Below are 57,671 nucleotides of genomic sequence, written 5' to 3'. Positions count from 1 at the left end.
ACCTGAGAGTCGCGGCCGGCGACAACCTGGTCAACAGCGGTTTGCTGGAAGCGGGAAGTCGCCTCGAGGCGCTGGCCGGCAAGGACCTCACCAACAGGGCCGGCGGCATCATTACCGGGCGGGACGTCAGTGTCGTTGCCCTCACGGGCGACGTGATCAACGAACGTACCGTCACCACTCACGAAAGCAGCAGCGGCTACCGCACCGAACGCACCGACTTCATCGACAGCGCGGCCCGCATCGAAGCGGAAAACAACCTGACCATCAGTGCCGGGCGTGACATCAACAACGTCGGCGCAGTGCTGAAAAGCGGGACCGACACCACGCTCAATGCCTCGCGCGATGTCAATCTCGTCGCCGCCGAACGCATCACCAGCGGCACTCGCGGCCGGCATCGTGATCAGGACATCAAGCAATACGGCTCCAGCCTCGACAGCGGCCGCGACCTGACCGCCAACGCCGGCCGCAACCTCCTCGTCGTCGCCAGCCAGATCGACGCCAAGCGCGACGTCACCCTCGCCGCCAAAGAAAACCTGACCATCGCCTCGGCTGCGGATGAACAGCACTCTTACGGCAAGAGCAAGAAGGTCACCAGCCAAGAGGATCATGTCAACCAAGTAGCTTCGACGGTCAAGGCGGGGCGCAACGTTGCCGTGAGTGCGGGGCAGGACCTGGCGCTGATTTCCAGCAAGGTCAACGCTGCTAACGAGGCCTATTTCGTGGCGGGTGGCAGGCTTGAGCTGCTGGCTGCGCAAAACAGCCACTATTCGCTGTACGACATGAAGAAAAAAGGCGGGTGGGGGAGTAAGAAAACTCAGCGGGATGAGGTGACCAAGGTTACGCATGTGGGCAGCCAGATCACCACGGGCGGTGACCTGGTATTGCTCAGCGGGAGTGACCAGCGTTATCAGGCGGCCAAGCTGAACAGTGGCAATGACCTGACGTTACAGAGCGGCGGTTCGATTACCTTCGAGGGCGTCAAGGACCTGAGCCAGGAAAGCCATACAAAGAGCGATTCAAGTCTGGCTTGGAACTCGATGAAGGGGAAAGGCCACACCGACGAAACCTTGATTCAAAGCCAATTGCAGGCTCAGGGGAATGTGGCCATCAAAGCGGCCGATGGCTTGAAAATCGATATCAAGCACATCAACGAGAAAACCGTCAGCCAGACCATCGATGTCATGGTCAAGGCTGATCCCAAGTTGGCGTGGCTCAAGGAGGCCGAGCAGCGAGGGGATGTGGATTGGCGGCTGATAAAGGAAACCCACGAGTCGTTTAAATACAGCCATTCGAGCCTGGGCCAGGGCGCGATGCTGGCGATCATTATCATCGTTACCGTGCTGACGGCGGGTACTGCAACCGCCGCTACAGTCGGCGCCAGTGCTGGCAGCGCTGCTGCTGGGGCGGCAACTGCCGCAGGTGCGTCAGCTGCCACGGCTGCGACTGTAGGCGCTGCTGCATCGGCCGCCGCAACGGCGAGCTTTTCGGCAGCAGTCGCGCAAACGGCGGTCAGTACGATCAACAACAAGGGTGATCTGGGGGCGACCTTCAAGGACGTCTTTTCGTCAGACAACCTGAAAAACTACGTAATCGCCGGGATCACGGCCGGTTTTACCAAGGGCGTCATCGACCCCGCGCTCGGCGGCAATACGGTGCCGTTCAATAACCTCACGAAGGGTTTTGATTTAAATACGCTTCAAGGCGTGGGTGGCTTTGCGCTGCATGCCGGGGCTCAGGGTGTTGCGGGAGGCATCATCAAGACCGCCATCAATGGCGGTAGCCTCGGTCGGAACCTCAGTGATGGGTTGGTCTATCAGGCAAGTACCATCGCAGCGGCCACAACGTTCAATTTTGTCGGTGGTTATGCCCAGGACCATTGGCAAACCGCGAAGAATGCGGGCGATACCACAGGCATGACCATGTGGGCCGAAGGCGGCGTCGCTCGTACTGCCATGCACGCATTGGCGGGAGGAGCGATCTCCAGCGCTACCGGTGGCGACTTCAAGACCGGCGCCATCGCGGCGGGTGCCAGCCAGGCCATGGCTGGAGAACTTAATTCGATTTTCGATACACAGCCTGATCTGCGACAAGCGGTTTCTCAGGTTGTCGGTTTGACGGCCGCTGGTCTTGCTGGCGGTGATGTCGAGAAAGCCTCTTGGGTCGCGTTGATGGCTGACGAATACAATCGTCAGCTTCACCAGAAAGAGACCGTTGCACTTGAGAAACTGCAAAAGGAAACACCTGAAAAATCTTATGAATTGAAAGCGGCTGCGTGTGCTCTGGTTCATTGTTCCGCCTCGGTTCCGGTGGACGATCCAAACTACCAGGCGGTCAAAGCGCTTGAGGCGGACGGCAAGGGATTCTCAGGTGCGCAAAGCGCGCTGATTGCAACCGGTGCCTATGACGAATATTCGAAGTGGGACCAGGCCAATGACGACCTGCTGGTAAACGATAAGGAGCTCAGACAGTCGTCCCAGGCAAGCCGCGCGGTACTCGGCGCGATAGGGGCCGCGGCAGGATTCGGCGGCGCGATACTTTCCACGCCCGCTTGTATCACCGGAGCCGGTTGCGCTATACCTGCGTTCTCCGGTCTGGGCGGCGCAGCGTCGTTTGTCGATGGGTGGCAGGCCACCGGGCAGCTGTTCGCTCCTTACGATTACACGCAAGGAAGCAAGGTACTCGCGTCCTTCGACAGCGCAACCTATCCAGGCGACGTAAACCCCCTCCGCGACTATGGAACCGAGGCCGCCAAGGCCGCGATGGAAATAGCGTTGCTCAAGGGCGCAGGGAAATACCTTGATGGGAGTGGGGCTTCGGTACTGGTTTCGGGGGTTAAAGGGGGTGGAGCAAAAGTAACGGCGGGGTCAGTAGAAAAGCAAGCGACGCCTAGTTTTCCCAATCAGTTTCCAGACCACCCAACAGGTGTTCCAACACTTATCTCAGATACGAAGTTGACTCAAGGCGCAGGAAAGTACAATTATATTGTTCTTGAAGATGGTCAGTTAGTAATAGGACGAAAATTTAATGATGTAGGTGGTGGTCATATTGATCTCGCGAATGGTAAGCCGGTTATTGCTGCGGGAGAGGTAAAAATTGTGAACGGCAATGTTAAATATATTGATAACACATCAGGGCACTATGAACCCTCTGGTCCCGCTGCTCAAGCCGCAGCAGAAAATGCATTTTCTAAAAAAGGGCTTGATGTGGGAGGTAAGTACATAGAAAAAGTATGGGTGTCTGATCCTGCTGACACCAGAAAGGGTGCCTGGGTGCCTAAATGAATGAAGTCATTAAACAGTTTGATATTCTTTGTGATGTGGCTGCGGCCGCCTTTGGTGAAGAACTAGAGATTTCCTACGAGACGTCTTTACTAAATATTTTGGAATTTGTTAAAAAAAATCCGGAGTATAAAGAAGATTTCATAGAGAGATTTAAGTTGATTTTAATGTCTGGGGGCTCGCCATTTGAAGTTGTGGCATTTTGCATGCGTGAGCTTCAATGGTACGAAATTAAAGAATTTGTAATTTCAAAGATGAATCCTTCGGACGATCCTCGTAGTGAGGCCCTGCGAAGCACATTAACCGCCTATGATGAATTTTGGCCTGATGCGGATCTTTATCGCTACTATGGCGCAGACTAGTTGGTGCAGGCGAAAAGCGGGATGGTTGTGGAAATCAGCGCTGAGGTTGATGGCTTTAAAACGTTGTCGGCGGATTTTCCAATTTCATGTTGTATAAGCTTAAGTATGGTAAAGGTCTAATCGACTGGCGCGCAGATAACTAATCGTCGAAAGACCCTAATAAGCTTGAGTGAGGGACAGACCACATTCCTACCCAATTTCTGCGATAAAAACGTGGTCTGCCGCTTTTTCAGGCCTTGGTCGACTGAGTGAAAGCCCAAGCAAACACGATAACGGCAATGACGGGTCTGATCAGATCCGTCGCTGGCGCCTGACCGGTAAACACCCCGAGGCCGAAAAATACGAAGGCCGCCAGAGCTGCGAGAACACCCAATGCTGAAATCCAGCGGAAATATCGTGGGAACATCACATCAATCCTTTACAAAAAATTAGTACAGACCAGGTTTTATGAGTAAGAGGCAACGGCTTCTTCGATAAAACAGGATGTGTCTTCGTTATCCTATGTATCTTTTTTTTCGGGTCAGATTTCAATTCGTACCCACAGGCACGCTCACCTCTTTGCGCTCACCCGTCGCGGAAATTTCATACACCTTCATGATGTAGTTATCCGCGATCACCGTTTCAACGAGATAGTTCTTTTGCGGTCGTGGTGTGAATACCAGCGGAGCAGGCTGTGGTGTTATGCCGTAGCCGAACAACGTATGCATGGGTATGCCATTGAGGGTAGCGATCTGCCTTTTCACCGACGCACTCACTTTCAGGGGCTTTTCGGCCTCTACCAGCGTATCGATGCTGTCCGTGCCACCTGCCATTTTCTTCAGGTAACCCGGTATGCGCTTGAAGTAGCCTGCATCGTAGACAGGCTCGCCAGCGGAAGACATGGCGTACTCGACCGCGTTGGCAGGACCCAGCGAATAGCTGACGGGGTGATCACCCGCGCCGCCGAGGGTGCGGAAGGTAAGGCTTGCATGATGCTCATCCGCCGCCAGTGGAACTACTGGCATGGAAGAGGGTTGAACGCTCGCTTGGCGGCTGCCACAACCGGTTATTGCAAAAGCGAGAGTCACTGCTAATGGAACAGCAAGATATGTTTTCATTCGATCCATGAACTGAATGGGAGATTTCAGGGCTTGTGAAGCGGGCCCAGTATACCCGCAGAAGCCTCGGCTGAGGCATGTGAGCCTAGGGTAGGGCGCTGGCGGCGATGCCTCTGACGCGCTGATAGGAATAGGCAATGCCCCAAGGCAAACCGGCATAGGAGGGGCATTTTTCGCTCGCTACCATGGCTACCTGTTCATCCATTGGAGTTCACCATGCCCAGTCGCAAAACCCTATTCATCACCGGCGTGAGCAGCGGCTTGGGTAGCGCACTCGCGCAAGAGGCAATTGCAGCAGGCCACAGTGTCATCGGCACGGTGCGCAATGAGGCGGCGTTGCAGGCCTTCGAGTCGCTGTCCACGGAGCGTGCCCATGGCGTTATCCTGGACGTCACCGAGTTCGATCGAATCGACGCCGTTGTGGCGGCGACGGAGGCTGCCCACGGCCCGGTCGATGTGCTGGTCAACAATGCCGGCTATGGCCACGAAGGCATCTTCGAAGAGTCGCCACTGGAGGAAATGCGTCGTCAATTCGACGTCAACGTGTTTGGCGCGGTGGCGGTGATCAAGGCCTTCGTGCCGTATTTTCGCCAGCGCCGTGCCGGTCATATCCTCAATATCACTTCCATGGGCGGCACGATTACCATGCCGGGCATCTCTTATTACTGCGCGAGCAAGTTTGCCCTCGAAGGTCTCTCCGATACGCTGAGCAAGGAACTGCTACCGTTCAACATCTTCGTGACGGCCGTCGCGCCCGGCTCGTTTCGCACCGACTGGGCCGGCCGTTCGATGCAGCGCACGGCGCGGAGCATTGCCGACTACGACGCCAGTTTCGATCCGATACGTAAAGCGCGCGTGGAGAAAAGCGGCAAACAACTGGGCGATCCGCGGAAAGCGGCGCAGGCCATGCTGCAGATCATTGCCAGCCCGACACCTCCCGCGCATTTGCTGTTGGGCAGTGATGCGTTGAAGCTGGTGCGGGAAAAGCTGAGTAGTGCCGCCAGCGAGATTGATCAATGGGAAGCGCTGACCCGTTCGACCGACAGTTGAACGGCCGGCAAAAGGGGACGTCGATGACTCAGGCCGCTGCGCGCATGGTGGAGTTGATGGAACAGCTCGCACCGGTGGAAGGCTACAACCTCAGCGCGCTGGACGACGTCCGCTTCCTGCGTTCGAACCGCCCCCTGACGCGCACGCCGGTGCTGTATGAACCCGGCATCGTGATCCTCTGCCAGGGGCGCAAGCGCGGTTATCTGGGCGATGACGTCTATGTCTATGACGCCCAGCATTACCTGGTGGTGTCTGTTCCCGTTCCATTCATCATGGAGACCGATGCCAGCGCCGCGGAGCCCATGTTGGCGGTCTACATGCGCCTCGACTTGCAACTGGCCAGCGAACTCATGTTGCAAGTGGACGAAACCCACTGCCCCAGCGACGCCCAGCCCAAAGGCATGTACGCCTCGCCCATGGATGAGCCGCTGCGCGCCTCGACGCTGCGCTTCCTGGAGGCGATGAGCCGTCCGGGCGAGGCGCAAATATTGGGCCCGTCTCTGATGAGGGAAATCTACTATCGAATCCTGACCGGCGAACAGGGCGGCTCGATGCGCGCCGCCCTCAGTCGCCGGGGACATTTCGGCAAGATCACCCGGGCGATACGCAAGATCCACAGCTGCTACCACGAACATCTGGACGTCGAAACCCTGGCCCAGGAAGCCGGCATGAGCGTCCCCAACTTTCACCTGCATTTTCGCAACGTGACGGGCGCATCACCCATGCAGTACCTGAAGTCGACCCGCCTGCACCAGGCGCGGTTATTGATGCTGCGCAACACCATGAACGCCTCGACGGCGGCGTTCAGTGTCGGCTATGAAAGCGCCTCGCAATTCAGTCGCGAGTTCAAGCGGATGTTTGGCCGGACGCCGCAGGCCGAGGTGGAATGGATGAGGGCGACTTATGCGTTGCCGGAGGGGGTGGCGGCGTCGGGGTATGTTTCTTCGCATTAGGGGTAGGGTGGTGGTTGTGATAGGGGGGACAATCTTTAAGGTACAAAAAAGGCACTGGCGGTAATCGCCCAATGCCTTTTTGAAAGCTACGCGCAGTGAGGAATTTTCTCCACTTCCCTGTAGATTTGCTCCCCTTTGGCAATCTCAGCCGTGCGTAAATCATATGCAGTCTGCAGATTCAGCCAAAACTGTGCCGATGTATCCAATGCTACTGCCAAGCGCAAAGCGACATCTGCACTCACGCTACGGCGCATTAATACGATGTCATTTACCGTCGGCGCTGATACATGCAAAGCCCTTGCAAGCGCGGCGGCCGTAAGGCCAAGCGGTTCCAGATACTCCTCCTTGAGAACTTCTCCAGGGTGTATGGGCCTCATGCCATTCTTAAACATGACTCACCTCAGTGATAATCCACGATTTGTACATGTTCGGGACCGTTGGCCCCCCAGACGAAACAGATTCGGTACTGACCGTTAATCCGGATGCTGTGTTGGCCTTCCCTGTCGCCATGCAACTGCTCCAGCCTGTTTCCAGGCGGGGAGCGCAGATCGGTGAGATCGACCGCTGCGTCAAGCATGCCGAGCTTTCGCTCCACTACTGAAAGGATCGCTGCCCAGTGTCGGGTTTTGCCCGTTTCAAAGAGAATCTGGGTGTCGGCGCATCTGAAGCTTCTGATCAATGCTTAACGTTATTCGTTAAGGCGAGTCTACGGCGTTTGCTGGAATTCTCAACCTGCTGAGGAGGGGCGTGTGGGTAGGGAAGGGTAATACAGCGCGGGTTTTTCCGACCCATGCCTTCGAGTCGAACGACTCAGACATAAAAAAGGCACTTGCGATAGACGCTAAGTGCCTGATCTCTATAGCTTGCGTGGGCCGGGGTAATTTGAACTGAGTTGTTAGGTATTTGATTTAATTGATTAATATGAATTTGTATTTTTCTTTGGAATACCAGCTGGAATACCGCGAGAAGTAGGAGTAAGCCGCATGCTTCGTATCCGTATCTTGCAGAGCACGGCTAAAAAGGCTTCTGTTTACTCGAAACCGGGCAAGCTGAGCATGCCGCCTGTGGTGCGTTTGCCAAAGCCGGTGGGTATTAGAATTTTGTGCTTCTTCATCTTTGCGAGTACCGCTAACCATTCGGTTTTTCCAAAGCGCAGCTTGGTGTCGTTCCAGCTATGCATGACTTCGTCCACGATGGCGTCATCGGTAACCGGGCGGCCTTCGAGAATAAAGTCGTTCCAGGCGGCATAGAGCGTCACGGTCATTTCGCAACGATCTGTATCCCAGTCCCGCATTAGTTCGATGACCTGCTCAATGGTGGCCTGCTCAGCGACCGACCAGGCGCTGCTATATGCCTGCCGATGCTGCCCTGCTTGAGAAAGGGGGCGATAAGCATGGCCAATAGTCTCGCGCTCGAAGCGCTCATACCATTGATGGTTTTGAAGCTCGGCTTCGACCTTAGTCATCAACTGGCGATCGTGGGGACCGGCTGCGTCGCGCAGATAGTCACCTTGGATAGCATTGAGCCTGGCTACGTGTTCGGCCAAGTAGATCACTTTCTGCAACTTGCGTTGGCCGAATGTACGTTGGCCATGTAGCCGATGAGTGATTTCTGCTGCGAGGAGGGTACGAGCTATTTGCCGATCCGTGGCAATTTTAGCCTGCTGACCATTTTCGGTAAGGGCCCGCTCGACGAGAGTCCTGGCCAACTGTTCGTTGAGCTCGCGGGCTTGGGTTAAGCGGGCTTTGAGTTGGTCGCAGAGGGTCATCAGTTGATCGACTTTGGCGACGATACGATGTTGTTCGGCTAGTGGCGGGATAGGCAGCACGAAGCTCGTCAGGCTTTCCTGATTGAGTTTGGGCATTTTGATTCGATTTTCAGCGACCCGGACCTGCTCGAGAAAAACCTCAGACAGAATTTCTTTAAGTAGAAATTCCGAGCTGATGAAAGCATCTATTGGGTACATATCCGCACTACAAAGCCCGTCGAAATCAACCAATACGGCCTTAGAAAGTGACGGGCGGATCTTCGAGTAGACGATCTGTCCGGCAAAGAAGCGACTGTTAGGGCCTTTGACGCCAGAGTCTTTCACTGTTCTGTTGTCAGTGAGGCGGCCGGTGCCTTTCTCAATGCAGTCAGGGGCGATCTGGCGTAATGATGGGAAGTCCTCCGGGCGAACTAGCTCGCCTTTAATTGCGCAGATATTCCCAAATCTCGTCCATGCCCAGCTGCTTGGCAGGTCGAAAAGGACCTCGTCATCCTCAATGTCCGCCAGCGGCTTCTGCTTCTTGAGCTTCCCTTCCGCCACCAGCCGCACCTTTTCCTCTGCAACGCGCTTAAGCAACTCACCGGCCGGTTCGTCGTTGGGGTCTTGCTGCACTAGCTTGCCCATCACGGCCAGTTGAAGGAGGGTCTGTTTGAGGGCGTCGATGCTGGGTTCGGTGGCGAACAACATGTGAAAATGTTCAGCCAAGCGCTGCCAGTTGGTGGCGAAGTCGGTGGCGTCGCTGGCTTGGGTCAGGCTGTCGAGCAGCGATTGCACCAGTTGGGCATGGGCGCTTTCGGAGCCGGTCTGCTGGGCTTCCAGACGGTCGCAGAGGGCCATCAGCTCATCGACTTTGGCAACGATGCGGTGTTGTTCAGCCTTAGGAGGAAGAGGTATTAGAAATTGAGCCAACTTACCGATGCTAAGCCCTTCACGCGAAACCCCTACCTGCACATCCATTACGGTCTGCTGAACCAGTTGTGAGATCAGCACCACATGAAGGAACGGCTGGATTTCACCAGAGACCGGTCGAATAATAGTCACGTGCTGACTTACGTTGCCCGTATCAAAGTCAGTTGGAACCGCGGCACACCGGCCAATAGACGCACCAGTGATGTTGAAAAGTAAATCACCTGCTTCAACATGTGTTCCCGACATTTTTTGGTGGGTTTCTTCAGTTATGAAAGCAACTTCATTGAGTCGAAGCCCTTCATTCCAAATGTTCTGAGACCGAAGGAATTTGACCCCATTTGCGACGTAAGCCTGTCTTCCACCCAATGGAGTGCTTCCGGCCCCAATTTTTTTAAGCAGAGCGTCAAGTCGTACCCACTTCCAATTGGCTGGCAATGCATATGGTTGTTCCTCTTTAGCAATCTCCGCCAGCGCCTTCTGCTTCTTGAACTTGCCCTCCGCTGCCAGTTGCGCCTTTTCCACGGCTATCCGCTTAAGTAACTCACTTGCTGGCTCATCACTGGGATCTTGCGGCACCAACTTGCCACGCACCGCCAGCTCCAGAATCAGCTCGCGCAGTTTTTTGATGCCATTGGGTGCACCGGCCAGCAGCGGCAGATTGTCGGTGAGCAACGCTGTCATACCTGGCGCTCCAGGGCTTCGGCTAGCACGGCTTTAAGTTGGTCGCGCAGGTCGCTGATTTCGCTTTGCAGGCTGGCGTAGTCGCGCAGCAGCTCGTCCGGGTCGTGGCTGACTTGTTCGCCGATATGCGGGTTTTTGCAGTCCAGGTTCCAGTTGCGCTCCTGCAGTTTTTCGATGCTTACCGGCCAGGCGAATTCGTTCTCCACCCGTGCGGCAAAGCCATCGGCTTCGTGGCCCCACCAGGCTTCCTCTACGGCGAATTCTTCAATGCGCATGGGGCGCGTCTTGGAGTAGTTCTTAACGCCGGCCGGGTATTGGTGTTCGTAGAACCACACCTGTTTGGTGGGTGTGCCTTTGGTGAAAAACAGCAAGTTGGTCTTGATGCCGGTATAGGGGTTGAACACGCCGTTGGGCAGGCGAACGATGGTGTGCAGGTTGCATTCGGTGAGCAGCTTTTCCTTAATCCGGCTCTTGATGCCGTCGCCAAACAGAAAACCATCCGGAAGCACCACGGCGGCGCGACCACCGTCTTTCAGCAGTTGCATGATCAGCACCAAAAACAGGTCGGCGGTTTCACGAGTGCGGAAGGCAGCAGGGAAGTTGGTTTCGATGCCATCTTCTTCCATGCCGCCAAACGGCGGGTTGGCAACGATGCAGTGCACGCGCTCACTCGGCCCCCAGCTGATCAGCGGCTTGCTCAGGGTGTTGTCGTGGCGAATCTGGTTGGGCACCTCGATGCCATGTAGGATCATGTTAGTGGTGGCCAGCAGGTGTGGCAGCGGCTTTTTCTCCACGCCAAAGATACTGGCTTGTAGGGTGCGTTCGTCTTCGGCGGTTTTTACATAGCGGCTGCGCTTGTGATCAATGGCACAGGTGAGGAAGCCGCCGGTGCCGCAGGCCGGGTCCATGACCTTTTCGTCCAACTTCGGATCGACCATGCGCACCATAAATTCGGTAACTGGTCGCGGGGTGTAGAACTCGCCAGCGTTGCCCGCGTTCTGCAGGTCGCGCAGCAGTTGCTCATAGAGATTACCGAACTCATGGCGCTCTTGAGCCTTGTTGAAGTCCACCCCTTCTTGAATCTTGTTAATCACCTGACGCAGCAACTGCCCGGACTTCATGTAGTTGTAAGCGTCTTCAAACACGCTGCGCACCACAAAGGCCGAGGGCGTGTTGCTGTACTCGTGCAGGTTCTGCAGTTGGGGGAACAGGTTGTTGTCGATAAAGTCCTTCAGCGCATCACCGGTCATACCTTCCGGATCGGCGGCCCAGGTACGCCAGCGGCAACTGTCGGGAATGGGCGACCGGTAGTTGTCGTCCATCAGCTCCCATTCCAGCTCGCGGTCATCGAAGATTTTCAGGAACAGCAGCCAAACCAACTGTCCGATGCGCTGGGCGTCGCCGTCTACGCCAACGTCTTTGCGCATGATGTCTTGAATGGACTTGATGGTGGAGCTAATGGACATGAAGTTATCTCAACGCGTACCGCAAGGGGGGCGAAATTCTACAGGAAAGTGTGGACGGCTGCTTTGGCAGGTCGTCGGCAGTTGGCCGTTAGCTTGCGTAAAGTTCGTCTTCCAGTTCGTGGATAGCTTTGTTGTAGCCAGCCTTGCCGCCAAAGGCTTTGACCAGCTCGATAGGCGCACCGAACTGGCTGAAGGGGTCAAGCTGAAGGATTTTGATGTCCTCGATATGCTCGATGCCGGTATCGGCGTATTTATCCAGCAATGCCTCCAGCACCTGGCGAGCGGCGCCAGAATACTTGGCGAAATAGTTGCGCTTTTTCACCTGTTCCGCCCGCTCGCGGCGTGATAGGGCAGGCTGGTCGAAGGCGACGTGGCAGATCAGATCGAACGGATCGAGCGGCTTGCCCTGTTTCTTTTCTACTTCTTCGGCCAAGGCTTCCCACATCACGCCCTGGACGGCCATCTCCTCGATGATGACTTTCTTCTGCTCGGAATCACTCCAGCGTCGGAGGAAGTCATCCAGCGAGGCGAACTGCTTTTGTACGCAGGTACGGGTGTAGTCGTGCAGCGATTCGGTGATTAGTCGGCCATCCGGGCCGTAGTACTGCACACGCTCGGCGATGACATAAATCGGGACGTTGTCGATGACGTACTTGATGCGTTTTTTGCCCTCATCTTCGCCGGTAAAATCCAGGTCATCGCCTTCGTTATCGTTGCCTGCGCTGATGCCATCTTCGTCGGCAAGCGGGTCATCCGGTGGTACGGGGGAGTCATCGCCTTCTGGGGCGTAGATCACCACTGGGTCGCCGTCGAAGGCCGGGTCGGCAAACAGCTCGGTGGCCTTTTTGAAGTCCATGATGGTGAACCAGTACTTGCCGTAGTCCTCGTTGATGCGAGTGCCGCGACCGATGATTTGCTTGAACTCGGTCATCGATTTGATGTGCTGGTCGAGCACGATCAACTTGCAGGTCTGAGCATCGACGCCGGTGGTCATCAGCTTGCTGGTGGTGGCAATCACCGGGTAGCGCTCTTCCGGGTTGATGAAGTTATCCAGCTCGGCCTTACCTTCCTGGTCATCGCCGGTGATACGCATGACGTATTTGCGATTCTCGGCCACACGCTCGCGGTTGAGGTTGACCAGTGCCTGGCGCATGCGCTCGGCGTGGTTGATGTCGTCGCAGAAGACAATGGTTTTCTGAAACGGATCGGTGGCCTTGAGGAGTTCGGTAACTTTTTGCGCCACCAGTTGGGTGCGCGCCTCGATAATCAGGGTGCGGTCCATATCTTTGAGGTTGTAGATGCGGTCTTCGATCAGCTCGCCATTCTTATCGAGCATCCCTTTGGGTGGCCGCCAGCCTTGAAGGTCTTTATCGAAGTCGATCCGTACCACTTTGTAGGGGGCGAGAAAACCGTCTTCGATGCCTTGCTTCAGGGTGTAGCTGTAAATCGGCTCACCGAAGTAAGTGATGCTGGAAACCTCTTTAGTTTCCTTCGGTGTGGCAGTGAGGCCAACGTGGGTAGCGCTGGAGAAGTAGTCGAGGATTTCACGCCAGGCTGAATCCTCGGCGGCGCTGCCACGGTGGCATTCGTCGATCACTATCAGGTCGAAGAAGTCCCGGGAGAACTGCTTGTAGATGTTCATCTCTTCATCGGTGCCGGTGACGGCCTGATAGAGCGACAGGTAGATCTCGTAGGAGGTATCGATCTGGCGTTTGGCGATTTTGGTCATCGCCTGGCCGAAGGGCTTGAAGTCGTTGTTCTTGGTCTGGTCGACCAGGATGTTGCGGTCGGCCAGAAACAGGATGCGTTTCTTCTGTTTCGATTTCCACAGCCGCCAGATGATTTGGAAGGCTGTGTATGTCTTACCGGTGCCCGTAGCCATCACCAGCAGGATACGGTCTTGGCCGCGCGCCACAGCCTCGACGGTGCGGTTGATGGCATTCATCTGGTAATAGCGAGGCATGCGCCCGGAGCCGTCGTCGTAGTAGGGCGCTTCGATATTGTGTTGGGCTGTTGTATCCAGCCCCTTCCACTGGCAGTAGCGCTGCCAAAGTTCGGCAGGGCTGGGGAATTGATCAAGGGTGAGTTCGGTTTCTACCTGGCTGCCTGTGCCACTGCGGTCGTGAAACAGGAAACCATCGCCGTTGCTGGAGAACACGAACGGTACGTCCAGCGCCTCTGCATAGCCCAGGGCTTGCTGCATGCCGGAGCCAACGGAGTGCTTGTTGTCCTTCGCCTCGATCACTGCGATAGGCAGGTTGGCTTGGTGGTAGAGGATGAAGTCTGCGCGGCGTGCTTCACCACGGCTGTGCAGTTTGCCCCGGACGATAATGCGGCCTTTGGTAAAGCTGACTTCCTCGCGCACCTGCTTGTGCATGTCCCATCCAGCTTGCTGAACGGCTGGGGCGATGTACTTGCTGCAGATGTCCCGCTCGGAAAGCGACTTTTTGTCCATAACCCCATTTCCCTTTCAAACCGGCCTGGTCGCTCCATTCCGGCACTGCTGATCGTGCTCGATGGGCGTAAATGTACCTTGTTTGATAGTGGCACGGGGGAAGATCAGATTTTGGTGGTTGAAGCTGTAGGCAAGATGAGTCGAGGCCATGACAGCGCGGGTGTTTTGCGTCGTCCCGATTCCTTTATCTTGGATCGTTCTCTGCAGCGGGTTGAAGATGGCTAGGGTGGATAGGGCCACAAGCGAATCGTTGGTACTGAATTAACTTCCGTCGGCGTACATCACCAATTTGGCGGAGCATGTTCGGTCGTTCCCGATCCATGTAGGCCGCTGGAAACAGCGCCGGATCGTAGGGGATGGCGTCCAGCACGTCGATTCCATATTCGACATAAACACGCTTGCCGAGCGGTGTCAGGGCCAAGACCTTAATTCGATGGATATGCTCTGATATGGCTCGATACCCATCATGAACCAGCAGGTCGCGCAGGTAGTGATTCGACGCGCGTAGTGCGATCTTCACTCGCACTGACTCCCGGTGCTTTCGATCCTGCCAGTAAGCGAATAGATTGAACAAACGGGACTTTAGACACGTGATCGGGTCGATGACGGCGACCTGCACACCTTCGATATCCAGGACGGATAAATACTTGAAAATCTCTTTTTTGGGCGCGCCCCCTACGCTGTCCATTTCCAGGATATCGACGATGACCTCTTTACCGTCAAGCCAGTCAATGTACGCGGCGGCAATATTGATCGTATTGTCTTCCATCTTCGCTTTGCGAAAAGGGACGCCCATCATCTGGGCACAATAATCAATAGAGTTGGGCTTGCCGATAAAGTCCAAGTCATCGCTAGTGACGAATCCGACATCCTCGCCTGTCATTTCGTCGATGAGGTATTGCCGGGCCCAAAGCGTAAGCGATTGCCCGCCTACGATCACGAGGCCGTAATCGGTGACAGCTGATTGAATTGAGGGGCGGTAGACGCGCTGAATTAGATCGAGCAGGAAAGCGAAGAGCTCTGAACGTTCAAGTAGGGCGAACGGAGCGTCTTCGTTTACCGCTTCGGGCATTAGTTGCTAAGCGCAGAGAATCGTTGTGGGCGAGCGATTGAAGCAGAGTTGCCACGAAGGGCAGCTTTGGCACGGGCAGCAGCCATTTCAAGCATCTGAGGGTCAGCTGCATAGACAGCATCAACCTGACGGTCACGTGAGCTGCTTTTAAGGCTCATCATTTCCGCAAAGCTAAGGTCTTTTGAATGCTGGTGGCCGCTGATCATGGCGAAAGTACCCATAAGGGTCAAAATAGACTTGGATTTGAGGTTAGCACACTCAGTCGGCGCAGTTACAGACAAAGAGCTGTGATTGCAAGGTATTAACCGACGAAATGCATGCTCATGGTGCCGTCCAGGTGCACAGGGCCTGCTTCACCGGCCCTGTGCACCTGGACGGCTCTTAACGGCAAAAATGGCACAATCTTCGTCTAGAAAATCATCTGTCAAGCGAAATGTCAACATGGTAGGCAATCAGGTTGGCTGGCCAGTCGGCAGATATCAACATCTGGAAAGCCTGAGTAGCCTTGAGGGGCGGTATTCACTGGATTTCAGACACAAAAAAAGACGTCCGTGGACGTCTTTAGATGATGAAGTGGTGGAGCCGGGGGGATTTGAACCCCCGTCCGCCAGTACTCCGCTGTCGGTACTACATGCGTAGCCGTGTCTATTGAGTTAACCCTCAGCGACCCGACGGGCAGGGTGCTTTGGGCGAGTTGTGTAAGTTTTAGCCGCTTCGTCCACAACGTACTGCACGGCGATTCCGTTCTATATGACAATCACTTTGGGTTTACGGACATCCCCTGGTGATTGCTGGACCCGAAGGTACCAGAAGGGAAGGGCTAAGGCTGCTTACGCAGCGAGAGCGTATTCCCCGTAGGTTTCGTCATTGGCAACTATAGGAAGTTGCAACAGTGGATTTACGAGTTCTGTTACCAACTCGGCATGCACCTAAAGTTTCGCAACCGGCGTCGAATCCTAAACGGCCCCGAACCTGGCGCTCTGTGAATCTGTAGAGCGACAGGCCTGCGTAGTGTACGCCAAAACGCATCAGGGGCCAACCCGAAGGTTGGCCCACGGCATTCAGGAGTTTTTACCGTCTTTGTTGGTCTTCTGCATCTCTTGGATGGTCTGGGTGGTTTCAGAGATGCATTTCTCGGTGCCTTCCTTGGTTTTCAAGGCTTGATGGGCCTTCGCTTGCTGAAGGCTCGCCTCGATCTGGCTTTGCGAATCCGAGCCTTGGTACTGGGTCTTGGCATTCTCAATGGTTTTGATGTTGGTGGCGCAGAGACTGTCCGAATCGCCGGCAGCAAACGAGGGTGATGCCAGCATCGAAGCAGTGACAAACAGACCTAACAGCACAGAGCGTTTCATATGTCTCTCCTTGACCCAAGGGCAGCATTTGCTGGCCATCAGGGCGGCTACCTGTTGAGGAAGTCCCGCGTTTGCGGGACCTGATCAATGGACTGCCGTTGTTCGTCAGGGTTCTATTTTTTTCACATCGCCCTGGCCCGTGTCACTCGGTCGACCAGATAAACCAGCCCGTGGTAATCAATCGCACCGTGTTGCGTAAGACCGATCTCACAGGTCCGGCTGGTGGAGATTCCTTCGCTGCAGTGCTCTACCGCGCCCTTGAGCGTGCGCAACGAGTGGGCGTTCAGTTCGGGCGTGGTGAAGCCTTTGTCCCCGGCAAATCCGCAGCAATGGATGCCTTCCGGAATGACCACGTTTTTGCTGCACCTGCGCGCCAGATCGATCAACGCCTGGCTCTCGCCAAGGTGCTGCGTGCTGCAGGTGACGTGCACCGCAATGGGCGCCTCCTGGGGAATGAAGTCGAGGCGATCCATCAGGTGCGTGCGAATGAAACGCACCGGGTCGTACAGGTCCAGGCGTACGTCACCCAAGTCTTGAACCAGGCGCAGGGTACATGGGCTGGTATCGCAATAGATCGGGTCGAGCCCGCCGCGGCTGGCGTGCAGCAGCGCGCCGATCAGTTCCTGGCGCTTGTGCTCGGCCTGTTCGGCGTAGCCTTTGGATGCAAAGGGTTGGCCGCAGCAGAGGCTGTCTACGTTGTCCGGGAAAACGACTTGGTAACCGGCTTTTTCCAGCAGCCCGCGGGTCTTGTCGTGCAACGACATCTGTTCTTTGTCCCCTGCCGCCGGGCCCATGACCCGCGACACGCAGGCCGCCAGATAAACCACCCTCGGTCGTTCGTCCGACACGCTGGGGCTGAACCGAATCGCCCTTTCCGGCTGCGGCATGGCGTTGGTCCACTGCGGGACTTGTCCTTTGGACAGCCGCGTCAGCCCGGCGGACAAGCGTGCCAGGCGCGGCGCTCCCAACATCATTCGCGCACCGTTGGCGACGTGCAGGGTAAAGCGCGCCCCTTGCAGCGCAGTGGCGAAATTGCTTGCAAGCCAATCGGCGGTTTTCGTACGCGTCGCGGTACGGCTGCGGAGTTTTTTCACCAGTTCGCCGGTGTTGATTCCGACAGGACAGCGCTGGGCGCAAAGGCCCGTGGCGGCACAGGTATCGATGCCCTGGTATTGATAGGCCGTTTCCAGCTCGGAGGTATCGATACCGGCGCGCTTTTTCGCTTGAATGTCGCGCCAGATCACGATGCGCTGGCGCGGGCTCAAGGTCAGGTCCTTGGAGGGACACACCGGCTCGCAGAAGCCGCACTCGATGCACTTGTCGACAATCTCATCAGCTGCCGGCAATGGCTTGAGGTGCTTGAGGTGGATCTGCGGGTCCTCGCTGAGCACGACGTCCGGGTTGAGGATGCCGTTGGGGTCAAGCAAGCGCTTGAGCTGCCACATCAATTGATAGGCATCAGTGCCCCATTCCAGCTCGACGAACGGTGCCATGTTGCGGCCGGTGCCGTGTTCGGCTTTCAGCGAGCCGCCGAATTCCACCGCTACCAGTTGCGCTACGTCATCCATGAACGCCTGGTAGCGTGCGACTTCTTCAGTGCTGTTGAAGCCTTGGGTGAAGACAAAGTGCAGGTTGCCTTCCAGTGCGTGTCCGAAAAGGATTGCTTCGTCGTAGTGATGTTTGTCGAACAGGGCGATCAGGCGATTCACGCCGGCGGCCAGTTGCTCGACAGGGAAGGTCACGTCTTCGATGATCACCGTGGTTCCGGTCTTGCGTACCGCGCCTACGGCGGGGAAGGTGTCTTTGCGGATGGCCCACAGGCGGGCGTTTTCTCGCGGGTCCTCGGTGAAGTCGACCTGTTTTTCCACCGGGAAAGCCGCCAGGGAAGCCATGATCCGGGCCAGTTGTTCCTGTAGTAACGATGACGAAGCGGCGCGGGATTCGATCAGCAAGGCGCAGGCATTGTTCGACAGGTGCTGTACGAAATCCGGCATGCCCGGCTTGTCCTGCACCGAGCGCAGGCTGCGGCGGTCCAGCAGCTCAACGGCTGAAACCGGCTGGCTTTTCAGTACGGTCACGGCGTTGCAGCAGGTCTCCACATCCGGAAACACGATCAGTGCCGAGGCTTTGTTCGGGTGGTCGATGACGGTGTTGTAGGTCACCGCGCTGATGAATCCCAAGGTGCCTTCAGAGCCCACCAGCAGATGGCTGAGGATATCCACCGGCTCGTCGAAATCCACCAGGGCATTGAGCGACAGGCCGGTGGTATTTTTCAGACGGTACTTGTGGCGAATTCGGGCGGCGAGCTCCGTGTTGGCGCGTGTCTCACGGCCAAGGGTTGCCAGCCGCTCCAGCAGTTCGCCGTGGCTCGCCCTGAATGCCGCCACGCTGGCGGCGTCTTCGGTGTCCAGGCGCGTGCCATCGGCGAGCACCAGGCGAATGCCGGCCAGGGTGTGATAGGTATTCTGCGCCGTGCCGCAGCACATGCCGCTGGCGTTGTTGGCGACGATCCCGCCAATCTTGCAGGCGCTGATCGACGCCGGATCCGGGCCGATCTTGCGCCCGAACGGGGCCAGCCAGGCGTTGGCCTGGGCGCCGATCACTCCGGCTTGCAAGCGGATCTGTGTGCCTTGCTCGCGAATTTCCCGGCCGTTCCAGTTGTCCCCGAGCACAATCAGCACTGAGTCGCTGATGGCCTGGCCGGACAGGCTGGTGCCGGCCGCACGGAAGGTCACCGGAACCCGGTCGCGCTGGGCCAGCTGCAGCAGGGCGATGACTTCGTCTTCGCTTTCGACGCGTACCACCAGTTTCGGAATCAGCCGATAAAAGCTCGCATCGGTGCCGAAGGCCAGGGTCGACAACGGGTCGTCGAAGCGTCGTTTCTCCGGGATCAGTTGGTATACGTCGCGCAGGAAAGGGGCCGGAAGCGTCATTGGTCCTCCAGAATCAGCACCACCAGATCCTTTGGTCCATGGGCGCCGTAGGCCAGGACCTGCTCGATGTCGGCGGTCTTTGACGGGCCCGACACCAACAGGGCGTTGGTCGGCATGCCTTGGGCCCATTCGAATTCCTGCTGCACTTCATAAAAGTTGTCACGGATTTCGCTGGCCTTGAGCAAGGCGAAGTGCACCGGCGGGACGAGGCTCATCAGGCGCGGTTCTTCCCGCGTCGGCCAGAGAATCAGGCTACCGGTTGCGGCGATGGCTCCGAGGGTGCCGGTCAGGCTGGCAGGCGTATCGTTGAACAGCTCGGCTTTCCATTCCTCCACCGGCCGATCGTAGGCCTTGAGCGCAGGAAGGCCAGGATTGTTCGCCCAGAACTGTACGATTTTTTGCCCGTGGGGCGTTGTCGGTGCGATCAGCAGGCTCGGCAGTTGCCGGTCGCGCAGCAATTGCGCCAACAGCGTCGGCCAGGCTTCGCCGGACGTCAGGTGAATTTCGGTGTGCACCGCTTCCATCAGCTTGCGCAATTGTGGAATGCGTTCCTCGGGCGCGTAGCGGTAGGTCTGTGTCACCAGTTCGACATCGTAGTTGTCGGCAACGGGCGTGGTGCCGGTCAGGCTTTTACGCAGCTTGGCGAGGATATTTTCCTTGGCGCTCATCGGCGGTCTCCCTGCTGGGTCAGGTGGTCGCGGGCCAGGTCATGCAACGAGCGGGCGGCGGGTTTCGGGGCGCTGTGGTTCTGGGTCCAGGGGCCGACATTCTGCGGCGCCAGGCCGCGCAGGCGCGTGGCGAGGAAAGCGAACAGCCGGTACAGCCGTGGCGAGCTGTTGAGCCGGGCCCAGGCATTCCAGATGAAGCGCTCCTTGGCCGAATACTTGCTGCCCTGGCCGCGCATGACCGGGTTGGGGCTGTCCGGCGCCTTGACGTTTTCTTCTCGCAGCCGTCGTAGCAGGGCCGGGATCGGGATTTTCACCGGGCATACTTCGCCGCAAGCACCGCACAACGAGGACGCGCTCGGGTGATCCGGCACCTTGGCCAGACCGACCATGTGTGGCGTGATGATTTTTCCGATAGGTCCTGGGTAAACCTCGCCGTAGGCATGACCACCAATTCGCGTGTAGACCGGGCAATGGTTCATACAGGCGCCGCAGCGAATGCAGTTCAGGGTCTGGCGCAGCTCACTGTCGGCAAACGCCTGGCTGCGACCGTTGTCGAGCAGGACCAGGTGAACTTCCTGCGGCCCGTCCAGTTCGTTTGCCTTGCGCGGGCCGGAGATCATGTTGACGTAGGTGGTGATCGGCTGGCCCAGCGCCGAGCGGGTCAGCAGCGAGAGCAGCGGCACGACGTCCCGCAGGTTCTCCACGACTTTTTCAATGCCGGTCACGGCAATGTGCACCGGCGGCACCGTGGTCGACATCCGCCCGTTGCCTTCGTTTTCCACCAGCAGCAGCGTGCCGGTTTCGGCGACGGCGAAGTTGACACCGGAAACGCCGACGTCGGCTTCGAAAAATTTCTGCCGCAAGACCTTGCGACCGATCTGAATGAGTTGGTCGACGTCCTTGGTGTACTCCACGCCAAGTTTGTCGTGGAACAAGGACGCGACCTGACCGGCATTCTTGTGGATTGCCGGCATGATTATGTGTGAAGGCTTCTCGTGGTCGAGCTGGACGATGTATTCCCCCATATCGGATTCGAGACATTCAATGTCCCGAGCCTCGAGGAAATGGTTCATCTCCATCTCTTCGCTGACCATCGATTTGCCCTTGATCACTTGCCGCGCCTCGTGAGCGCGGATGATCGAGAGGACGATGCCATTGGCTTCGTCCACCGTTTCCGCCCAGTGCACGTTCACACCGTTGCGGGTCAGGTTGGCTTCAAGTTGCTCGAGCAGGTCGGGCAGCTTGGATAACGCGCGGGCGCGGACAGCATTGCCCAGCCCCCGCAGGTGTTCTCTTTCGTGGGCATCGCTGAAGGACGTTGCCCGTTTTGTCATCAGTGAATCCATCGCAGTGCGAAAGTTGTTTCGCAGTTGCGTGTCGTCCAGCGCCTTGTGGGCGCGAGCGCGAAAATCTTCCTGCACTTCAACGGTAGGAATCAGCGTCGGCGTGCTCATGCGGCACCTCCGGTTCGCTGCCAGAGGAAGCTCGCCAGATGCTGGCCGCGTAGCGCTTCGCGCTGTTTTTCCAGCGCCCCGTTGATATTCATCAGGCAACCGCAGTCGGCGCTGACCACCTGATGCGCGCCGGATTCCTTCAGCGCGCGGGTCTTGTCGGCCACCATCGCGCCGGAAATATCCGGCATGCGAACGCTGAACGTCCCACCAAAACCGCAGCATTCACTTTCATGGCTGTGGTCGACCCGCTCCACGTGGCGCAGCTGTGCCAACAACTCACGGCCATGCAGGTGCGTATTCATTTCCCGTCGTGCCGAGCAGGACGTATGCAGCGCGACCTTTACCGGCGCGCCACTGTCATTCAACCGCACCTTGCACACGAACAGCAGGAACTCGGCCAGCTCATAGGTCCTGGCCGCCAGGGCCTGGACCTGTTTGAGCATTTGCGGCTCGTCCTTGAACAGGTCGGCGTAATGTTCACGCAGCATGCCGGCACACGAGCCCGACGGCACGACCACCGGATAATCCCCGGCAAACAGGGCCAGTTGCGCCCGCGCCACCGTCCGCGCCTGCTCGGTATATCCCGACGTGTAGGCCGGTTGCCCGCAGCACGTCTGGCCTTGCGGGTAGTCGACCTGGATGCCTTCGCGCTCAAGCAGATGAATCGCGTCCATCCCGGCTTCGGGGTAGAACAAATCCACCACGCAGGTTCCGAACAGATAGACCCGTCGGGGTTTTTCGCTGGGATACTGGCGCGGCTCAGGCAATGGCGGGGCGACTCGGGTCGCGTTCGGCACGGCGTTGTAAAAAAGCTCGCTCATCAGGCGTGTCTCCGGGTGGTCCCGGTTATCCGTCTGCTGAGGCTGCTGAATATAAAGAGGAAATCTTTCAGCAGCCTTGCAGACCCGGTGGTGAATAGCGGACGCCAAATCACGTTTCAGCGTCGGGTTTTTTAATGTTTCGTGTAGTACTCAGTGAACCAGCATGCCGGTGAACCAGTAGGCCTGGGCCAACGTGATCACGCCGACGATCGTTGCAAAGAATAGGCTGTGTTTCAGGGTGAAACGGAACAGATCCGATTCCTTGCCCACCAGGCCGGTTGCCGCGCAGGCTACGGCGATCGATTGCGGCGAAATCATTTTGCCGGTGACGCCGCCACTGGTATTGGCTGCCACGAGCAATGTGTCGTTGACACCGATCTGGTGCGCGGTCGTCGCTTGCAGCGAGCCGAACAGCGCATTGGACGAGGTATCGGAGCCGGTCAGGAATACACCCAGCCAGCCGAGGAATGGCGAGAAGAACGGGAACGCGGCGCCAGTTCCGGCCAATACCAGGGCCATGGTTGATGACATGCCCGAGAAGTTGGTGACGAAGGCGAATGCCAGGACCATGCCGATGGACAGGATAGGCCAGCGCAGTTCGAAGAAGGTCTCCTTCAAAGTGGTAAGACCAGTTCTGAGGTTGATCTTCAAGACGATCATCGAGATGAGTGCCGAGAAGAAAATCGCCGTGCCGGTGGCCGAAATCGGATCGAGCTTGAACACCGCCGGAATCGCCGTGGGGTTGATCACGATAGGGGCGACCTTGATGACCAGTTGATCCAGGTGCGGGATCGCGAAGTTGAATACCCAGCCATACATCGAACCACCGGCGGCGAACATCGCCTTGAAGGGCTTCAGGGTCCAGAGGGTCACCAGCACGGTCAGGATCAGGAACGGTGACCAGGCCTTGATGATTTCCCCCAGGCTGTAGGGCGAAGCCACGGTGCTGCGCGGCTGGCCGAAACCGCCGACGCTGGCGGTGATCGCTGCGCTGGAGGTTGCGCCGGCAATCTGGGCGCCGGCGGTACGCTTGGGCTGCCAGATTTTCAGGAACAGCGTCAGGGATACCAGGCTGGCCAGGGCCGACGTGATGTCCGGCAGTTCCGGGCCGATGAAGTTCGAAGTGAAGTATTGGGTAATGGCGAAACTCAAGCCCGCCACCAGGGCGGCCGGCCAGGTTTCCCGCACACCGCGCAGCCCATCCATCATGAACACCAGCCAGAACGGCACGAACAGCGACAGCAACGGCAGCTGGCGACCGGTCATGGCGCCGATCTTGAAGGCGTCGATCCCGGTGACCTGGCCCGCAACGATAATCGGAATACCCAGTGCGCCGAAGGCTACCGGAGCGGTGTTGGCGATCAGGCATAGGCCGGCGGCGTAGAGCGGGTTGAAACCCAGGCCGACCAGCAGCGCGGCGGTAATCGCGACGGGAGCGCCGAAACCGGCGGCACCTTCCAGGAATGCGCCGAAGCAGAAGCCGATCAGCAACACTTGCAGGCGTTGGTCATCGGTAATCGACAGCACCGAGCTGCGGATGATTTCGAACTGGCCGCTCTTGACCGTCAGTTTGTAGAGGAATACAGCGGCGACAATGATCCAGGCAATCGGCCAAAGACCATAGGCAAAGCCATAGCCGGCGGCGGCAAACGCCATGTCGGCCGGCATCTGGAAAGCGAAGATCGCGACGGCAATCGCCAAGGCCAGGGTGATGCTGCCCGCCACGTGCCCCTTGAGGCGAAACACCGCCAGGGCGAGGAAGAAAAACACGATGGGAATGACGGCCGCGAGTGCGGACAAGCCTAGGCTGCCGAGCGGGCTGTAAAGCTGTTGCCAGGTTTGCATATTGGGTGAGCCCCTAATTGTTGTTGGTCAGGCACTGGTCAGCGGTTTTGGGTAATTGGTAATACCAATTTACAAGCGCTGTCGGCTAGGGTAAAAGCCTTGGTCGTCGTGTGTCAATTTGCCGCTTTGAAACTTTCGTCGAATAAGCGGTGCAGATGACATCTGATCTGCTGGCATTAATATTTTTTGTTGGGTGTGGACGAGGCCCGGATGGGCCAGAATAGAGAGCCCGGCGAGCCGTCGGGACCGTGGAGAATCGAGTTATGGGGTTTGATCAGATTCGTCAGCGCCGTTTGTCTGACGATATTGTCGAGCGGCTTGAAGGCATGATCCTCGAGGGCACGTTGAAGTCCGGCGAGCGACTGCCGGCCGAACGAACCTTGGCCGAGCAGTTCGGTGTGTCACGCCCTTCGTTGCGTGAGGCAATCCAGAAGCTGACGGCCAAGGGTTTGCTGATCAGTCGTCAGGGCGGCGGCAACTATGTGGTGGAGTCGCTGGGCTCGACGTTCAGTGATCCGCTGCTGCAGCTCCTGGAAAGCAATCCCGAAGCACAGCGTGATCTATTGGAGTTCCGGCATACCTTGGAGGCGTCCTGCGCTTATTACGCAGCATTGCGGGCTACCGAGGTCGATCGCGAGCGGCTGACAGCGGCGTTCGATGAGTTGCAGGATTGTTACTCGCGTCACGAAGAAGTGAGTCGGGCGGAGGAGGGCGCGGCGGATGCGCGCTTTCATCTGGCGATCGCCGAGGCCAGTCATAACGCGGTTTTGCTGCACACCATTCGCGGCTTGTTCGACCTGCTCAAGCGCAATGTAGTGACCAATATCGGCGGCATGTACAAACAGCGCAGCGAGACCCGCGACATGCTGATCAGCCAGCATCGGGAATTGTATCAAGCCATCATGGATGGTCACGCGGAGTTGGCGCGGGAGGTTTCCAGCCGACATATCCTGTATGTGCAGGAGGTGCTGGAAGAGGTGCGTCAGGAAGTGCAGCGGGTTGCCCGGGCGGAGCGGCGCAAGGGGATGTAGCCGGCGGTTTTTGGTGCTTCTGTGGGAGCGAGCCTGCTCGCGAAGCGGCCTACCCGACCCATTGATGTCGGATATGTCTCCGTCGTCGCGAGCAGGCTCGCTCCCACAAAGGATCTTCCGAGGCTCTAATCTTCCTTGCCCTTGTTACGCACCGCGCGCTGCAACTCGCGCCCGGCATCGCGTTCGCGCTCGGTGTCGCGCTTGTCGTATTCCTTCTTGCCCTTGCCCAGTGCAATTTCGCACTTGATCAAATGCTTGCTCCAGTACAGCGAGGTACAGACGCAGGCATAACCCTTCTGCTGCACGGAGGCGAAGAGCTTCTCCAGCTCCCGCTTGTTGAGCAGCAGTTTGCGCGAGCGCACAGGATCGGCAATGACGTGGGTGCTGGCGGTGGTCAGCGGCGTGATGTGGCTGCCCAGCAGCCAGGCTTCGCCGTCCTTGAGCAGGACATAACTGTCGACCAGTTGCGCCTTGCCGGCACGCAAGCTTTTTACTTCCCAGCCGGCCAGGACCATGCCAGCCTCGAAACGCTGTTCGATGAAGTAATCGTGTCGCGCCTTTTTGTTTTGCGCGATGGTCCCTGTGGGGTGTTTCTTCTGTTTAGCCATAGGGGCGGCATTATAGGCAGTTGCGTGCGTGTCGGCTACGGTGAAGCAGCAAGCTTGAGCAGGTTGAATGAATCCCGGACAATGCGGCCTCTTTTTTGAACGCTTGGGCGTGATCACGATGTCGACAGACAAGGTTTCTGTCCACGGCAGTTGGGCTAGCCGCTGGGTCTTCATATTCGCTGCGACCGGTTCGGCCGTGGGGCTGGGTAGTATCTGGAAGTTTCCGTACATGGTCGGCGTCTACGGCGGCGGTGCCTTCGTATTGATGTTCCTGGCATGCATCGCCCTGATCGGTGCGCCGGTCATGTTGGCCGAAACACTAATCGGTCGTCGTGCCCGGCAAAGCCCGGCCAATGCCTTGAAGGTGCTGGCGACGGAGGCGGGCCATTCGGCCAGGTGGTCGTGGGGCGCGTTCGCCGGAATGGTCACGGCACTGTTGATTCTTTCTTTCTACAGTGTGGTTGGCGGCTGGTCCCTGGATTACATTATCGATATGGGCCGGGGAGATTTCCAGGGGGCGACGCCCGATCAGGTCGGCGCCTACTTCGGCAACGTGATCGCCGACCCTTGGAGGCTGACACTTTGGCACACGCTGTTCATGGTGCTCTCTGCCGTAGTGATCGCCCGAGGCGTGGTCGCCGGGCTTGAGCGCAGCCTGCGGATCATGATGCCGCTGCTGTTCGTGATGATCCTGGTGCTGCTGGGCTACAGCATGACCACCGGACATTTCATGGAGGGCGTGCATTTCATGTTCGACTTCCAGCCGGAGAAAGTCATGGACGGGCTGCTGCCGGCCATGGGGCATGCGTTTTTCTCCCTCAGCGTTGGGGTCGGCTCGATCATGATCTATGGCGCCTACATGCCCAAGAACGCCTCGCTGACCAGGACTGTCTTCGGCGTTGCGTTGCTGGATACCTTTGTATCGTTGCTCGCAGGGGTAGCGTTGTTCCCGATTGTCTTCGCCGCAGGCCTGAATCCCAGTGAAGGGCCGGGGCTGATGTTCGTCAGCCTGCCTTTCGCCTTCGGCAGCATGCCGTTCGGCCAGGTAATGGGCGTGGTGTTTTTTGTCCTGGTGGCAGTCGCTGCCTGGAGCTCGGCCATTTCCTTGCTCGAGCCGATGGTCGCTTACCTGGTTGAACGAACCCGCCTGAGTCGCGCCTGGGTCACTTTCTGGCTGGCCTTCACCTGCTGGTTCGTAGGATTGGGCACGGTGTTTTCCTTCAATATATGGAAGCAGGCAAAGTTTTTCGTGAACGAAGGCGGTCTGTTCCACCTCTATCAGTGGGGAGCGACCGGAGGGCTGGATTTCTTCGGAGTGATTGATTTCTTCACGTCGCGGATCATGCTGCCTTTGGGCGGATTGTGTTTCGTGGTGTTTGCAGGGTGGATCATGGGGCGTGACGCGGTGCGTGATGAACTGTCCCTGCGCAGCCCGGTGGTGTTCGCCTTGAGTCTGTTCTTGATGCGCTATGTGGCGCCCATCGGCATCCTGGTAGTGTTTGCCGCCCAGCTGTGGAAGTGACGCTTACATGACGACACATATTCAACGCTCGGCCTTGCTGCCCTACCCGGCGCAGGCGCTGTACGACCTGGTCAACGATGTGGCGAGTTATCCGGAGTTCTTGCCCTGGTGCTCGTCCGCCGAGGTACTTGAAAGCTCCGAAACCCACATGCGGGCCAGTCTCAATGTGGCCAAGGGCGGATTGAGCCAGCACTTTGTCACGCGTAACACCTTGGTGCCGGGGCAGTCGATCGAAATGAACCTCGAAGAGGGGCCGTTCAATCAGCTCCATGGTGTCTGGGTGTTCAAGCCGCTCGGGGAAAAGGCCTGCAAGATCAGCCTGGATCTGTCGTTCGACTACGCGGGGCCAATCGTGCGGGCAACCTTGGGGCCGCTGTTCAACCAGGCGGCCAATACGCTGGTCGATGCGTTCTGCCAACGCGCGAAACAGAACGCCGAGCTCAAGCGTTGATCGAAATTGAAGTGGTGTATGCCAGCGTCGACCGCCAGGTCTTGCGCACATGTTCAGTGCCCGAAGGTACCAGTGTTCGCGCTGCGCTGTTGGCGTCGGGTATTGCCGAGGATTTTCCGCAGCTGGACTTGAGCGCGTGTCCGATCGGTATTTTTGGCAAGGTGGTCGCCGATCCGGATCGGCAAGCGGTGCAAGTTTGTGATCGGCTCGAAATTTATCGACCGTTGCTGGCTGATCCAAAAGAAATTCGTCGTCTACGAGCGGCCAAGGCTGCCCAGGCGCGTCAGGCGGATCAGTAAGCAGCGCTTAATTGCAGGCAATAAAAAACCCGGCATGCCGGGTTTTTTGTTGTCGCAATTTATTGCGGCGAGGTGTCCAGAGGCTCGGGCGTCGGGACAGGTACGGTCTCGACGTTGTCCACATCCTTCTGGATCTGATCCAGCAACGAACCTGGCTTGGCCGGTTTTTCCGGTTTCGGCTGTTCGGCATTCTGGGTCGGGTCGGTGACGGTTGTACCGCTGTCCTTGCCCATGATGGCCTCATCGCGGCTCACACCAGGCATGAAATCACCCGACAGGCTGACAAGTTGGTCATTGGCATTGAAGATAACGCTGATGCGTTCCTGTTGCCGTTCACCACCGCCTGGCTGCAGGCTGTACAGGTAATCCCAGCGATCGGCATGGAACGTGTCGGTCAGCAGGGGGTTGCCCATGATAAACCGTACTTGCCGACGGGTCATTCCCGGGCGTAACTGGTCTATCATGTCCTGCGTGACGACATTGCCCTGCTGGATGTCGATTTTGTAAACCCCGGGGAATGAACAACCGGCGAGTGCGAGCAGTCCCACGAAGGTGAAACTGGTTAGCAAGAGCTTGGTGTTTTGCATCGGTGGGCGACTTCCACTATCTTGGCTGGGACAACGTAAACGCCGATCATACCCGCATTAAGAGAAGCTGCGAAGCAGCATCGCGAGAAAGCTGACCATGGTTGAAAATAGCGAACTACGCAAAGCCGGCCTCAAAGTGACCCTGCCAAGGGTCAAGATTCTGCAAATGCTCGATTCCGCCGAGCAACGCCACATGAGTGCCGAAGACGTCTACAAGGCGCTCATGGAAGCTGGCGAGGACGTCGGTCTGGCCACGGTTTACCGTGTATTGACCCAATTCGAGGCGGCGGGACTGGTGGCTCGTCATAATTTTGATGGCGGTCATGCTGTCTTCGAATTGGCGGACGGGGAGCACCATGACCACATGGTGGATGTAGAGACTCGCGAGGTAATCGAGTTCGTCAGTCCTGAAATCGAAAAGCTGCAAAAGGCGATTGCTGACGAGTATGGCTTCGATTTGATCGATCACCATCTCGTCTTGCATGTCCGCAAGCGCAAGTAAGTTCGTCACGTAGGCGAAAGCCCGCAAAACGAAAGAAGGCGACCCTCGGGTCGCCTTCTTGCTTTACAGCGCTTTCAGCTTTTTGCCGCAACCACCATTTTTTTGGCATGGGCCAGGGATTCCTTGGTCAGGTCGATGCCTCCCAGCATCCGTGCCACTTCTTCCACGCGCTCGTTCTTGTCGAGCTTGGAGACAGCGGTGCGAGTAGCGTCTTCGCCACGCACCTTGTGCACGAACAAATGCTGATGGCCTTGGGCTGCGACCTGAGGCAGGTGAGTCACCGTCAATACCTGCCCGCGCTCACCCAGCCTGCGCAGCAATTGACCGACGATCTCCGCTGTCGGGCCGCCAATGCCCACGTCGACTTCGTCGAAGACCAATGTCGGTACACGGGATGTCTGCGCCGTGATGACCTGGATGGCCAGGCTGATGCGCGACAACTCACCGCCGGACGCCACTTTTGCCAGGGCCTTGAGCGGTTGCCCGGGGTTGGCACTGACCAGTAGCTCCACTTGTTCCAAGCCATTGGGCTGAAGCTCGTCACCGGCGTTGGGGCGCAGTTCGATGGTAAATCGGCCGCCTGGCATGCCAAGGCGCTGGATTTCCTGCTCCACGGCACCGGCCAGGCCGGTGGCGGCCTTGCGGCGCAGCTCGCTGAGTTCCCTGGCCTTTTCCTGGTAATGCCGCGCGTAGGAAGCCAGTTCATCTGCGAGTCGCTCGATGGATTCATCGTTGGCGTTCAGGGTTTCCAGTTCCTCCAGCAGGCGCTGCTGCAGTTCAACGACTTCGGTTGGCTGGACTCGGTGCTTGCGTGCAAGCGTATAGATAGTGTCCAGGCGTTCTTCCAGATATTGCAGGCGCGCGGGGTCAGCATCGAAATGATCCAGGAACCGGTTCAGTTCCCCAACGGCTTCCTCGACCTGGATCTGCGCGCTGGTCAGCAAATTGCTGGCCTCGCTCAGGGCGCCTACCGAATTGCTGACGCTGGAGAGCCGGTTCAGGCTCGCCGTCAATGCGCTGAGCACATTGCCCGAGTCGCTTTCGCTACATTGTTCGACTACCTGCCGGCAGACGCCCAAGAGTGCTTCGGCGTTGGTCAGGTTCTTGTGTTCCTGTTCCAGCTCCTCCAGTTCGTTTTCACCCAGGGCCAGGTTCTCCAGCTCTTCGAGCTGGTAGCTCAAGAGTTGGTGGCGGGCGCGTTGCTCGTCGCCGGAATTGGCGAGTCGGTCCAGCTCCTGCCGGGTCTGGCGCCAGCGTTGGGCTGCCAGGTGAACCTGGCGGGCCAGGTCGGTGGCTCCGGCGTACTCGTCGAGCAGGCGGCGATGGGTATCGGTCTTGAGCAGGGACTGGTGTTCATGCTGGCTGTGAATATCGATCAGCAGTTCGCCGAGTGCTTTCAGATCACCCAGCGGGCAAGGGGCGCCATTGATATAGCCGCGGGAGCGACCTTCTGCGGTGATGACCCTGCGCAGGATGCATAGGCCGTCGGTGTCGAGGTCCCGTTCGGCCAGCCACGCGCTGGCTTCGGGAATGTCGACCAGGTCGAAAGTTGCCAGGATGTCGGCCTTGTCTGCGCCGGGGCGCACCACGCCGCTGTCGGCACGATCACCCAGGGTCAGCCCGAGGGCATCGAGCATGATCGATTTGCCAGCGCCGGTTTCACCGGTAATCACGCTCATGCCTCGGTCGAGTTCGAGGTCGAGATGTTCGACGATGGCGTAGTTGTGTACGGACAGGTGCACCAGCATAAGGCCGCTCCCAGGCTTTAGGTCTGGTTATTTATACAGTGTTTTGTCGCGAGCTGACAATGCCCGGGCTTAGCTCGATTTGCTTTGATCGCGTGATTTTTTAGCGCTGCCGGGAATGATATGCAGCTGTTTTTTGTAAGGTTAATTCGTCGCGCGGCCCTTGAAGCTGAAAAACGTGGCCCCATATACCGGGGCAGAAGCGCGAGTCGAGCTCGCGGACGAAGTTGAAAGGAGAAATCTATGGCTGACGAACAGACGCAGGATACGCAAAATCTAGACGCCAATCAGGCTCCCCAGGATTCGGGCGAAGACCTGTCGGCTCGTGTACAAGTGCTCGAAGAGCAACTGGCCGGTGCTCAGGATCAGGCGTTGCGCGTAGCAGCCGACCTGCAGAATGTCCGCCGCCGCGCCGAGCAAGACGTGGAGAAGGCCCACAAATTCGCCCTGGAGCGTTTCGCCGGCGACCTGCTGCCGATCATCGACAGCCTGGAGCGCGGCCTGGAGCTGTCCAACCCGGACGACGAGAACATCCGTCCGATGCGTGAAGGCATCGAGCTGACGCTGAAAATGTTCCAGGACACCCTCAAGCGTTATCAGCTCGAAGCGATCGATCCCCACGGTGAACCCTTCAACGCCGAGCACCACCAGGCCATGGCGATGCAGGAAAGTGCCGACGTCGAGCCGAACAGCGTGCTGAAAGTATTCCAGAAGGGCTACCTGCTCAACGGCCGCTTGCTGCGCCCGGCCATGGTTGTGGTCAGCAAGGCGCCGGCGCCGGTTTCGCCTTCTATTGATGAGCAGGCTTGAAATCGGGCGCAACGGCCCCATTAAGAAGTCAAGCGTTTAAGTACTACCGCAGTTAGCCACCACTGCTGCGGCAAAAAAATTCAAGTTCCGGGAGAGTTAACATGGGCAAGATTATCGGTATCGACCTGGGGACCACCAACTCGTGCGTCTCCGTGCTGGAAAACGGCAAGGCCAAAGTCATCGAGAATGCTGAAGGCGCGCGTACCACGCCGTCGATCATCGCTTACGCCAACGATGGCGAGATCCTGGTGGGTCAGTCCGCCAAGCGTCAGGCTGTGACCAATCCGCATAACACCCTGTACGCGGTGAAGCGTCTGATCGGTCGCAAGTTCGACGAAGAAGTCGTGCAGAAAGACATCAAGATGGTGCCGTACAAAATCGCCAAGGCTGACAACGGCGACGCATGGGTTGAAGTGAACGGCCAGAAAATGGCGCCGCCACAGATCTCGGCTGAAATCCTGAAAAAAATGAAGAAAACCGCCGAAGACTACCTCGGCGAGCCAGTGACTGAAGCGGTCATTACCGTTCCTGCGTACTTCAACGACAGCCAGCGCCAGGCGACCAAAGACGCCGGCCGCATCGCTGGCCTGGACGTGAAACGTATCATCAACGAACCAACCGCAGCCGCTCTGGCCTACGGTATGGACAAGGCCAAGGGCGATCACACCGTGATCGTTTATGACCTGGGTGGCGGTACTTTCGACGTTTCCGTGATCGAAATTGCCGAAGTCGATGGCGAGCACCAGTTCGAAGTATTGGCAACCAACGGCGATACATTCCTGGGTGGTGAAGACTTTGACATCCGCCTGATCGACTACCTCGTCGATGAGTTCAAGAAAGAAAGCGGCATGAACCTCAAGGGTGACCCGCTGGCCATGCAGCGTCTGAAAGAGGCCGCTGAGAAAGCCAAGATCGAACTGTCCTCGAGCCAGTCGACCGACGTGAACCTGCCGTACATCACCGCAGACGCTACCGGTCCGAAGCACCTGAACGTGAAAATCTCCCGCGCCAAGCTCGAAGCGCTGGTGGAAGACCTGGTTCAGCGCACCATCGAACCTTGCCGTATTGCGATGAAGGATGCCGGTATCGACGTCGGCTCGATCAACGACGTGATCCTGGTCGGTGGCCAGACCCGTATGCCGCTGGTTCAGAAGCTGGTTACCGATTTCTTTGGTAAAGAAGCACGTAAGGACGTGAACCCGGACGAAGCCGTTGCCATGGGTGCTGCCATCCAGGGTGCCGTTCTGGCCGGCGACGTGAAAGACGTTCTGCTGCTCGACGTCAGCCCGCTGACCCTGGGTATCGAAACCATGGGCGGCGTGATGACCGCGCTGATCGAGAAAAACACCACGATTCCTACCAAGAAATCCCAGGTGTTCTCGACGGCCGACGACAACCAGAGCGCCGTGACCATCCACGTGCTGCAGGGTGAGCGCAAGCAAGCTACCCAGAACAAGTCCTTGGGCAAGTTCGACCTGGCCGAGATTCCACCGGCGCCACGCGGTGTGCCACAAATCGAAGTGACCTTCGACATCGACGCCAACGGCATCCTGCACGTCGGCGCGAAAGACAAGGCCACCGGCAAGACCCAGTCGATCGTGATCAAGGCCAACTCCGGTCTGTCCGAGGAAGAAATTCAGCAGATGGTTCGCGACGCTGAAGTCAACGCCGAGGAAGACCGCAAGTTCGAAGAGCTGGCCAGCGCTCGTAACCAGGGCGACGCCTTGGTTCACTCGACCCGCAAGATGGTTGCCGATGCCGGCGACAAAGTGACTGCTGAAGAGAAGACCGCGATCGAAGCTGCCGTGGTTGCCCTTGAAGCTGCCGTCAAAGGCGACGACAAGGCTGCCATCGAGGCGAAGATCGAAGAGCTGTCGAAAGTCTCCGCGCCAGTGGCCCAGAAGATGTATGCCGAGCAGGCCCAGCCAGCTGAAGGTGCTGCGCAGCAAGGCGAATCGGCCGAGAAAGCCGATGATGTGGTCGACGCTGAGTTCGAAGAAGTGAAAGACAACAAGTAATCGCTTGTTGGTTGGCCGGTTGACTGCGTTTGTGCGGTGGCTGGTAGGATGTCGCCGCGCGGGAGCTTGCTCCCGCGTTGGCGTGTCTGGAGTCAGTGAATTTTTACAGCATGCGACAGCGTTCGGGTGCTGGCGGTGTGTTCGGGAATGCTCCTGCTTTCCGGGCGATATGCGCCGAGACCAGGATCGTTGAATCGACGTGAGTTGGGTCCGGGCCTGTATTGGGGCTCAACGAGTTTGGCAAGGTTCAGGAGAGGTTTGCCGGACGTCCTATAAGAGTGCAAAGACTAATGGCGAAGCGTGATTTTTACGAAGTATTGGGTGTCGAGCGGGGAGCCAGCGAGGCAGAGCTGAAAAAGGCTTACCGTCGCCTGGCGATGAAGCACCACCCAGACCGTAATCCCGGCGATAAAGCGTCGGAAGAGATGTTCAAGGAAGCCAACGAGGCTTACGAAGTTCTGTCCGATTCCAGCAAGCGCGCGGCCTACGACCAATACGGGCATGCCGGTGTCGACCCGAGCATGGGTGGTGGCGGTGCCGGTTTCGGCGGCCAGAACTTCTCCGATATTTTCGGCGATGTGTTCAGTGATTTTTTTGGCGGCGGTCGCGGCGGCGCCCGTGGTGGTGCCCAGCGTGGCAGCGATTTGCGCTACACGCTGGAGCTGAACCTGGAAGAAGCGGTGCGCGGTACTACCGTGAATATCCGGGTGCCGACGCTGGTCAATTGCAAACCGTGCGACGGTTCGGGCGCCAAGAAGGGCTCTTCGCCGGTCACCTGCCCGACTTGCGGCGGCATCGGCCAGGTTCGCATGCAGCAGGGCTTCTTCTCGGTCCAGCAGACCTGCCCGCGTTGCCATGGCCAGGGCAAGATCATTTCCGATCCGTGCGACTCCTGCCACGGCGAAGGGCGTGTCGAAGAGTACAAGACGCTGTCGGTCAAAGTGCCGGCCGGTGTCGACACCGGTGACCGCATTCGTCTGTCCGGCGAAGGCGAGGCGGGTGCCCAGGGCGGCCCGACCGGCGATCTGTATGTAGTGATCAACGTGCGCGAGCACGCGATCTTCCAGCGTGATGGCAAGCATCTGTTCTGCGAAGTGCCGATCAGTTTTGTTGATGCGGCCTTGGGCGGTGAGCTTGAAATCCCGACCCTTGATGGTCGCGTCAAATTGAAGATTCCCGAAGGGACGCAAACCGGCAAGCAGTTCCGCATTCGCGGCAAGGGCGTGGCTCCGGTGCGTGGCGGCGGTGCGGGCGACTTGATGTGCCGCGTCGCGGTAGAGACACCGGTCAACCTGAGCCGGCGCCAGCGGGAGCTGCTCGAAGAGTTCCGCAGTTCCCTGGCGGATGACAACAGCCACTCGCCGAAAACCACCGGTTGGTTCGAAGGTGTGAAGCGCTTCTTCGGCGATCTGTAAGGAGTGGGCATGCGACGTATAGCTGTGATGGGCGCCGCGGGGCGTATGGGCAAGGCGCTGGTCGAGGCGGTGCAGCAGCGCTCGCCGCTCTCTGGCCTGACGGCTGCCATTGTCCGGCCCGACAGTACACTGGTGGGCGCCGATGCTGGCGAGCTGGCCTCGATCGGACGTATCGGCGTGCCAATGTCCGGTGGGTTGGAAAAGGTACTCGATGAGTTTGACGTCCTGATCGACTTCACCCTGCCAGAAGTCATGCTGAAAAACCTCGCCACCTGCCGCAAGGCTGGCAAGGCCATGGTCATCGGCACGACCGGCCTGGATACCGCGCAGAAGCAATTGTTGGCTGATGCCGGCAAGGACATACCGATCGTGTTCGCGGCGAACTTCAGCGTGGGCGTGAATCTCTCGCTCAAGCTGCTGGACCTGACGGCGCGGGTGTTGGGTGATGATGCGGATATCGAAATCATCGAGGCGCATCACCGTCACAAGATCGATGCGCCTTCGGGAACAGCCTTGCGCATGGGCGAGGTGATTGCCGATGCGCTGGGTCGTGATCTGCAGGAAGTGGCTGTGTATGGGCGCCAGGGGCACACCGGTGCGCGTGAGCGAGACACCATCGGTTTCGCGACCGTGCGTGGTGGCGACGTGGTAGGTGATCACACCGTGCTGTTCGCCACCGAGGGTGAGCGCCTGGAGATTACGCACAAGGCGTCGAGTCGGATGACTTTCGCCAAGGGCGCCGTGCGTGCCGCGCTGTGGCTGGATGGTCGCGAACCCGGCTTGTACGACATGCAGGACGTTCTCGACCTGCGTTGATGCCTTCAAGGCGGGGTTCAGGTTACACTGAGCCCCGTTTTACACCGCTTCGCGACGGCCTGTCGCATTCCCCTGCCTTTAAGGCTCATTAGCGGTGGACCAAAAAAGCCTTTTTCTGTAAGCTACAGCTTTAGTGTGTCCACTAAAAGCGCGCAGAATAATTCAGTGAACAAGCGGGGTGACGTGTCCATACGTCACTCCGCTTTTTTACAACCTGCGATCGCCCTTTCAGGCTTTATTTACGGGAGGTCTTCTTGACTAAGCCAGCCATACTCGCCCTTGCTGATGGCAGCATTTTTCGCGGCGAAGCCATTGGAGCCGACGGTCAGACCGTTGGTGAGGTGGTGTTTAACACCGCAATGACCGGCTATCAGGAAATTCTTACCGATCCTTCCTACGCCCAGCAAATCGTTACCCTGACTTACCCGCATATCGGCAACACCGGCACCACGCCGGAAGATGCCGAGTCCGATCGTGTCTGGTCCGCTGGCCTGGTCATCCGCGACCTGCCGCTGGTAGCGAGCAACTGGCGTAACAAGATGTCCCTGTCCGACTACCTGAAAGCCAACAACGTCGTGGCGATCGCCGGTATCGACACCCGCCGCCTGACTCGCATCCTGCGGGAAAAAGGCGCGCAGAACGGCTGCATCATGGCCGGTGACAATATTTCCGACGAGGCCGCCATTGCCGCTGCCCAGGGTTTCCCAGGCCTCAAAGGCATGGACCTGGCGAAAGTCGTCAGCACTCAGAAGCAGTACGAATGGCGCTCCTCGGTCTGGGACTTGAAAACCGATAGCCACGCGACGATCGAGGCTTCCGAACTGCCGTATCACGTGGTCGCTTACGATTACGGCGTCAAGCTGAACATCCTGCGCATGCTGGTCGCGCGCGGTTGCCGCGTAACCGTAGTGCCGGCCCAGACCCCGGCGGCCGACGTCCTGGCCCTCAAGCCCGACGGCGTGTTCCTGTCCAACGGCCCGGGTGACCCGGAGCCATGCGACTACGCGATCCAGGCGATCAAGGACGTGCTGGAAACCGAGATACCGGTATTCGGTATCTGCCTGGGGCACCAGTTGCTGGCCCTGGCTTCGGGCGCCAAGACCCTGAAAATGGGCCACGGCCACCACGGTGCCAACCACCCGGTCCAGGACCTGGATACCGGTGTCGTCATGATCACCAGCCAGAACCACGGTTTTGCGGTTGACGAGGCGACCCTGCCGGCCAACGTACGGGCCATCCACAAGTCGCTGTTCGACGGCACGCTGCAAGGCATCGAGCGTACCGACAAGAGCGCGTTCAGCTTCCAGGGCCACCCTGAGGCGAGCCCGGGCCCGAACGATGTGGCGCCGCTGTTCGATCGCTTCATCAATGAGATGGCCAAGCGACGCTGACCGCGTGAAACCCGAGGGCGGCCCCGGAAACGGTGGCCCCCGCGGGCGCTTCAAAGATTGTTCGACGGCCTAGCCGACTGACCTGCGGATTTGAGTGACAAACCCATGCCAAAACGTACAGACATAAAAAGCATCCTGATTCTCGGCGCTGGCCCGATCGTGATCGGCCAGGCCTGCGAATTCGACTACTCCGGCGCCCAGGCTTGCAAGGCCCTGCGCGAAGAGGGTTATCGCGTCATCCTGGTGAACTCCAACCCGGCCACCATCATGACCGACCCGGCCATGGCTGACGCCACCTACATCGAGCCGATCAAGTGGCAGACCGTTGCCAAGATCATCGAGAAGGAGCGTCCGGACGCGCTGCTGCCGACCATGGGTGGCCAGACCGCATTGAACTGCGCTCTGGACCTGGAGCGCGAAGGCGTCCTGGAGAAGTTCGGTGTGGAAATGATCGGCGCCAATGCCGACACCATCGACAAGGCCGAAGATCGTTCGCGCTTCGACAAGGCGATGAAATCCATCGGCCTGGACTGCCCACGCTCGGGCATCGCCCACAACATGGAAGAAGCCAACGCCGTGCTGGAACGCCTCGGCTTCCCGTGCATCATCCGTCCGTCCTTCACCATGGGCGGCACGGGTGGTGGCATCGCCTACAACCGTGAAGAATTCGAAGAAATCTGCGCTCGTGGCCTGGACCTGTCGCCAACCAAGGAACTGCTGATCGACGAGTCCCTGATTGGTTGGAAAGAATACGAAATGGAAGTTGTCCGCGACAAAAAGGACAACTGCATCATCGTTTGCTCCATCGAGAACTTCGATCCGATGGGCGTGCACACCGGCGACTCGATCACCGTCGCACCGGCCCAGACCCTGACCGATAAGGAATACCAGATCCTGCGTAACGCCTCCTTGGCGGTACTGCGCGAGATCGGCGTGGAAACCGGTGGCTCCAACGTCCAGTTCGGCATCTGCCCGAACACTGGCCGTATGGTGGTCATCGAGATGAACCCGCGCGTGTCCCGTTCGTCGGCCCTGGCCTCGAAGGCCACCGGTTTCCCGATCGCCAAGGTCGCCGCCAAGCTGGCCGTCGGTTACACCCTGGACGAACTGTCGAACGACATCACCGGCGGCAAGACTCCGGCGTCCTTCGAGCCGTCCATCGACTACGTGGTGACCAAGCTGCCGCGTTTCGCCTTCGAGAAATTCGCCAAGGCTGACGCGCGCCTGACCACCCAGATGAAATCGGTGGGTGAAGTCATGGCCATCGGCCGGACTTTCCAGGAATCCCTGCAAAAAGCCCTTCGTGGCCTGGAAGTGGGTGTCTGCGGCCTCGATCCGAAGCTGGACCTGAGCAAGCCGGAAAGCATGAGCGAGCTCAAGCGCGAGCTGACCGTGCCGGGTGCCGAGCGTATCTGGTACGTGGCGGATGCCTTCCGCGCCGGCATGACTGTCGAGCAGATTTTCGACATGAACATGATCGACCCTTGGTTCCTGGTGCAGATCGAAGATCTGATCAAGGAAGAAGAGAAGGTCAAGACCATGGGCATGTCCAGCATCGATCGCAACACGATGCTGGGTCTCAAGCGCAAGGGCTTCTCCGACATGCGCCTGGCCAAGCTGCTGGGTGTCACCGAAAAGAGCCTGCGCACTCACCGCCACAAGCTGGAAGTCTTCCCGGTCTACAAGCGCGTCGACACCTGCGCGGCCGAGTTCGCCACCGACACTGCCTACCTGTACTCCACGTACGAAGAAGAGTGCGAAGCCGCGCCTTCGACCCGGGACAAGATCATGATCCTGGGCGGCGGTCCGAACCGGATCGGCCAAGGCATCGAGTTCGACTACTGCTGCGTCCACGCGGCACTGGCGCTGCGCGACGATGGTTACGAAACCATCATGGTCAACTGCAACCCAGAGACCGTTTCCACCGACTACGACACCTCTGATCGCCTGTACTTCGAGCCAGTGACCCTGGAAGACGTGCTGGAAATCGTCCGTGTCGAGAAGCCAAAAGGCGTGATCGTCCAGTACGGCGGGCAGACCCCTCTGAAACTGGCCCGCGCCCTCGAAGCCGCCGGCGTGCCGATCATCGGCACCAGCCCGGATGCTATCGACCGCGCCGAAGACCGCGAGCGCTTCCAGCAGATGGTCGAGCGCCTGAACCTGCGCCAGCCACCAAACGCCACCGTGCGCAGCGAAGACGAAGCGATTCGTGCGGCGGCGAAGATCGGTTATCCGCTGGTGGTGCGCCCGTCCTACGTACTGGGCGGCCGTGCGATGGAAATCGTTTACCAGGAAGACGAACTCAAGCGCTACCTGCGCGAAGCGGTCCAGGTGTCCAATGACAGCCCGGTTCTGCTCGACCACTTCCTCAACTGCGCCATCGAAATGGACGTGGACGCGGTCTGCGACGGCAAGGATGTCGTGATCGGCGCAATTATGCAGCACATCGAGCAGGCAGGCGTTCACTCCGGTGACTCCGCCTGTTCGTTGCCGCCATACTCGTTGCCGGCCCACATCCAGGACGAGATGCGTGAGCAGGTCAAGAAAATGGCCCTGGAGCTCGGGGTTGTCGGCCTGATGAACGTGCAGCTGGCGCTTCAGGGCGAAGACATCTACGTCATCGAAGTCAACCCGCGCGCCTCCCGGACCGTACCGTTCGTGTCCAAATGCATCGGTGTTTCCCTGGCGATGATCGCTGCTCGCGTGATGGCCGGTAAAACCTTGGCGGAGCTGAACTTCACCAAGGAAATTATCCCGAACTTCTACAGCGTGAAAGAGGCGGTGTTCCCCTTCGCCAAATTCCCTGGCGTTGACCCGATCCTCGGCCCGGAAATGAAATCCACCGGAGAAGTGATGGGCGTTGGCGACACCTTTGGCGAGGCCTTTGCCAAGGCCCAGATGGGCGCAAGCGAAGTCCTGCCAACGGGCGGCACGGCGTTCATCAGCGTGCGTGATGACGACAAGCCACTGGTTGCGGGCGTGGCCCGTGATCTGATCAACTTGGGTTTCGAAGTGGTCGCCACTGCCGGTACCGCCAAGCTGATCGAGGCGGCGGGCCTGAAAGTGCGCCGCGTGAACAAGGTGACCGAGGGTCGTCCGCACGTGGTCGACATGATCAAGAATGACGAAGTCACGCTGATCATCAACACCACCGAAGGCCGTCAATCGATCGCCGATTCCTATTCCATTCGTCGCAATGCGCTGCAGCATAAGATCTACTGCACCACGACTATTGCTGCCGGCGAGGCGATCTGCGAAGCGCTCAAGTTCGGACCCGAGAAGACCGTACGTCGCTTGCAGGATCTACATGCAGGATTGAAGGCATGAGCATAACCAAGTACCCGATGACTGTTCAGGGCGCGAAGGCCCTGGAGGAAGAGCACGCTTTCCTGACCAAGGTCGAGCGTCCGCGCTTGAGCCAGGCGATCGGTGAAGCCCGTGAACTGGGCGACCTGAAGGAAAACGCCGAATACCACGCTGCCCGAGAGGAGCAGGGCATGGTCGAGGCGCGTGTCCGTGACATCGAAGGCCGCATGCAGAATGCGGTGATCATCGACGTCACGACGATTCCGCACACTGGCAAAGTGATTTTCGGCACTACCGTGGAAATCGCCAACGTCGAGACTGATGAAAGCGTCACTTACCAGATCGTTGGCGAGGATGAGGCGGATATCAAGCTCGGCAAGATTTCAGTCGGCTCGCCTATCGCCCGCGCCTTGATTGCCAAGGAAGAGGGTGATGTGGTTGCCGTGAAGACACCTGGCGGTGTCATTGAGTACGAGATTGTCGAAGTCCGTCATATCTGAGCGAAGGCACCCGCTGCGTGCGGGTGCCATGATCTGGCAGCTCACCCAGATGTTATGGGTGGGCGGCGTCTGGTTGTTGCATATCGGTCTGCTGCCGGTGCTGGGTCGGATCGGCCTGGCACCGCTGCTCATCGATGAAATCGCAGGTATGCTGACGGCGCTGCTGGTGGGTTTTTCGGCAGTGTGCGTGATATTCCAGGCTTTGGTGCTGGTTCAGGCCGAGGGCCTTGGCAGTCTATGGCGCGACATCCGTGGGCAATTGCTGCTCATGGCCTTGTACGCTTGCGGGATGTTCCTGGCGGTGCGTCTCGGCTGGCCGGAGGCGAGCCAATGGCAGGTATTCAGCTATCTGGTGCTGGGTTTTTCCGGCCTGGTGCTGGTGTTGCAGCCGGTTCCCGGATGGAGCGGCAGGGTGCGCGAAGCACACCCTTGACCCTTTGCATCATTTGAAGCGGTGAACATTCGACAGTTGCTTGTTGACGCTGAAGTTCTTGCGATAAATCAGCGCCATCTTGCCGATGACCTGGACCAGGTCAGCCTTGCCGACCTTGCACAGCTCGGCAACGGCAGCCAGGCGGGCTTCGCGGTCGAGGATGTTGAGCTTGATCTTGATCAGCTCGTGATCGCCGAGGGCGCGTTCCAGTTCAGCGAGGACACCTTCAGTCAAACCGTTGTCAGCCACAGTCAAAACCGGTTTCAGATGGTGGCCGATGGATTTGTATTGTTTCTTCTGCTCTTGAGTGAGCGGCATAATCTGACCCCTGCGTCTGATCTTGTAAAAAGCGGCGGCCAGTTTACCCGAGCGAGTCCGGGACCGCCCACTTAATCACGACCCGATTTATTTTTCAGAGGTGGCCCGTGGCCCGTTCCAAGACTAGCCAGAACTGGCTCAGAGAGCATTTCAACGATCCGTACGTCAAAATGGCGCAAAAAGACGGCTATCGCTCGCGCGCCAGCTATAAATTGCTAGAGATTCAGGAGAAGGATCGCCTGATTCGTCCTGGCATGACCGTGATCGACCTCGGCGCAGCGCCGGGTGGCTGGTCGCAGGTGACCAGTCGTCTGATTGGCGGCCAGGGGCGATTGATCGCTTCAGACATCCTGGAAATGGACAGCATCCCTGACGTGACCTTTATCCAGGGTGATTTCACCGAGGACGCCGTATTGGCGCAAATCCTCGAGGCCGTCGGAAATACGCAAGTCGACCTTGTGATTTCCGATATGGCCCCCAATATGAGTGGATTGGCGGCTGTCGACATGCCTCGTGCAATGTTCCTCAGCGAGCTGGCCCTGGATCTGGCGGGGCGGGTTCTGCGTCCGGGTGGTGATTTCCTGATCAAGGTCTTCCAGGGTGAAGGCTTCGATGAATACCACAAGGGCATGCGCAAATTGTTCGACAAGGTGCAGATGCGCAAGCCTTTGTCGTCCCGCGACCGCTCTCGCGAGCAGTATCTGCTGGCGCGAGGGTTTCGCGGAATCGAAGGCGCTTCCAGTGATGAGCGGCTTTGAAACAGGCCGATAGTTTTTTTTGTATCGCATTGCGGGCGTCGCGTAACGAAAATTGCGCGAGTCAAAGTTTCACAAAGGGTTACAGACGGCGCCTGCCAGAGTCGCAGGTAATGTAGTAAGTTAGGCCGGTGAATATCATGCGAAGCGCGCGCCAGTAGCGGAGCTTGCTTCAGAGGGTAGTTAATTGAACGATATGGCAAAGAATCTGATCCTGTGGTTGATCATCGCCGCTGTCCTTGTGACCGTGATGAACAACTTCTCCAGCCCTAACGAGCCGCAGACCCTCAACTATTCCGATTTCCTCCAGCAGGTCAAGGAAGGCAAGGTCGAGCGCGTAGCCGTTGATGGTTATGTGATTACCGGCAAGCGCAGCGATGGCGATAGCTTCAAAACCATTCGTCCGGCGATCCAGGACAATGGCCTGATCGGCGACCTGGTGGACAATCATGTCGTGATTGAAGGCAAGCAGCCTGAGCAGCAAAGTATCTGGACCCAGCTCCTGGTCGCGAGCTTCCCGATCCTGGTGATCATCGCGGTGTTCATGTTCTTCATGCGCCAGATGCAGGGCGGGGCCGGAGGGAAGGGCGGGCCGATGAGTTTCGGCAAGAGCAAGGCCCGACTATTGTCCGAAGATCAGGTCAAGACCACCCTGGCTGACGTCGCCGGTTGCGATGAAGCCAAGGAAGAAGTCGGCGAACTGGTTGAATTCCTGCGTGATCCGGGCAAATTCCAGCGCCTGGGCGGGCGTATTCCCCGCGGCGTACTGATGGTGGGGCCACCTGGTACCGGTAAAACCTTGCTGGCCAAGGCAATCGCCGGCGAAGCCAAGGTTCCGTTCTTCACCATTTCCGGTTCCGACTTCGTCGAGATGTTCGTCGGCGTCGGTGCGAGCCGTGTTCGCGACATGTTCGAGCAGGCGAAGAAGCACGCACCGTGCATTATCTTCATCGACGAGATCGACGCCGTTGGTCGCCACCGTGGCGCCGGCATGGGCGGCGGTCACGATGAGCGCGAGCAGACCCTCAACCAGTTGCTGGTCGAGATGGACGGTTTCGAGATGAATGACGGCATCATCGTGATCGCCGCCACCAACCGTCCTGACGTGCTCGACCCTGCGCTGCTGCGTCCAGGTCGTTTTGACCGTCAGGTCGTGGTGGGGCTGCCGGACATTCGTGGTCGCGAGCAGATCCTGAAGGTTCACATGCGCAAGGTGCCAATGGGGGATGACGTTGCTCCGGCGGTCATCGCTCGCGGCACACCGGGTTTCTCCGGTGCTGACCTGGCGAACCTGGTAAACGAAGCGTCGCTGTTTGCTGCTCGTTCCGGCAAGCGTGTCGTGGAAATGAAGGAGTTCGAACTCGCCAAGGACAAGATCATGATGGGCGCCGAGCGCAAATCCATGGTCATGTCGGAAAAGGAAAAGCAGAACACCGCTTACCACGAGGCAGGACATGCCATCGTCGGTCGTGTCGTGCCTGAGCATGATCCGGTGTACAAGGTTTCGATCATTCCGCGCGGTCGTGCGCTGGGTGTGACGATGTTCCTGCCGGAAGAGGACCGTTACAGCCTGTCCAAGCGTGCGCTGATCAGCCAGATCTGTTCGCTGTACGGTGGCCGTATCGCCGAGGAAATGACGTTGGGCTTTGACGGCGTGACGACAGGTGCCTCCAACGACATCATGCGCGCAAGTCAGATTGCCCGGAACATGGTTACCAAGTGGGGCTTGTCCGAAAAGCTCGGTCCGTTGATGTATGCCGAGGAAGAGGGCGAAGTGTTCCTGGGTCGCGGCGGCGGTGGCCAGCATGCAAGCTTCTCTGGTGAGACGGCCAAGCTGATCGACTCGGAAGTTCGCAGCATCATTGACCAGTGCTACGGCACGGCCAAGCAGATCCTTACGGACAACCGCGACAAACTGGACGCGATGGCTGACGCACTGATGAAATATGAAACCATCGATGCCGAGCAGATCGACGACATCATGGCTGGCCGCACACCTCGTGAGCCTCGTGACTGGTCCGGTGGTGGCACGGGTACCTCCGGTACGCCGCCAGCGGTACAGGGTGAGCGTCCCGAGACGCCCATCGGTGGTCCGGCCGCCGACGTCTAAGGCTTGAAATGACTTCTGTTCAGTCCTCTAACCGGTTGCCTTGCGGCAACCGGTTTCTTGATTTGGCCCGTGCGCACGTCATGGGCATTCTTAATGTCACTCCCGATTCCTTTTCCGATGGTGGAAAATTCTGCCAGCTCGACGCTGCCTTGCGGCATGCCGAAGCCATGGTGGCAGCAGGTGCAACGCTGATCGATATTGGTGGTGAATCGACCCGTCCCGGTGCGCGGGCGGTGTCACCTACCGAAGAGCTGGAGCGAGTGGCGCCGATTGTCGAGCGTATACACCGCGAGCTTGATGTCATCATTTCGGTTGATACCTCTACGCCAGCGGTCATGCGCGAGGCAGCGCGGCTGGGGGCGGGGCTGATCAATGATGTCCGGTCCTTGCGGCGCGACGGCGCGCTGGACGCCGCGGCGGCAACTGGGTTGCCGGTGTGTCTGATGCATATGCTCGGCGAGCCGGGGACCATGCAGGACGATCCGCACTATGATGATGTGACCAGGGAAGTGGCGGGGTTCCTCGCGGAGCGCCTGGACCAGTGTGCTGCCGTGGGCATTCCTGCCGAGCGGGTCATCCTTGATCCCGGGTTCGGCTTTGCCAAGACCCTGGCTCACAACCTGAGCCTGTTCAAGCATATGGAAGCCTTGCATGCGCTGGGGCGGCCCCTGTTGGTTGGCGTCTCGCGAAAGAGCATGATAGGCAATGCCTTGGGCCGACCGGTGGGTGAGCGCTTGTATGGCGGTCTCGCCCTGGCTGCCTTGGCCCTTACCAAAGGTGCGCGCATTTTGCGCGTGCATGATGTAGCCGAAACGATGGATGTCGTGCGGATGATCGACGCAGTGGATTCAGCCGAATAAGAATGACGGAGCACTTATGAGCAAGAAATATTTTGGCACCGACGGTATTCGTGGTCGGGTCGGCGAATACCCTATTACCCCTGATTTCATGCTCAAGCTCGGCTGGGCCGCCGGCATGGCGTTCCGCAAGATGGGCGCATGCAAGGTGCTGGTCGGCAAGGACACGCGGATTTCCGGCTACATGTTCGAATCGGCTCTCGAGGCCGGCCTTACGTCGGCGGGTGCCGATGTGATGTTGCTGGGCCCGATGCCGACGCCGGCCATTGCCTACCTGACCCGTACATTCCAGGCCCAGGCGGGTATTGTGATCAGTGCTTCGCACAATCCTCATGATGACAACGGCATCAAGTTTTTCTCTGGCAAGGGCACCAAGCTGCCGGATGAAATCGAGCTGATGATCGAAGAGCTGCTGGATGCGCCGATGACGGTGGTCGAGTCGAGCAAGATCGGCAAGGTGTCGCGGATCAACGATGCATCGGGTCGTTATATCGAGTTCTGCAAAGGCAGTGTTCCAACCGGTACGAGCTTTTCCGGTCTGAAAATCGTTGTCGATTGCGCGCATGGCGCAACCTATAAGGTCGCGCCCAGCGTTTTTCGCGAATTGGGTGCCGAGGTGGTGGTGCTCTCTGCCCAGCCCAACGGGCTGAACATCAACCACAATTGCGGCTCGACCCATACCGAGGCATTGCAGGCTGCGGTCCTGGCCGAACATGCCGATCTCGGGATCGCTTTCGACGGTGACGGTGACCGGGTGCTGATGGTCGACCATACCGGTACGGTCGTTGATGGTGATGAGTTGCTGTTCATCATCGCGCGCGATCTGCATGGTCGCGGCAAGCTGCAGGGCGGCGTGGTTGGTACGTTGATGAGCAACCTCGGGCTTGAATTGGCCTTGGCGGATCTGGATATCCCATTCGTCCGGGCTAATGTCGGCGACCGCTACGTGATCTCGGAATTGCTTGAGCGCAACTGGGTGATCGGGGGCGAGAATTCCGGCCACATCGTCTGCTTCGACCATACCACCACCGGTGATGCGATCATCGCTGCGCTGCAAGTGCTGATGGCGCTCAAGGCTCGTAACGAAGGGCTGGCGCAGTCGCGCCAGGCGCTGCGCAAATGTCCGCAAGTATTGATCAATGTGCGTTTTGGTGGAGGCGTCAGTCCTCTCGAGCACGTGACGGTCAAGCAGGCCAGCGAGCGCATCACACTGGCTATGGCCGGGCGTGGACGGGTGTTATTGCGCAAGTCTGGCACGGAGCCTTTGGTGCGCGTCATGGTCGAAGGCGAGGATGAAGTACAGGTCCGCGGTTATGCCGAAGAGCTGGCGAAGCTGGTTACTGAAGTTTCTGCCTGAATTCGGCTTGCCAGTCATGAATCCGTTGGGTAACATCTGCGCCCACTTTGACCGACGAGGTACAGCATGCGTCGCCCTATGGTAGCTGGTAACTGGAAGATGCACGGTACCCGCGCCAGCGTCGCTGAGCTGATCAAGGGCCTTCGTAACCTGGCCTTGCCAAGCGGTGTTGATGTGGCGGTGTTCCCGCCTTGCCTGTATATCAACCAAGTGGTTGATGGCTTGAAAGGCAAGTCGATTTCGGTGGGTGCACAAAACTCTGCAGTGGAATCCATGCAGGGTGCGTTGACTGGTGAAATCGCGCCGAGTCAGCTGGTGGACGCAGGATGTTCACTGGTCCTGGTCGGTCATTCCGAGCGTCGCCTGATCATGGGCGAGCAGGACAAGACCCTGATTCGCAAATTTGCCGCGGCACAGGCTTGTGGTCTGATTCCGGTGTTGTGCGTAGGGGAGACCCTCGAACAGCGTGAGGCAGGCAAGACTCTCGAAGTTGTCGCTCGCCAGTTGGGCAGCATCATCGAGGACCTGGGTGTCGGTGCGTTTGCAAAGGCAGTCATCGCTTACGAGCCGGTCTGGGCCATTGGCACCGGGCTGACTGCTTCGCCTCAACAGGCGCAGGATGTGCACGCCGCCATCCGCGCGCAGTTGGCGCAAGAAAATTCTGAAGTGGCACGAGGTGTGCGGCTTCTATACGGCGGCAGCGTGAAGGCGGCCAATGCGGTCGAACTGTTCGGCATGCCGGATATCGATGGGGGGCTCATTGGTGGAGCGTCCCTGAATGCAGATGAGTTCGGTGCGATCTGTCGCGCCGCGGGAAACTGAAAAAATGCTGGAAACAGTCGTAGTCGTTTTTCATCTGCTGGGCGCACTGGGTGTAGTTGCTCTCGTATTGCTGCAGCAGGGTAAAGGTGCGGATGCTGGTGCGTCTTTCGGTGCAGGTGCTTCAAATACTGTATTCGGAAGCCAAGGTTCCTCTACCTTTCTTAGTAAGTTTACTGCTATACTCGCCGCCGGTTTCTTCATAACCAGCTTGGGGTTAGGTTACTTTGCTAAAGAGAAGGCTCATGAGCTGACTCAGGTAGGTTTGCCAAACCCAGCGGTGTTGGAAGCGCCAAAGCAACAACCGGCTTCTGATGATGTCCCGGTGCTTCAAGAGCAAAAGTCGGCCAATCCGGCGACTGACGTACCTCCAGCTCAAGAGCAGAAGTAAGAAGGTTTCAAACGCTGTATTGCCGAGGTGGTGGAATTGGTAGACACGCAACCTTGAGGTGGTTGTGCCCATAGGGTGTAGGGGTTCGAGTCCCCTTCTCGGTACCAATTATCAGGAGAGCCCGCAATTGCGGGCTTTCTTGTAGGTGGAAGCGTTACATTGACCCTGTAAGGGATCGGTCGTATACTTCCGCCCCAGCTTTGTCGCGGGATGGAGCAGCCTGGTAGCTCGTCGGGCTCATAACCCGAAGGTCGTCGGTTCAAATCCGGCTCCCGCAACCAGTTTCAGGGCCCCTTCCAAGGGGCTTTTTGTTAGCTGGACATTTACAACGCCGCTGTTCGACGGCGTTTCAGGGATGGGCGATTCGCCCATTTTTTTTTATTTGCATGGCATGCACATACATGCACGAGGGGGTTCAGGTGTCGAGCAAGCTAGAACAGTTGCAGGCCTTGTTGGCCCCGGTGGTCGTGGCCCTTGGCTATGAATGCTGGGGTATTGAGTTTTCGGCTCAAGGTCGCCACTCACTGTTGCGCGTTTATATCGATAAGGAAGGCGGCGTGTTGGTGGATGATTGCGCCATCGTCAGCCGTCAGATCAGTGGTGTGCTGGATGTTGAAGATCCCATCACCTCCGAATACACCCTTGAAGTTTCCTCGCCTGGCATGGAACGCCCTCTGTTCACTCTTGAACAGTTCGCTTTGTTTGCCGGTGAACAAGTGAAGATCAAGCTGCGCTCGCCCTTTGAAGGTCGACGCAACTTCCAAGGCCTTCTACGCGGTGTGGAAGAACAGGATGTCGTGGTGCAGGTAGATGACCATGAGTTCCTGTTGCCGATCGATATGATCGACAAGGCCAACATTATTCCCAGTTTTGACTGATACGTGCCAGATACTGCGGATCCCGCGGATCCAATGGCTTGCGAAAGGCGAGGCGTACGATGAGCAAAGAAGTACTGCTGGTTGTTGAGTCGGTATCCAATGAAAAGGGCGTACCGGCTAACGTTATTTTTGAAGCACTGGAGCTGGCCCTGGCCACTGCTACCAAGAAGCGCTTCGAAGACGAAGTTGATTTGCGTGTGGAGATCAATCGCCACACCGGTGCCTACGAGACTTTCCGTCGCTGGACGGTAGTCGAGGAGGCCGACCTGGATGATCCGGCTATCGAAACCTGGCCGAGCAAGGTTGCAGAAACGCATCCTGGCGCCAAGGTGGGTGATGTCGTCGAAGAAAAGATCGAGTCCATCGAATTTGGCCGCATTGCTGCACAGACTGCCAAGCAGGTCATTGTGCAGAAAGTTCGCGAAGCCGAGCGCGCGCAAGTCGTCGATGCCTATCGCGAGCGCCTGGGAGAGATCATCTCCGGCACCGTTAAAAAAGTCACCCGCGACAACGTGATCGTTGATCTGGGCAACAATGCCGAAGCATTGCTGGCTCGTGAAGACATCATTTCTCGCGAAACTTTCCGGGTTGGCGTGCGTTTGCGTGCGCTGCTCAAGGAAATCCGCACCGAGAACCGCGGCCCGCAGCTGATCCTGTCGCGTACCGCGCCGGAGATGCTGATCGAGTTGTTCCGCATCGAAGTGCCGGAAATTGCTGAAGGCCTGATCGAAGTAATGGCCGCCTCCCGTGATCCGGGTTCGCGGGCCAAAATCGCGGTCCGCTCCAAGGACAAACGCATCGACCCGCAAGGTGCCTGCATCGGCATGCGTGGTTCGCGCGTCCAGGCCGTATCCGGCGAGTTGGGCGGCGAGCGTGTGGATATCGTCCTGTGGGACGATAACCCGGCTCAGTTCGTGATCAATGCCATGTCGCCCGCTGAAGTGGCGGCAATTATCGTCGACGAGGATGCCCATGCCATGGACATCGCCGTTGGCGCAGACAATCTCGCTCAGGCCATCGGTCGCGGTGGTCAGAACGTGCGTCTGGCTAGCCAATTGACTGGCTGGACCCTGAACGTGATGACCGAATCGGACATCCAGGCCAAGCAGCAAGCTGAAACCGGCGACATCCTGCGCAACTTCATCGAAGAGCTTGAAGTCGATGAAGAGCTGGCGCAGGTGCTGGTGGATGAAGGCTTTACCAGCCTGGAAGAGATTGCCTACGTACCGGTGGAGGAAATGCTCAACATCGACGGCTTTGACGAGGACATCGTCAACGAGCTTCGCGCTCGTGCCAAGGATCGCTTGTTGACCAAAGCCATCGCTACTGAGGAAAAGCTGGCAGACGCCCATCCGGCCGAAGACCTGCTCTCGCTTGAGGGCATGGACAAGGATTTGGCGATGGAACTGGCGGTGCGCGGCGTAATTACCCGCGAAGACCTGGCCGAGCAGTCTATTGACGATCTGCTCGACATCGACGGCATTGACGATGATCGTGCCGGCAAGTTGATCATGGCCGCCCGAGCCCACTGGTTCGAGTAATTAGGCGCGGCCTGAGGAGAGAAGTGCATGACGCAAGTCACGGTGAAACAACTGGCCGATGAGGTCAAAACACCGGTAGAGCGCCTGTTGCAGCAGATGCGTGAGGCAGGTCTGCCGCACACCGCCGCCGAGGAACATGTGACCGACAGTGAGAAGCAGTCTCTGCTCACTCACTTGAAGAGCAGTCACAAGGCGAAAGTGGAAGAACCGCGCAAGATCACTCTGCAGCGTAAAACCACCAGCACCCTGCGTGTTGCCGGTAGCAAAAGCATCAGCGTTGAAGTACGCAAGAAGAAAGTCTTCGTACAGCGCAGCCCGGAAGAAATCGAAGCCGAGCGCAAGCGCGAACTGGAAGAACGTCGCGCGGCAGAAAATGCTGCACGTCAGAAGGCTGAAGAAGAAGCCAAGCGTCGCGCCGAAGAAGAAGCGCGTCGCCAGCCTGCTGCTGCGCAATCTGCTCCAGCCGAAGTGGTCCAGACGCCTGCGGCGGCAGCTGAGCCAGTGCGTGAAAGCGCTCCTGTCCTGGCAGCTGCTCCGGCGCCGGCGGACACCCGCAAGCGCGACGAACAGCGTCGTCCGGACAAACCACGTGCCGACGACAACCGTCGTGGCAGTGGCGATGGCGAGCGCAAAAACGCTCCTCATCGTGCTTCGGTCAAGGAAAAGGCGCCTGCGCCGCGTGTTGCGCCACGTACCACCGACGAAGAAAGCGATGGCTTCCGTCGCGGCGGTCGCGGCAAGGCCAAGCTGAAGAAACGCAACGCCCACGGTTTCCAGAGCCCTACCGGCCCTGTCGTGCGTGAAGTGAAGATCGGCGAGACCATCACTGTGGGCGATCTGGCCCAGCAGATGTCGGTCAAGGCTGCTGAAATCATCAAGTTCATGTTCAAGCTGGGCACGCCAGCCACCATCAATCAGGTACTGGACCAGGAAACTGCCCAACTGGTTGCCGAAGAGCTGGGCCACAAAGTGACCCTGGTCAGCGACACCGCCCTGGAAGATTCCCTGGCCGAGTCCCTGAAGTTTGAAGGTGAAGCGGTTTCCCGTGCGCCGGTCGTGACCGTCATGGGTCACGTTGACCACGGTAAAACCTCGCTGCTCGACTACATCCGTCGTGCCAAGGTAGCCGCTGGCGAAGCCGGTGGTATCACCCAGCACATCGGTGCCTACCACGTTGAAACCGACCGCGGCATGGTGACGTTCCTCGATACCCCGGGCCACGCCGCGTTTACCGCGATGCGTGCCCGTGGTGCCAAGGCGACCGACATCGTGATCCTGGTGGTTGCAGCGGACGACGGCGTGATGCCGCAAACCATCGAAGCCGTTCAGCATGCCAAGGCTGCTGGCGTGCCGCTGGTGGTTGCGGTGAACAAGATCGACAAGCCGGGCGCCGATCTCGATCGCATCCGCAGCGAACTGTCGGTTCACGGCGTGACTTCCGAGGAGTGGGGTGGCGACACTCCTTTCGTTCCGGTCTCGGCGAAGATGGGTACCGGCGTTGACGAACTGCTCGAAGCCGTTCTGTTGCAAGCCGAAGTTCTGGAATTGACCGCTACACCTTCGGCTCCTGGCCGTGGCGTGGTCGTTGAATCGCGTCTCGACAAGGGCCGTGGTCCGGTCGCGACCGTCCTGGTTCAGGACGGTACCCTGCGTCAGGGCGACATGGTGCTGGTCGGTTCGAACTATGGCCGCGTGCGCGCCATGCTCGACGAGAACGGCAAGCCAATCAAGGAAGCCGGTCCGGCTATCCCGGTCGAGATCCTCGGTCTGGACGGTACCCCGGATGCTGGCGACGAGATGAGCGTTGTGGCTGACGAGAAGAAGGCCCGTGAAGTGGCTCTGTTCCGTCAAGGCAAGTTCCGCGAAGTCAAACTGGCTCGCGCTCACGCCGGCAAGCTGGAAAACATCTTCGAGAACATGGGCCAGGAAGAGAAGAAGACGCTCAACATCGTCCTCAAATCCGACGTCCGTGGTTCGCTCGAAGCGTTGAACGGCGCCTTGAATGGCCTGGGTAACGACGAAGTGCAAGTGCGCGTTGTCGGTGGCGGTGTCGGTGGTATCACCGAATCCGACGCCAACCTGGCACTCGCTTCCAACGCTGTACTGTTCGGCTTCAACGTGCGTGCCGATGCCGGCGCGCGCAAGATCGTCGAGCAGGAAGGCCTGGATATGCGTTACTACAACGTGATCTACGACATCATCGAAGACGTCAAGAAAGCCTTGACCGGTATGCTCGGCAGCGACGTTCGCGAGAACATCCTGGGCGTGGCCGAAGTGCGCGATGTGTTCCGTTCGCCGAAGTTCGGCGCGATCGCCGGTTGCATGGTGATCGAAGGTGTCGTTCACCGTAACCGTCCGATCCGCGTATTGCGTGAAGACATCGTGATCTTCGAAGGCGAGCTGGAATCCCTGCGCCGCTTCAAGGATGACGCTTCCGAAGTACGTGCCGGCATGGAATGCGGTATCGGCGTCAAGAGCTACAACGACGTCAAGGTCGGCGACAAGATCGAAGTCTTCGAGAAGGTCCAGGTTGCTCGCAGCCTCTGACTCGCGTACTTCAAGAGCCGTACCGGGCAGTCGCATGAATATGCGCTGCCTGGCTGGCGGACTCTAAACGCAACGCCCGGTCTGGCTTTTGCCAGGCCGGGCGTTTGCCGCTTTCAGACCTCACGGGTTTGACCGTGGGGCAGTAACAGGTAACAAGACATGGCAAAAGAATATAGCCGTACCCAACGAATCGGCGATCAGATGCAGCGCGAGCTGGCCCAACTGATCCGCCGCGAAGTCAAAGACCCGCGCGTCGGCCTGGTGACCATTACCGCTGTTGAAGTCAGCCGTGACGTCGGTCACGCCAAGATCTTCATCACGGTGATGGGTCAGGACAGCGCCGAAGAAATCGCCCAGAGCATCAAGGTGCTCAACTCGGCAGCCGGTTTCCTGCGCATGCAACTGGCGCGGGAAATGAAGCTGCGCAGCGTTCCACAGCTGCACTTCCACTACGACGAAAGCGTCGTGCGGGGTGCGCATCTGTCGGCGCTGATCGAGCGTGCCGTGGCTGAAGACAGTCAGCATCCGGCTGCCGCTGAACCCGAAGACACCAAGGAGTAATCGGTGGCTCAGGTCAAACGTATCCGTCGTAACGTCAGCGGCATCATCCTGCTCGACAAACCGTTGGGATTTACCTCCAACGCGGCGTTGCAGAAGGTTCGCTGGCTGCTCAATGCTGAAAAGGCCGGGCACACCGGCAGCCTCGATCCACTGGCTACCGGCGTGCTGCCGCTGTGCTTCGGCGAGGCGACCAAGTTCTCCCAATACCTGCTCGATTCCGACAAGGGTTATGAAACCCTGGCGCAACTGGGCAAGACCACTACCACGGCGGACGCCGAAGGTGAGGTTTTGCTGGAGCGCCCGGTGACCGTTGGTCAGGCGGATGTCGAAGCGGTATTGCCGAAATTTCGCGGGCAAATCAGTCAGATACCGCCGATGTACTCCGCTTTGAAGCGCGATGGACAGCCGTTGTATAAACTGGCCCGTGCAGGCGAAGTAGTGGAGCGCGAACCGCGTTCTGTTACTATTGCGCGCTTGGAATTGCTGGCCTTTGACGGTAATACTGCGCGGCTCGCCGTGGATTGCAGCAAAGGCACCTATATCCGTACCCTGGTGGAGGATATCGGCGAGCAGCTCGGCTGTGGCGCGTACGTGGCGGAATTGCGACGGACCCAGGCCGGGCCTTTCACGTTGGCCCAGACGGTCACGCTGGAAGAGCTTGAAGCGGTGCATGCCGAAGGCGGCAACGAAGCGGTCGACCGTTTCCTGATGCCATCGGACAGCGGCCTGCTGGATTGGCCGCTCTTGCAGTTCTCGGAACACAGCGCGTTCTACTGGCTCAACGGCCAGCCGGTGCGCGCTCCGGATGCGCCGAAGTTCGGCATGGTCCGGGTGCAGGATCACAATGGTCGCTTCATCGGTATCGGTGAAGTGAGCGAAGACGGGCGTATCGCGCCGCGTCGATTGATTCGGTCGGAATGACCGGAACCAGCCTGTGTAACAACAGGCTGGCGAGTGTGGCTGTTAACAGGCACGGTCACTACTCATTTATAGATACAGGGATTTGTCCCTGGCCTGTTGAAGCTGTTTCCTCGGAACAGTTTCCTGACTAAAAGGATTGCCTCATGGCTCTCGACGTTCAAGAAAAAGCTCAAATCGTAGCTGACTACCAGCAAGCTGTTGGTGACACTGGTTCGCCAGAAGTGCAAGTTGCACTGCTGACCGCCAACATCAACAAACTGCAAGGTCACTTCAAGGCCAACGGTAAGGATCACCACTCCCGTCGTGGTCTGATCCGCATGGTAAACCAGCGTCGCAAGCTGCTGGACTACCTGAAAGGCAAGGACGTGAGCCGTTACAGCGCTCTGATCGCTCGCCTGGGTCTGCGTCGCTAATCAGCGATTGCGCTAGAGGTTGGTGGTCTGTCGTACGTCAGTGGGTTTCCCGCTGGCGCGTGGCAGGCTCCCAGCCTCAAGTTTTATCTGGATACACGTTTTACCCTGGACAGGCGTCGGGCCGATTCCCGTCATTGCCCAAGAATTTCGCAAGAAGACAAGTTCCCCAAGAGCCACAAAGAAGGTAGGACACCGTGAACCCGGTAATCAAAAAATTCCAGTTCGGTCAGTCGACCGTTACCCTCGAGACTGGCCGTATCGCCCGTCAGGCCTCCGGCGCAGTGCTGGTCACCGTTGACGACGACGTCAGCGTATTGGTGACCGTCGTCGGTGCCAAGCAGGCCGATCCAGGCAAGGGTTTCTTCCCTCTGTCTGTGCACTACCAGGAAAAGACCTACGCCGCGGGCAAGATCCCTGGCGGTTTCTTCAAGCGTGAAGGCCGTCCTTCCGAGAAAGAAACCCTGACTTCCCGACTGATCGACCGTCCGATCCGTCCGCTTTTCCCTGAAGGTTTCATGAACGAAGTGCAGGTTGTCTGCACCGTCGTTTCCACCAGCAAGAAGACCGATCCGGACATCGCTGCGATGATCGGTACCTCGGCTGCGCTGGCGATCTCCGGCATTCCTTTCGATGGCCCGATCGGCGCTGCCCGCGTTGCGTTCCACGAAAGCACCGGCTATCTGCTGAACCCGACCTACGAGCAACAGAAGGCATCGAGCCTGGACATGGTCGTGGCCGGTACTTCCGAAGCCGTGCTGATGGTTGAATCCGAAGCCAAGGAACTGACCGAAGACCAGATGCTGGGCGCCGTGCTGTTTGCCCACGACGAGTTCCAGGTGGTCATCAACGCCGTCAAGGAACTGGCTGCCGAAGCCGCCAAGCCAACCTGGACCTGGGCTCCTCAGCCAGAAGCCACCGAGCTGCTGGGCGCGATCCGTGCCGAGTTCGGCGAAGCGATCTCCCAGGCCTACACCATCACCATCAAGGCCGACCGCTATGCGCGTCTGGGCGAGCTGCGTGACCAGGTCGTTGCCAAGTTCTCCGGCGAAGAAGGCCAGCCATCGGCCAGCGACGTCAAGGCGGCTTTCGGTGAAATCGAATACCGCACCGTTCGCGAAAACATCGTCAACGGCAAGCCGCGTATCGACGGTCGCGACACTCGCACCGTGCGTCCGCTGAACATCGAAGTCGGCGTTCTGCCAAAGACCCACGGTTCGGCGCTGTTCACCCGTGGTGAAACCCAGGCGCTGGTCGTTGCGACACTGGGCACCGCCCGTGACGCGCAACTGCTCGACACCTTGGAAGGCGAAAAGAAAGACCCGTTCATGCTGCACTACAACTTCCCTCCGTTCTCGGTGGGCGAGTGTGGTCGCATGGGTGGCGCCGGTCGTCGCGAAATCGGTCACGGCCGTCTGGCCCGTCGTTCGGTCCAGGCCATGCTGCCGGCCGCTGACGTGTTCCCGTACACCATTCGCGTGGTATCGGAAATCACCGAGTCCAACGGTTCGAGCTCGATGGCTTCGGTCTGCGGCGCTTCCCTGGCCCTGATGGACGCTGGTGTGCCGATGAAGGCGCCGGTGGCCGGTATCGCCATGGGTCTGGTCAAGGAAGGCGATAAATTCGCCGTCCTGACCGACATCCTGGGTGACGAAGACCACCTGGGCGACATGGACTTCAAAGTGGCCGGTACCGCCAAGGGCGTCACCGCGCTGCAGATGGACATCAAGATCAAGGGCATCACCGAAGAGATCATGGAAATCGCCCTGGGCCAAGCCCTGGAAGCGCGCCTGAACATTCTCGGTCAGATGAACCAGATCATCGGTCAGTCCCGTACCGAGCTGTCGGAAAATGCTCCGACCATGATCGCGATGAAAATCGACACCGACAAAATCCGTGATGTCATCGGTAAAGGCGGCGCGACTATCCGTGCGATCTGTGAAGAAACCAAGGCTTCGATCGACATCGAAGACGACGGTTCGATCAAGATCTTCGGCGAAACCAAGGAAGCGGCAGAAGCAGCACGCCAGCGCGTCCTGGGCATCACCGCAGAGGCCGAGATCGGCAAGATCTACGTCGGCAAGGTTGAACGCATCGTCGACTTCGGTGCGTTCGTCAACATCCTGCCGGGCAAGGACGGTCTGGTTCACATCTCCATGCTGAGCGATGCTCGCGTCGAGAAAGTGACCGACATCCTGAAAGAAGGCCAGGAAGTGGAAGTGCTGGTATTGGACGTGGACAACCGCGGCCGTATCAAGCTGTCCATCAAGGACGTTGCAGCAGCCAAGGCGTCGGGCGTTTAATCACTCCCTCGCTTGACCGCTGAACAAGCAAACGCCCCGACTGGTTCGGGGCGTTTTGCTGTGTGCTGAAAATCCCTTCAGGGCAGGTTGCCTGTCCCCCGGGGACGATGCTAGGTTTAGCCACCGCCCGTGTAGCTCAGTCGGTAGAGCAGCGCACTCGTAACGCGAAGGTCGCAGGTTCGATTCCTGTTCTCGGGCACCAATCCCCCCTGGTTATTTCACCTTCCTGCTCAGTTCCTCGACCGTGCGTTTGAGCTGTGTCAGCTCGTTGTCCTGATCGCTGAGCTCCCGTTTCAGGGACGAAA

At 58.4% G+C, this 57,671-nt stretch carries 49 protein-coding genes, 3 tRNA genes and 1 other RNA gene (2 of these 53 cut by a window edge); 33 read left to right on the top strand and 20 right to left on the bottom strand.

All coding sequences use genetic code 11. The features are described from left to right. Together J3P96_RS24330 and J3P96_RS24325 are read left to right on the top strand one after the other, a co-directional pair. Nucleotides 1–3,281 carry the 3' end of a DUF637 domain-containing protein gene (locus J3P96_RS24330; RefSeq protein ID WP_434653733.1) on the top strand. The gene continues 4,495 nt to the left of window position 1, outside the view, so the window shows 3,281 of its 7,776 coding nt (coding positions 4,496–7,776); the start codon falls outside the window, past its left edge; its stop codon occupies nucleotides 3,279–3,281. Further along, a complete protein-coding gene (locus J3P96_RS24325) occupies nucleotides 3,278–3,640 on the top strand; it encodes a hypothetical protein (protein ID WP_434653732.1) in 363 nt (120 codons plus the stop codon). The genes J3P96_RS24330 and J3P96_RS24325 overlap by 4 nt, the downstream gene beginning before the upstream one ends. A gap of 229 nt (nucleotides 3,641–3,869) precedes the next feature. Here J3P96_RS24325 and J3P96_RS24320 read toward each other — a convergent pair whose 3' ends face one another. Next, nucleotides 3,870–4,046, bottom strand: coding sequence for a hypothetical protein (locus J3P96_RS24320; protein WP_434569872.1), 177 nt, complete (start codon nucleotides 4,044–4,046; stop codon nucleotides 3,870–3,872). Nucleotides 4,047–4,167: 121 nt separating this feature from the next. Beyond that, nucleotides 4,168–4,737, bottom strand: coding sequence for a hypothetical protein (locus J3P96_RS24315; RefSeq protein WP_434653731.1), 570 nt, complete (start codon nucleotides 4,735–4,737; stop codon nucleotides 4,168–4,170). Between the two features lie 216 nt (nucleotides 4,738–4,953). Here J3P96_RS24315 and J3P96_RS24310 point away from each other — a divergent pair, with 216 nt between their 5' ends. Both J3P96_RS24310 and J3P96_RS24305 read left to right on the top strand, forming a co-directional pair. Next, nucleotides 4,954–5,787 (top strand): oxidoreductase, encoded by an 834-nt coding sequence (locus J3P96_RS24310; protein ID WP_434653730.1) that lies wholly within the window; start codon nucleotides 4,954–4,956, stop codon nucleotides 5,785–5,787. Nucleotides 5,788–5,810: 23 nt separating this feature from the next. Then, nucleotides 5,811–6,740 (top strand): AraC family transcriptional regulator N-terminal domain-containing protein, encoded by a 930-nt coding sequence (locus tag J3P96_RS24305; protein WP_434653729.1) that lies wholly within the window; start codon nucleotides 5,811–5,813, stop codon nucleotides 6,738–6,740. A gap of 86 nt (nucleotides 6,741–6,826) precedes the next feature. Here the strand turns inward: J3P96_RS24305 and J3P96_RS24300 are convergent, their stop codons facing one another. The 13 genes from J3P96_RS24300 to J3P96_RS24240 all read right to left on the bottom strand — a co-directional run bounded on the left by J3P96_RS24300 (nucleotide 6,827) and on the right by J3P96_RS24240 (nucleotide 24,164). Beyond that, nucleotides 6,827–7,132 carry a HigA family addiction module antitoxin gene (locus J3P96_RS24300; protein ID WP_434653728.1) on the bottom strand — a complete coding sequence of 102 codons (306 nt, stop codon included), beginning with the start codon at nucleotides 7,130–7,132 and terminating at the stop codon, nucleotides 6,827–6,829. Nucleotides 7,133–7,140: 8 nt separating this feature from the next. After that, nucleotides 7,141–7,419 (bottom strand): type II toxin-antitoxin system RelE/ParE family toxin, encoded by a 279-nt coding sequence (locus J3P96_RS24295; protein WP_434653727.1) that lies wholly within the window; start codon nucleotides 7,417–7,419, stop codon nucleotides 7,141–7,143. A 351-nt stretch (nucleotides 7,420–7,770) separates the two neighbouring features. Further along, complete coding sequence (locus J3P96_RS24290) at nucleotides 7,771–10,098, bottom strand: restriction endonuclease subunit S (protein WP_434653726.1); 2,328 nt, start codon at nucleotides 10,096–10,098, stop codon at nucleotides 7,771–7,773. Beyond that, complete coding sequence (locus J3P96_RS24285; RefSeq protein WP_434653725.1) at nucleotides 10,095–11,564, bottom strand: N-6 DNA methylase; 1,470 nt, start codon at nucleotides 11,562–11,564, stop codon at nucleotides 10,095–10,097. Before J3P96_RS24285 ends, J3P96_RS24290 begins: the two co-directional genes overlap by 4 nt. Before the next feature lie 88 nt (nucleotides 11,565–11,652). Then, on the bottom strand, nucleotides 11,653–14,019 hold the full coding sequence (gene hsdR / locus J3P96_RS24280; protein WP_434653724.1) for an EcoAI/FtnUII family type I restriction enzme subunit R: 2,367 nt from the start codon (nucleotides 14,017–14,019) through the stop codon (nucleotides 11,653–11,655). A 184-nt stretch (nucleotides 14,020–14,203) separates the two neighbouring features. Next, nucleotides 14,204–15,091 (bottom strand): hypothetical protein, encoded by an 888-nt coding sequence (locus J3P96_RS24275; protein ID WP_434653723.1) that lies wholly within the window; start codon nucleotides 15,089–15,091, stop codon nucleotides 14,204–14,206. A 574-nt stretch (nucleotides 15,092–15,665) separates the two neighbouring features. Then, nucleotides 15,666–16,059, bottom strand: a transfer-messenger RNA (tmRNA) gene (gene ssrA, locus J3P96_RS24270). A gap of 93 nt (nucleotides 16,060–16,152) precedes the next feature. Further along, nucleotides 16,153–16,443 carry a hypothetical protein gene (locus J3P96_RS24265; protein ID WP_434569869.1) on the bottom strand — a complete coding sequence of 97 codons (291 nt, stop codon included), beginning with the start codon at nucleotides 16,441–16,443 and terminating at the stop codon, nucleotides 16,153–16,155. A gap of 122 nt (nucleotides 16,444–16,565) precedes the next feature. Then, nucleotides 16,566–19,376, bottom strand: a complete 2,811-nt coding sequence (locus J3P96_RS24260) for an FAD-binding and (Fe-S)-binding domain-containing protein (RefSeq protein ID WP_434653722.1) — start codon at nucleotides 19,374–19,376, stop codon at nucleotides 16,566–16,568. Beyond that, nucleotides 19,373–20,044, bottom strand: coding sequence for a LutC/YkgG family protein (locus J3P96_RS24255; RefSeq protein WP_434653721.1), 672 nt, complete (start codon nucleotides 20,042–20,044; stop codon nucleotides 19,373–19,375). The genes J3P96_RS24260 and J3P96_RS24255 overlap by 4 nt, the downstream gene beginning before the upstream one ends. Beyond that, nucleotides 20,041–21,498, bottom strand: a complete 1,458-nt coding sequence (locus tag J3P96_RS24250; RefSeq protein ID WP_434653720.1) for a LutB/LldF family L-lactate oxidation iron-sulfur protein — start codon at nucleotides 21,496–21,498, stop codon at nucleotides 20,041–20,043. The genes J3P96_RS24255 and J3P96_RS24250 overlap by 4 nt, the downstream gene beginning before the upstream one ends. Then, nucleotides 21,495–22,319, bottom strand: coding sequence for a (Fe-S)-binding protein (locus J3P96_RS24245; RefSeq protein ID WP_434653719.1), 825 nt, complete (start codon nucleotides 22,317–22,319; stop codon nucleotides 21,495–21,497). The genes J3P96_RS24250 and J3P96_RS24245 overlap by 4 nt, the downstream gene beginning before the upstream one ends. Nucleotides 22,320–22,469: 150 nt before the next feature. Next, complete coding sequence (locus J3P96_RS24240; protein ID WP_434653718.1) at nucleotides 22,470–24,164, bottom strand: lactate permease LctP family transporter; 1,695 nt, start codon at nucleotides 24,162–24,164, stop codon at nucleotides 22,470–22,472. A gap of 263 nt (nucleotides 24,165–24,427) precedes the next feature. Between J3P96_RS24240 and J3P96_RS24235 the strand changes: the two genes are divergently transcribed. After that, entirely contained in the window at nucleotides 24,428–25,195 is a 768-nt protein-coding gene (locus J3P96_RS24235) for a GntR family transcriptional regulator (protein WP_434653717.1), read from the top strand. Nucleotides 25,196–25,320: 125 nt separating this feature from the next. On the opposite strand, the gene smpB is transcribed toward J3P96_RS24235, so the two are convergent. After that, entirely contained in the window at nucleotides 25,321–25,803 is a 483-nt protein-coding gene (smpB, locus tag J3P96_RS24230) for an SsrA-binding protein SmpB (protein WP_030139770.1), read from the bottom strand. 118 nt (nucleotides 25,804–25,921) lie between these two features. Here smpB and J3P96_RS24225 point away from each other — a divergent pair, with 118 nt between their 5' ends. The 3 genes from J3P96_RS24225 to J3P96_RS24215 are packed head-to-tail and all read left to right on the top strand — an operon-like array spanning nucleotide 25,922 to nucleotide 28,075. Beyond that, nucleotides 25,922–27,325 (top strand): sodium-dependent transporter, encoded by a 1,404-nt coding sequence (locus J3P96_RS24225; protein ID WP_305496927.1) that lies wholly within the window; start codon nucleotides 25,922–25,924, stop codon nucleotides 27,323–27,325. Nucleotides 27,326–27,332: 7 nt separating this feature from the next. After that, the gene (locus J3P96_RS24220; protein ID WP_305496926.1) at nucleotides 27,333–27,776 is read left to right on the top strand and encodes a type II toxin-antitoxin system RatA family toxin; all 444 of its coding nucleotides are present in this window, start codon (nucleotides 27,333–27,335) and stop codon (nucleotides 27,774–27,776) included. Beyond that, on the top strand, nucleotides 27,773–28,075 hold the full coding sequence (locus J3P96_RS24215) for an RnfH family protein (protein ID WP_434653716.1): 303 nt from the start codon (nucleotides 27,773–27,775) through the stop codon (nucleotides 28,073–28,075). Before J3P96_RS24220 ends, J3P96_RS24215 begins: the two co-directional genes overlap by 4 nt. A gap of 59 nt (nucleotides 28,076–28,134) precedes the next feature. Here J3P96_RS24215 and bamE read toward each other — a convergent pair whose 3' ends face one another. After that, nucleotides 28,135–28,662, bottom strand: coding sequence for an outer membrane protein assembly factor BamE (gene bamE / locus J3P96_RS24210; RefSeq protein WP_305496923.1), 528 nt, complete (start codon nucleotides 28,660–28,662; stop codon nucleotides 28,135–28,137). Nucleotides 28,663–28,759: 97 nt separating this feature from the next. On the opposite strand from bamE, the gene fur reads away from it, so the two are divergent. Next, a complete protein-coding gene (gene fur / locus J3P96_RS24205; protein ID WP_305496921.1) occupies nucleotides 28,760–29,164 on the top strand; it encodes a ferric iron uptake transcriptional regulator in 405 nt (134 codons plus the stop codon). Nucleotides 29,165–29,238: 74 nt separating this feature from the next. Here the strand turns inward: fur and recN are convergent, their stop codons facing one another. Continuing rightward, nucleotides 29,239–30,912, bottom strand: coding sequence for a DNA repair protein RecN (gene recN, locus J3P96_RS24200; RefSeq protein WP_434653715.1), 1,674 nt, complete (start codon nucleotides 30,910–30,912; stop codon nucleotides 29,239–29,241). 240 nt (nucleotides 30,913–31,152) lie between these two features. Between recN and grpE the strand changes: the two genes are divergently transcribed. The 8 genes from grpE (at nucleotide 31,153) to J3P96_RS24160 (ending at nucleotide 41,598) form a co-directional block, all read left to right on the top strand. Continuing rightward, complete coding sequence (grpE, locus tag J3P96_RS24195; protein ID WP_181287537.1) at nucleotides 31,153–31,719, top strand: nucleotide exchange factor GrpE; 567 nt, start codon at nucleotides 31,153–31,155, stop codon at nucleotides 31,717–31,719. 101 nt (nucleotides 31,720–31,820) lie between these two features. After that, nucleotides 31,821–33,737 carry a molecular chaperone DnaK gene (dnaK, locus tag J3P96_RS24190; protein ID WP_434653714.1) on the top strand — a complete coding sequence of 639 codons (1,917 nt, stop codon included), beginning with the start codon at nucleotides 31,821–31,823 and terminating at the stop codon, nucleotides 33,735–33,737. 290 nt (nucleotides 33,738–34,027) lie between these two features. Then, the gene (gene dnaJ / locus J3P96_RS24185; protein WP_030139779.1) at nucleotides 34,028–35,152 is read left to right on the top strand and encodes a molecular chaperone DnaJ; all 1,125 of its coding nucleotides are present in this window, start codon (nucleotides 34,028–34,030) and stop codon (nucleotides 35,150–35,152) included. 9 nt (nucleotides 35,153–35,161) lie between these two features. Then, nucleotides 35,162–35,968, top strand: coding sequence for a 4-hydroxy-tetrahydrodipicolinate reductase (gene dapB / locus J3P96_RS24180; RefSeq protein ID WP_434653713.1), 807 nt, complete (start codon nucleotides 35,162–35,164; stop codon nucleotides 35,966–35,968). A gap of 254 nt (nucleotides 35,969–36,222) precedes the next feature. Next, nucleotides 36,223–37,359, top strand: a complete 1,137-nt coding sequence (gene carA, locus J3P96_RS24175) for a glutamine-hydrolyzing carbamoyl-phosphate synthase small subunit (RefSeq protein WP_305496914.1) — start codon at nucleotides 36,223–36,225, stop codon at nucleotides 37,357–37,359. 105 nt (nucleotides 37,360–37,464) lie between these two features. Then, complete coding sequence (gene carB, locus J3P96_RS24170; RefSeq protein ID WP_434653712.1) at nucleotides 37,465–40,686, top strand: carbamoyl-phosphate synthase large subunit; 3,222 nt, start codon at nucleotides 37,465–37,467, stop codon at nucleotides 40,684–40,686. A 2-nt stretch (nucleotides 40,687–40,688) separates the two neighbouring features. Continuing rightward, nucleotides 40,689–41,165, top strand: coding sequence for a transcription elongation factor GreA (gene greA / locus J3P96_RS24165; RefSeq protein WP_030139783.1), 477 nt, complete (start codon nucleotides 40,689–40,691; stop codon nucleotides 41,163–41,165). A 28-nt stretch (nucleotides 41,166–41,193) separates the two neighbouring features. Next, nucleotides 41,194–41,598 carry an MFS transporter gene (locus J3P96_RS24160; RefSeq protein WP_434653711.1) on the top strand — a complete coding sequence of 135 codons (405 nt, stop codon included), beginning with the start codon at nucleotides 41,194–41,196 and terminating at the stop codon, nucleotides 41,596–41,598. 9 nt (nucleotides 41,599–41,607) lie between these two features. On the opposite strand, the gene J3P96_RS24155 is transcribed toward J3P96_RS24160, so the two are convergent. After that, on the bottom strand, nucleotides 41,608–41,916 hold the full coding sequence (locus J3P96_RS24155; RefSeq protein ID WP_181287543.1) for a YhbY family RNA-binding protein: 309 nt from the start codon (nucleotides 41,914–41,916) through the stop codon (nucleotides 41,608–41,610). 107 nt (nucleotides 41,917–42,023) lie between these two features. Here J3P96_RS24155 and rlmE point away from each other — a divergent pair, with 107 nt between their 5' ends. The 16 genes from rlmE (at nucleotide 42,024) to J3P96_RS24075 (ending at nucleotide 57,568) form a co-directional block, all read left to right on the top strand. Continuing rightward, on the top strand, nucleotides 42,024–42,674 hold the full coding sequence (gene rlmE, locus J3P96_RS24150; protein WP_305496908.1) for a 23S rRNA (uridine(2552)-2'-O)-methyltransferase RlmE: 651 nt from the start codon (nucleotides 42,024–42,026) through the stop codon (nucleotides 42,672–42,674). Between the two features lie 193 nt (nucleotides 42,675–42,867). Continuing rightward, nucleotides 42,868–44,781, top strand: coding sequence for an ATP-dependent zinc metalloprotease FtsH (gene ftsH, locus J3P96_RS24145; protein ID WP_305496907.1), 1,914 nt, complete (start codon nucleotides 42,868–42,870; stop codon nucleotides 44,779–44,781). Nucleotides 44,782–44,789: 8 nt separating this feature from the next. Further along, entirely contained in the window at nucleotides 44,790–45,641 is an 852-nt protein-coding gene (folP, locus tag J3P96_RS24140) for a dihydropteroate synthase (protein WP_434653710.1), read from the top strand. 16 nt (nucleotides 45,642–45,657) lie between these two features. Beyond that, nucleotides 45,658–46,995 carry a phosphoglucosamine mutase gene (gene glmM, locus J3P96_RS24135; protein ID WP_434653709.1) on the top strand — a complete coding sequence of 446 codons (1,338 nt, stop codon included), beginning with the start codon at nucleotides 45,658–45,660 and terminating at the stop codon, nucleotides 46,993–46,995. A gap of 66 nt (nucleotides 46,996–47,061) precedes the next feature. Beyond that, the gene (gene tpiA, locus J3P96_RS24130; protein WP_305496904.1) at nucleotides 47,062–47,817 is read left to right on the top strand and encodes a triose-phosphate isomerase; all 756 of its coding nucleotides are present in this window, start codon (nucleotides 47,062–47,064) and stop codon (nucleotides 47,815–47,817) included. A gap of 4 nt (nucleotides 47,818–47,821) precedes the next feature. Beyond that, nucleotides 47,822–48,205, top strand: coding sequence for a preprotein translocase subunit SecG (gene secG, locus J3P96_RS24125; RefSeq protein ID WP_025211789.1), 384 nt, complete (start codon nucleotides 47,822–47,824; stop codon nucleotides 48,203–48,205). 21 nt (nucleotides 48,206–48,226) lie between these two features. After that, nucleotides 48,227–48,312 (top strand) — tRNA-Leu (locus J3P96_RS24120). 97 nt (nucleotides 48,313–48,409) lie between these two features. Then, nucleotides 48,410–48,486, top strand: a tRNA-Met gene (locus J3P96_RS24115). Nucleotides 48,487–48,624: 138 nt separating this feature from the next. Then, nucleotides 48,625–49,083 carry a ribosome maturation factor RimP gene (gene rimP, locus J3P96_RS24110; RefSeq protein ID WP_053118762.1) on the top strand — a complete coding sequence of 153 codons (459 nt, stop codon included), beginning with the start codon at nucleotides 48,625–48,627 and terminating at the stop codon, nucleotides 49,081–49,083. A gap of 59 nt (nucleotides 49,084–49,142) precedes the next feature. Then, complete coding sequence (gene nusA, locus J3P96_RS24105; RefSeq protein WP_047229054.1) at nucleotides 49,143–50,624, top strand: transcription termination factor NusA; 1,482 nt, start codon at nucleotides 49,143–49,145, stop codon at nucleotides 50,622–50,624. Between the two features lie 27 nt (nucleotides 50,625–50,651). After that, on the top strand, nucleotides 50,652–53,171 hold the full coding sequence (gene infB, locus J3P96_RS24100) for a translation initiation factor IF-2 (protein WP_434653708.1): 2,520 nt from the start codon (nucleotides 50,652–50,654) through the stop codon (nucleotides 53,169–53,171). Nucleotides 53,172–53,330: 159 nt separating this feature from the next. After that, nucleotides 53,331–53,732: a 30S ribosome-binding factor RbfA gene (gene rbfA, locus J3P96_RS24095; protein WP_181287552.1), complete on the top strand. Its 402-nt coding sequence runs from the start codon at nucleotides 53,331–53,333 to the stop codon at nucleotides 53,730–53,732. 3 nt (nucleotides 53,733–53,735) lie between these two features. Continuing rightward, nucleotides 53,736–54,653, top strand: a complete 918-nt coding sequence (gene truB / locus J3P96_RS24090) for a tRNA pseudouridine(55) synthase TruB (RefSeq protein WP_030139793.1) — start codon at nucleotides 53,736–53,738, stop codon at nucleotides 54,651–54,653. Nucleotides 54,654–54,796: 143 nt separating this feature from the next. Further along, on the top strand, nucleotides 54,797–55,066 hold the full coding sequence (rpsO, locus tag J3P96_RS24085) for a 30S ribosomal protein S15 (RefSeq protein ID WP_011332409.1): 270 nt from the start codon (nucleotides 54,797–54,799) through the stop codon (nucleotides 55,064–55,066). Nucleotides 55,067–55,260: 194 nt separating this feature from the next. Next, entirely contained in the window at nucleotides 55,261–57,366 is a 2,106-nt protein-coding gene (pnp, locus tag J3P96_RS24080) for a polyribonucleotide nucleotidyltransferase (protein WP_434653707.1), read from the top strand. 125 nt (nucleotides 57,367–57,491) lie between these two features. Then, nucleotides 57,492–57,568, top strand: a tRNA-Thr gene (locus J3P96_RS24075). Nucleotides 57,569–57,579: 11 nt separating this feature from the next. On the opposite strand, the gene J3P96_RS24070 is transcribed toward J3P96_RS24075, so the two are convergent. After that, nucleotides 57,580–57,671: the 3' portion of a hypothetical protein gene (locus J3P96_RS24070; protein ID WP_434658321.1), read on the bottom strand. 454 nt of this gene lie beyond the right edge of the window; only the last 92 of its 546 coding nucleotides appear in the window; the start codon falls outside the window, past its right edge; the stop codon is at nucleotides 57,580–57,582.

Source organism: Pseudomonas sp. R3-56 (assembly GCF_051132075.1).
GTDB lineage: Bacteria > Pseudomonadota > Gammaproteobacteria > Pseudomonadales > Pseudomonadaceae > Aquipseudomonas.
Note: the sequence above shows the minus strand (reverse complement) of the source record. Positions and strands in the feature narration are given on the sequence as shown.

Excerpts from the sequence above, each read along its gene's own strand:
- J3P96_RS24325 (WP_434653732.1), top strand. The coding sequence starts at position 3,278 with ATGAATGAAGTCATTAAACAGTTTGATATTCTTTGTGATGTGGCTGCG.
- J3P96_RS24320 (WP_434569872.1), bottom strand. The coding sequence starts at position 4,046 with ATGTTCCCACGATATTTCCGCTGGATTTCAGCATTGGGTGTTCTCGCA.
- J3P96_RS24315 (WP_434653731.1), bottom strand. The coding sequence starts at position 4,737 with ATGAAAACATATCTTGCTGTTCCATTAGCAGTGACTCTCGCTTTTGCA.
- J3P96_RS24310 (WP_434653730.1), top strand. The coding sequence starts at position 4,954 with ATGCCCAGTCGCAAAACCCTATTCATCACCGGCGTGAGCAGCGGCTTG.
- J3P96_RS24305 (WP_434653729.1), top strand. The coding sequence starts at position 5,811 with ATGACTCAGGCCGCTGCGCGCATGGTGGAGTTGATGGAACAGCTCGCA.
- J3P96_RS24300 (WP_434653728.1), bottom strand. The coding sequence starts at position 7,132 with ATGTTTAAGAATGGCATGAGGCCCATACACCCTGGAGAAGTTCTCAAG.
- J3P96_RS24290 (WP_434653726.1), bottom strand. The coding sequence starts at position 10,098 with ATGACAGCGTTGCTCACCGACAATCTGCCGCTGCTGGCCGGTGCACCC.
- J3P96_RS24285 (WP_434653725.1), bottom strand. The coding sequence starts at position 11,564 with ATGTCCATTAGCTCCACCATCAAGTCCATTCAAGACATCATGCGCAAA.
- hsdR (WP_434653724.1), bottom strand. The coding sequence starts at position 14,019 with ATGGACAAAAAGTCGCTTTCCGAGCGGGACATCTGCAGCAAGTACATC.
- J3P96_RS24275 (WP_434653723.1), bottom strand. The coding sequence starts at position 15,091 with ATGCCCGAAGCGGTAAACGAAGACGCTCCGTTCGCCCTACTTGAACGT.
- J3P96_RS24265 (WP_434569869.1), bottom strand. The coding sequence starts at position 16,443 with ATGAAACGCTCTGTGCTGTTAGGTCTGTTTGTCACTGCTTCGATGCTG.
- J3P96_RS24260 (WP_434653722.1), bottom strand. The coding sequence starts at position 19,376 with ATGACGCTTCCGGCCCCTTTCCTGCGCGACGTATACCAACTGATCCCG.
- J3P96_RS24255 (WP_434653721.1), bottom strand. The coding sequence starts at position 20,044 with ATGAGCGCCAAGGAAAATATCCTCGCCAAGCTGCGTAAAAGCCTGACC.
- J3P96_RS24250 (WP_434653720.1), bottom strand. The coding sequence starts at position 21,498 with ATGAGCACGCCGACGCTGATTCCTACCGTTGAAGTGCAGGAAGATTTT.
- J3P96_RS24245 (WP_434653719.1), bottom strand. The coding sequence starts at position 22,319 with ATGAGCGAGCTTTTTTACAACGCCGTGCCGAACGCGACCCGAGTCGCC.
- J3P96_RS24240 (WP_434653718.1), bottom strand. The coding sequence starts at position 24,164 with ATGCAAACCTGGCAACAGCTTTACAGCCCGCTCGGCAGCCTAGGCTTG.
- J3P96_RS24235 (WP_434653717.1), top strand. The coding sequence starts at position 24,428 with ATGGGGTTTGATCAGATTCGTCAGCGCCGTTTGTCTGACGATATTGTC.
- smpB (WP_030139770.1), bottom strand. The coding sequence starts at position 25,803 with ATGGCTAAACAGAAGAAACACCCCACAGGGACCATCGCGCAAAACAAA.
- J3P96_RS24225 (WP_305496927.1), top strand. The coding sequence starts at position 25,922 with ATGTCGACAGACAAGGTTTCTGTCCACGGCAGTTGGGCTAGCCGCTGG.
- J3P96_RS24220 (WP_305496926.1), top strand. The coding sequence starts at position 27,333 with ATGACGACACATATTCAACGCTCGGCCTTGCTGCCCTACCCGGCGCAG.
- bamE (WP_305496923.1), bottom strand. The coding sequence starts at position 28,662 with ATGCAAAACACCAAGCTCTTGCTAACCAGTTTCACCTTCGTGGGACTG.
- fur (WP_305496921.1), top strand. The coding sequence starts at position 28,760 with ATGGTTGAAAATAGCGAACTACGCAAAGCCGGCCTCAAAGTGACCCTG.
- recN (WP_434653715.1), bottom strand. The coding sequence starts at position 30,912 with ATGCTGGTGCACCTGTCCGTACACAACTACGCCATCGTCGAACATCTC.
- grpE (WP_181287537.1), top strand. The coding sequence starts at position 31,153 with ATGGCTGACGAACAGACGCAGGATACGCAAAATCTAGACGCCAATCAG.
- dnaK (WP_434653714.1), top strand. The coding sequence starts at position 31,821 with ATGGGCAAGATTATCGGTATCGACCTGGGGACCACCAACTCGTGCGTC.
- dnaJ (WP_030139779.1), top strand. The coding sequence starts at position 34,028 with ATGGCGAAGCGTGATTTTTACGAAGTATTGGGTGTCGAGCGGGGAGCC.
- dapB (WP_434653713.1), top strand. The coding sequence starts at position 35,162 with ATGCGACGTATAGCTGTGATGGGCGCCGCGGGGCGTATGGGCAAGGCG.
- carB (WP_434653712.1), top strand. The coding sequence starts at position 37,465 with ATGCCAAAACGTACAGACATAAAAAGCATCCTGATTCTCGGCGCTGGC.
- J3P96_RS24160 (WP_434653711.1), top strand. The coding sequence starts at position 41,194 with ATGATCTGGCAGCTCACCCAGATGTTATGGGTGGGCGGCGTCTGGTTG.
- J3P96_RS24155 (WP_181287543.1), bottom strand. The coding sequence starts at position 41,916 with ATGCCGCTCACTCAAGAGCAGAAGAAACAATACAAATCCATCGGCCAC.
- ftsH (WP_305496907.1), top strand. The coding sequence starts at position 42,868 with ATGGCAAAGAATCTGATCCTGTGGTTGATCATCGCCGCTGTCCTTGTG.
- folP (WP_434653710.1), top strand. The coding sequence starts at position 44,790 with ATGACTTCTGTTCAGTCCTCTAACCGGTTGCCTTGCGGCAACCGGTTT.
- glmM (WP_434653709.1), top strand. The coding sequence starts at position 45,658 with ATGAGCAAGAAATATTTTGGCACCGACGGTATTCGTGGTCGGGTCGGC.
- tpiA (WP_305496904.1), top strand. The coding sequence starts at position 47,062 with ATGCGTCGCCCTATGGTAGCTGGTAACTGGAAGATGCACGGTACCCGC.
- secG (WP_025211789.1), top strand. The coding sequence starts at position 47,822 with ATGCTGGAAACAGTCGTAGTCGTTTTTCATCTGCTGGGCGCACTGGGT.
- nusA (WP_047229054.1), top strand. The coding sequence starts at position 49,143 with ATGAGCAAAGAAGTACTGCTGGTTGTTGAGTCGGTATCCAATGAAAAG.
- infB (WP_434653708.1), top strand. The coding sequence starts at position 50,652 with ATGACGCAAGTCACGGTGAAACAACTGGCCGATGAGGTCAAAACACCG.
- rbfA (WP_181287552.1), top strand. The coding sequence starts at position 53,331 with ATGGCAAAAGAATATAGCCGTACCCAACGAATCGGCGATCAGATGCAG.
- rpsO (WP_011332409.1), top strand. The coding sequence starts at position 54,797 with ATGGCTCTCGACGTTCAAGAAAAAGCTCAAATCGTAGCTGACTACCAG.